The sequence below is a fragment of the Streptomyces sp. NPDC111656 genome (genome assembly GCF_055656965.1).
On sequence record NZ_JBVKCA010000005.1, the window covers coordinates 565,215 to 612,660 of the forward strand.

The window sequence follows — 47,446 nt, forward strand, 5'->3', positions numbered from 1 at the left end:
CCGTGACCGAAGACTGGGAAGAGCGTACGGCGGCGGCCCGGGCCACGTTCGACGGCTCCGAAGAAGCGACCGAAGCGGACGCGGCGGACTTCCGGGCGGTGATCGACGCGCTGGTCGCCGAACTGCCCGCGGACAGCCCCGTCGGCCCCGTCGAGCGGGCCTGCGCCTGGGACTCCACCGGCCACTCGGACCAGGCCGTACCGCTGCACCGGAAGGCCCTCGCCCGCGGCCTCGGCGGCTACCGCGGCCGCCGCACCAAGATCCAACTCTCCAGCTCGCTGCGGAACATCGGGCAGGCCGAGGAGGGCGTCAAGCTCCTCACCCCCGAACTCGACGCGTCCTCCGACGAGTTGGACGATGCCGTACGCGCCACGCTCGCGCTCTGTCTCGCCGACCTGGGCCGCGAACGCGAGGGCCTCTCCCTGGTGATCGCCGCCCTGGCGCCCCATCTGCCGTGCTACCAGCGATCCATGGCGAACTACGCGCGGCTGCTCGTACAACCCGGGGAGTAACTCTCCGGAGCCAGGTGACCATCCACCGATTCGCTCGTTTTGCTGAACGTGCAGTCACAGGATGTAGCCCAGCGCTCCGCAGCCTCCCCAGGACCGGTCGTCGACGTCGAGCAGGCCGAGGCCGCTCTCGTCGAGCACTACCCGCGGCTCGTCCGGCTCGCCTATCTGGTGCTGCCGCCGAGCCTCGGCCGCAACCGACGGGTGCTGACCGCGCACGCCCTCACCCAGCGCGCCCTGCCCCGGGGACGCACGACCGCCACCCTGATCCCGGCCCAGGCCACCGGCCGCGACGGCGACCCCGGCTACGCCCTCGTACGCCTCAAGGTCGTGCGTACGGCGCTGGAGGCCGGGGTGCCGCTGCGGCGCGCGGCCTGGCCCAAGCGGTCCCAGCTGCCTCCGTTGCTGCCCCAGGTGTGGGGCCTGAGGCTCTTCCCGCGCTCGGGCGGCGCCGACGAACTCGCCCTGGACCAGCGGCTGTCGGCCCTGTCCAGTGCCGCCCGCGCGGCGTACGTCCTGCGCGGCCTGGAGAAGCTGCCCGACCCCGACGTGCGCAAGGTGCTGACGGCGGCGGGCGTCGACGACCCGGGCGCGGCGCTCAAGGAGGCGGGCGGTGTCGAGGCCAGGGACGTCCTGCTCCTGTCCCCCGAGTTCGACCCCTGTTCGCTGCACGCCCGGCCCACCGACCTGATGCGGCGCAGACAGCACATGAAGGCCGCGCTCGCCGCCGGCGTCGCGGCGGCCGTCTGCGGCACGCTGCTCGCCCTGCCCAGCGGCGGCTGGGGACCCGACGGCGCCGCCGCCCCGTCGTACGCGCAGAACCCGGCCGCCGAGGCCGCCCTCGACCCCGGGAAGGTGACGCGGGTCGCCCCGACGGCGTGGCGGTCGTCCGCGCGCACGGACTTCTCCGTGTGGCCCGCGCGCGGCAACCTCGCCCGGGACACCGCGCTGCTGCGCCGCGCGCTCGCCGTCTGGGCACGGCCCGGGGAGTCCGTGCAGGTCTCGGCGACGCCCGGCACCCCCTCGGGCGCCCCGGCCGGACCGCCGCAGCTGCTGTACGCCGGTGATGTGGACCAGGCGCGCGTGGTGCTCTTCTACGACGGACTGCGCATCGCCCGGTACGCCGAGCCACGGGCCGGCACGGGCGGCGCGGCCCTCGACTTCGCCCGGGTCGACGGCGCGACCGGGGCCGAGGCGGAGGCGCTGGTCCTGGACCGGGCCGACGGCAACGTCCGCTATCTGACCGCCCCCTGGGTGACCGGGGCCGCCGAGCGCGACCTGCTGAAGCCGACCGCGGGCCCGACGCCCCTCACCCTCTCGGCCGAGGGTGTCAGCACGCCGCTGGCCGGCCCCGCCCCGACCGGCACCTGCACCTCGTGGAACATCATGGAGGTGACCGACACCTCGGGCCCGCACCTGCTGGCCGACCTCGGCGAGCTGATCCCGGCCCATCTCACCTCGGGGCCGCCCGCGGCACCCCACGAGGCCGCGGGCCCTGCGGCGCTGCGGAACTGGGCGCCGTTCGCCTGCTCCCTGGCGGCCGTGCGCTCCCAGGGCGTGCGGTCCGTGAACGCCTGGCAGTACGCGCAGCAGCCGCTGCCCGACGCGAGCGGGCAGGCCGCCTGGGTGTGCACCCGGGCCGACACCTGGCGGGGCGACGGCACCCGGGTCCTGGCCCAGTTCCACACCCCGGGCGGGGCGTACGGCGCCATCGCGGCGAAGGCCGAGAACTCGCCCGCGTGCGGCCCCCGTGACCCCCATGTGCTGGCGGGTGTGCTGTGGAAGTCGGGCGCGGGCGACTGGTACCTCCTCGCGGCGGGCAGCAAGGACACCGCCTCGATCAGCACGTCGGGCGGGGTGAGCGGGTCGGCCCGGGGCGCACTGCTCGCCGTACGGACGAAGCAGGGGGATCAGGCCGGGCTGAAGGGCACCCTGACGGACGGACGAGCGGTCGACGGACTGCGCTAGGTCCTGTCCTGCCGATCCCCGGGGTGTCACAGCCGATCCTCGCGTCAACAAGTGGGCGCATGGGGGTTCTCCCCGCACTTACCCGTCAGTACATTGACGGCATGTCTAACAAGCATGCCGCCCGGCTTCCCCGGCCGGTCGAGTCCGAGCGGATACCGCTCAAGGCCCGGAAGGTGTCGTTCTCCTGGGAGGACACACCGCTGCACTGGGTGCCGGGGGAGCCGTTCGCCACGCACACCATGAACGTGCTGCACCTGCTGCTGCCTGCCGGTGAGCGCTGGTTCGTGCACGTGTACAAGCAGGTGCTGCCCTACATCCGGGACGAGCGGCTGCGCGCGGACGTCATCGGGTTCATCGGGCAGGAGGCGATGCACTCGCAGGCCCACGACGAGGTACTCCCCCACCTCAGGGAACTCGGGCTCGATCCGACGCCGTACACCGCCCAGGTCGACTGGTTCTTCGAGAAGCTGCTCGGCGACCGCACCCTGCCGCCGGGCAGGGCCCGCAGATGGTGGCTGATGGAGCGCGTCGCGATCATCGCGGCGATCGAGCACTACACCGCCTTCCTCGGCGACTGGATCCTGAACGCCGAGGAGTTGGACCGGCGCGGCGCCGATCCCACCATGCTGGACCTGATGCGCTGGCACGGCGCGGAGGAGGTCGAGCACCGGTCCGTGGCCTTCGAACTCTTCCTCCACGTCGACGGGAGCTACCGGCGCCGTGCCCGGACCTGGGCCACGGCCTTCACCGCCCTGGTCTTCCTGTGGCAGCGCGGGGCGCGGTTCTTCATGGAGAACGACCCGACCCTCACGGCGGGCAGGGCGAGCTTCAAGGACTTCTACCTGAGCGGGAAGCGGGGTGTGCTGCCGTCGACCGGCGGCATGCTCAAGTCCATTCCCCGCTATCTCAGCCGCACCTACCACCCCTCCCAGGAGGGTTCGACCGAGCAGGCGGTCGCCTATCTCGCCTCGTCACCGGCGGCGACGGCTGCCGAGAGGAGAGCCGAATGACGCCCCGGCTGCGGACCGTCGTCGCCGTCGCCGGTGCGGCCCTGCTCGTCCGGCGGGCGCTGCGCCGCCGGATCGAGGTCTCGCCGCTGTGGCCGCTGCCCGCCCTGGAGGAGCCGATCTCCGGCCGACCGCGCTCCCGGGCGCTGCGGCTGCCGGTCACCCGGCACGAGCGGGTCGCCGACGGGGTCGTACAACTGCGCCTGGAGGGGCACGACCTGCCGCGCTGGGAGCCCGGCGCCCACCTCGACCTCGTCCTGCCCTCGGGGCTCGTACGGCAGTACTCGCTGTGCGGGGACCCGGAGGACACCTCGTCGTACACCGTCGCGACCCGGCTGGTCGAGGACGGGCGGGGCGGGTCGCGCGAGGTCCACGAACAGCTCCGGGAGGGCATGGAGGTGGAGGTGCGGGGGCCGCGCAACCGGTTCCCCCTCGCCCCTGCGCCCGCGTACGTCTTCGTCGCGGGCGGCATCGGGATCACACCGATCCTGCCGATGCTGCGGGCGGTCCAGGACCGCGCGGAGTGGCGGCTGCTGTACGGCGGCCGGACGCGCGCGTCGATGCCGTTCCTGGAGGAGATCGGGAAGCTGCGCGGCGGCCGGGTCACCATCGTGGCCGAGGACGAGGACGGACGGCCCGATCTCGACGCGCTGTTCGCGGACGTGCCGGCGGGCGCGGCCGTCCACTGCTGTGGCCCCGAGGGGCTGATGGAGGCGGTCGGACGCCGGCTGCCCGAGGGTGCGGCGCTGCACCTGGAGCGGTTCACGCCGAGCACCTCCGCCGAGGGCAACGGCGCCTTCGAGGTCGAACTGCGCCGCAGCGGTCGTACGGTGAGCGTCGCCGCCGACACCACCGTGCTCGCCGCCGTACGCGCCGAACTGCCCGACACCGCCTACTCCTGCGAGCAGGGATTCTGCGGAACCTGCCAACAGCGGGTGCTGGAAGGGGAGGTCGAGCACCGCGACGAACTGCTCACCGACACGGAGCGTGGTGACTCGATGCTGATCTGTGTTTCGCGGGCGCTCGGTGATCGCATCGTGTTGGACATGTGAACGACCATGGCCGGACCGGCCCGTTCGGGGCCGGATCCGATCGGTAAGGTGTTCGTATGACAACCGGGGTACGCCGCAGGATGGGTGTCGAGGAGCGGCGACAGCAGTTGATCGGCGTCGCCCTCGACCTCTTCAGCCGACGCTCACCCGACGAGGTCTCCATCGACGAGATAGCCTCGGCCGCGGGTATCTCACGGCCGTTGGTCTACCACTACTTCCCCGGCAAACTCAGCCTGTACGAGGCGGCGTTGCAGCGTGCCTCGGACGAACTCGCGAGCCGCTTCGTGGAGCCGCAGGAGGGCCCGCTGGGCTCGCGGCTGCTGCGGGTCATGCGCCGCTTCTTCGACTTCGTGGACGACCACGGGCCCGGTTTCTCGGCGTTGATGCGCGGCGGTCCCGCGGTCGGCTCCTCGAAGACCAACGCGCTCGTCGACGCGGTGCGGCAGGCCGCCTACGTCCAGATCCTGTCGCATCTGAAGGTCGAGGACCCGCCCGCCCGCCTGGAGCTGGTGATCCGTTCCTGGATCTCGCTCGTCGAGTCGACGGCGCTGATCTGGCTGGACGGGCGGCGGATTCCGCGCGGCGAGCTGGAGGTGCAGCTCGTGCAGGACTTCGCGGCGCTGGCCGCGGTGAGCGCCACGCACGACGAGGAGCTCGGCGCGCTGCTGCGCCGGGCGCTCAAGGGCGACCCGGGCGACGGGCCGTTCACCGACCTCGCCGTCCGGTTGATCGCGCTGGCCTCACCCCCGGCCTCGTAGGCCCGGCGGCCTCTACTCCTCGTACTTCCGGTACGACGGGTCGAGGTCGCGCACCTCGGCGGACGCGTGCACCGTCGAGACCCCGTCGGTGGGCTCGATGTGCTTGCGCAGCAGCTCCAGTACGGCTTCGGTGAGCTTGGCCTTGGTCTCGTCGGTGCGGCCCGGGAGCAGGGCGAGCGTGATGTGCACGATGGCGTGTCCGTCCTCCCCCGCCCCCACCACCTCTTCATCGGTGCACCGGAACCGCGTCTTGCACGCCTCGATGCGCGCGGCCGCCGTCTCGACGACCACCGGGTGCAGCGCGAGCGCGAAGCCGCGCTGGTCGAAGGCGTCGTCGAGCGAGTAGGAGTAGTCGACGGTGATCTGCGGCATGGGCACTCCTGTTCTAGGGTTTCCCGGTCACCCTAGCCGCAGCGCCAGCAGTGCGATGTCGTCCTCGCGGTCCCGGCCGAAGCAGTCGAGCAGGGTGTCGCAGAGGGCGTCCAGGCCGGGCAGGGCGCCGGTGGCGGCGGCGCGGAGCTGCTCCATCGAGACCGTCAGATCGGTGCCCCGGGTCTCGATCAGGCCGTCGGTGACCATGAGGAGCCGGTCGGTGGGTTCGAGGAACAGCTCCGTGGGCGGCGGGTGGGGCAGACCCACACCGAGCAGCGGGCCGGCGGCCTTGGAGTATTCGGCCTCTCCGTCGTCACGGATGATCAGCGGCGGGATGTGGCCGGCGTTGGCGATGCGGGTGCGTCCGGTGGCGGGGTCGACCAGGACCAGGCAGACGGTCGTGGTGATGCCGGGGTGGTAGCGCTGGAGCATCCGGTCGAGGCGCTCGGCCAGTACGGCCGGGTCGCTCTCCTCGACGCTGTAGGCGCGCAGCGCGTGCCTGATCTCGACCATGACGGTGGCCGCCTCCAGCGAGTGCCCGACGACATCGCCGACCGCGGTGAGCACGCCCTCGCCGGTGCGCAGGGCCGCGTAGAAGTCGCCGCCGATCTCGGTCTCCGCGGACGCGGGCACGTACCGGACCACGACGTCGACGCCCGGCAGTTCGGGCAGCCGGTGCGGCTGGGGCAGGAAGCTGTGCTGGAGGGTGAGGGCGACGTGCCGTTCGACCTGGTACATGAGCAGCGGTTCGGCGGCGAGCGCGGTGGCCTCGGCGAGCCGGGCCAGCAGGGCCTCGTCCTCGGGACTGACCCGGCGCACCCCGCGGGTGGGCGTGGCGAGGCACACCGAGGCCCGGCCCTCCTGGATGGGGATCAGCGCCAGGCGGGCGTCGTGCTGCACGCCCGGCCGGAAGAACCCGGCCGGCCACAGCGGCGCGGGCACCGTGGTGATCTGGACGCCCGACTGCCCCCGGGTGAGCCGTCGAAGCAGTCCGGCGACGGCCCGGTGGGCGCCCTCGTCGGGCATCGCGAGCGAGGTGCGGTCCCGCGAGGTGCCGCGGTACAGCTCGTCGTCCGGGCCGAGGACGAAGACGGCGGCGGGCGATCCGGTGAGCCGCGCGGCGCCGTCGGCGGCGGCGTCGGCGAGTTCCTGCGGGGAGCGCGCCGTCTGGATGGCCACGACCGTCTCCGCCAGCCGGGTCAGCCGCCGTGCCAGCGCCTGGTCGTCGGCCCTGAGACGGGCGGTGCGCACCGCGGCCCGGACCACCGCGTCGATCTCCTCGGGCTCGGCGGGCACCGTCAGATAGGCCTCGCCGCCCACGTCGAGGCCTCGGCAGCGATCCCCCGCGTCCACGGCGGCGGCCGAGAAGTGCACGACGGGCAGGCCGGCCATGTGGGGCCGGGACTTGAGCCGACGGCACAGTTCGAAGCCGCTCATGTCCGGCAGGTCCACGTCGACGAGCGCCACGTCGGGCAGGGTGCCCTTGCGCAGCCGTACGTCGAGTTCGACGAGCGCCTCGGAGCCGCTGGCGACGGGGACGACCTCGTGACCGGCGCGGCGCAGCACGGCGCTCATGGCGTACCGACTGGCCGCCACATCGTCCACGACCAGCACGGTCGTGTCTGTCCGCTTGCCGTTGACGTCCATCTGCCAGCCTCTGGACACGCCGGTGGGGCAGACCGGGATCGAGGCCTGCCCCACCAAGGTAATGCCCTTTCAGGAGGTCCGGGAGAATACCGCCACAGTGCGCCCCGGAACGGCGAACATGCCCGTTTTCGCCTCGTAAGAGGAGGATTTGACGATAGGGTCGGCGCCCGCCGCCTGCACCGGGTGCAGCGCGTACACCGTCCCGGCCAGGGCTCCGACCGTCTGCTCCTGTGTCTTCGGTGTCGCGTTGAAGACCACGACGAGACCGCCTCGACCATCGCGGTCGCCGAGCTCCATCGTGATCACGCCGGGCGTCTCGTCCTTGCCGGACAGCGGGAAGGAGAGCTTCGACTGCACCTGTCCGGCGGTGGACAGCGAGAAGACGTTCTCGGTCGTACGGATCCGCTCCAGGTCCTGGTAGGCGGCCGAGCTGCCCTCGATCTGCGGGCATCCCACCTTGACGGTGCTCAACAGGGGCGTGGCGTAGGGCCACTTGGACGCGTTGTCGGCCGCCATCGGCAGTCCGCGTCCGAAGCCGTTGCCGTCCCGGCAGTCCCAGTGGATGGCGTTGAACCAGTCGCCGCTGTCGAACGAGTTGCGGTCGAGGGACTTGGAGCGCAGCAGGTCGGAGCCCGCCTGGGAGAGCGACGGGCCCTGGGAGAGGGCGGCGGTCGCCATGGCGAGCACCTGCATCCGCGCCCGGTCGTCCGCGCTGGTCGTGGCGGGCAGCTTGTAGGTGAGGGCGTCGTACAGGGACTCGTTGTCGTGCGCGTCGGAGTACGCGAGGGCGTCACCCGGTGCCGCCGCGTATCCGGCGGGCTGGCCGTTGTAGTCGACCTCGGAGCCCTTGACCTCCTTGCCGTCGGTGTCGGTGAAGCGGTAGGTGGCGAGGTTGCCGCTGAGCCCGATCTTGATGAGGTCCTGGTAGTGCAGCAGCCGGGCCTTCTGCTCGGCCGAAGTACCGTTGGCCGTAGAGGAGTTGGGGTCGGTGTACAGCCCCGAGGCGAAGCCCTGGACGCCGGGGTCGGAGTCGAAGGGGCTCCCGCCGCGCACCGCGTCACGCGCCCGGTCGGAGAAGGTCGCGATGCCGGTCCCCGCCATGTTCTTCTGGGTGGCCTGTACGAAACGGGCGTCGTCGGCGACCTCGCCGAAGTTCCAGCCCTCCCCGTACAGGATGATCTTCTTTCCGTCGACCCCGTCCTTCGCCGGGGTCAGCGCGTCGAGAGCCCCCCGGACCGCCAGGATGTTGGCCTTGGGGTGGTGCCCCATGAGGTCGAAGCGGAAGCCGTCGACCTTGTACTCCTTGGCCCAGGTGACGATCGAGTCCACCACCAGCTTGCCCATCATGGCGTTCTCGGTGGCCGTGCCCGCGCAGCAGGTGGAGGTGGCGACGGACCCGTCGGCGAGGAGCCGCTGGTAGTAGCCGGGCACGATCCTGTCGAGCACGGAGGTGTCCGCCTGACCACTGGCGGCCGTGTGGTTGTAGACCACGTCCATGACGACCCGCAGGCCGTCCTCGTTCAGCGACTTGACCATCCGGCGGAACTCGACCGTCCGGCCGGTGCCGTCCGGGTCGCTCGCGTACGAGCCCTCCGGGACCGTGTAGTGGTACGGGTCGTAGCCCCAGTTGTAGGCGTCCTTCGCGGCGATCGCGGCGACGCACTCCTGCTGCTTCTGGGAGTCGGCGGGGTAGGAGGCGAGGTCGCAGCCGGTGGTGGCCTGGTCGGACTTCTTCTCGGGGACGGTGGCGATGTCGAAGGCGGGCAGGAGGTGGACGTACGAGCTGCCCGCCGCGGCGAGGGCCCGCAGGTGCCTGGACCCGTCGCTGTTCTTGTCGGTGAAGGCGAGGTAGGTGCCCCGGTCCTTCGCCGGGACGGTCTTGTCCGCCACCGAGAAGTCCCGGATGTGCAGCTCCTGGATCTGGGCGTCCCGCAGCGGCACGGCCTTGGGCTTCTTCAGGGAGGACCAGCCGCTCGGGGCGAGGGACCTGTCCTTCAGGTCGACGACGAGACTGCGCTCGGAGTCGGCGGTGAGGGCGAGCGAGTAGGGGTCGGTGACCTTGTTGGTGACGACCTTGCGGACGGTGGGCGCCCACACCTTCACGACGTACCGGTAGGGCTTGTTCCGCCAGGTCTTCGCGCCGGTGACGGACCAGACGCCCGTGATGTCGTTCCTCTTCATGGCGACCGTGGAGCCGTCGAGCTCCAGCGCCACGCTCTGTGCGGTCGGCGCCCACACGGCCAGCGTGGGACGCCCGTCGCGGAACGTCGGACCCAGCTGTGCCTTGGTCGCGTCGTACAGATCGTCCAGTACGCCGGCGATCTGGACGCCGGTCGCCGCGAGCACGGCGCCGTTCGCGGCCCGCCCGGAGGCGACGATCTGACCGTTCAGGGCCTCCTTCACCCGGCCCCGGTCGCGCGGGTCGACGGACCAGGCGGTGTAGTCCTTGAGGTGCGGGAACGCGGCCTTCTGGGCGTCGGTGAGGGTGGTCTTCGACAGCCGGAGCCAGCGCTCGTCGTCGCTGGTCAGCGTCCCGTCCTTGACGGCGATCGAGCCGTCGCGGGAGTACAGCAACTGGGTGGAGGCCGCGGCCTCGGAGCCGTTCCAGGCGACCGTGTTCCGGTCGATCCAGACCGCCTTGGAGGTGGTCGGGTCGAGCGCGGCCGCGCTGCCCGCGGGCTGCGGGAGCAGGTACTTCTCCTGCCCGTTCACCAGCCACACCTCGTGGCCGTTCGCGGTGAGGTCGAGCGACTGGTCGGTCGGGAGGTCCTTCTCGTCGCCCTTGTGGAGGATGTAGCTGAGGCTGGTGGCACCCGCGGCGAGCGGCACCTCGAAGACGGCGCCATAGGCGTCGGTCCTGACCGGTTCCAGGGGCTTGGACCAGTCCGTGGGCGTCGCGGCCCCGCTCCAGACGTGCAGTCCCCAGCCGGTGTAGTCGCCGTCGGCGCGGTGGTAGTGCACTACGGCCTTGGTCGCGTCCTGCGCCGGGTAGTCGGGCCGCTGGGTCTGCACGGCTTCCTTGCCCTGCTCGACCCAGACCTCGCCGGTCTTGGTGACGTCGATCGTGCGGTCGGTGGCGACGTCCTTGTTGCCGTCCTTGTCGATGACGAGGAAGCCGACGCTGGAGGCACCCGGCTTCAACTTCACGTAGGCGAAGGCCCCGTAGGCGTCCCGGCCGATGAAGTCGTGGCCCGCGGGCCAGGTCGTCGACTCCCCGTCGGCGAGGTCGCCCCAGGCGTACAGCCGCCAGTCGGTGTAGTCGCCGTCGGTGCGCTTGTAGTGGACGATCGCGTAGTCGCGCGAGGAGGCGGTGGGGGCTTCGGGGGCGGGCGGGGTTCCGGTGGTGCTCGTGGCCGTCGTACTCGCGGTCCGCCCGGCCGAGTCGACGACCACCGCCTTGTAGCGCAGGGCGGTACCGGCGGGTACGTCCTTGCCGATGACCTGGGTGACCTTGTACGGGGCGTGGTCGGCGGAGCCGAGCGTCCGCCACTTCCCGTTGCCGACCTGGGCGGCGAAGACGACACGGTCGAGCGAGCCGCCGGTGACGTCGGCGCCGAGCTCGACGGTGCCGGTCGCGCCCGCGTTCGGCGCCTTCAGGGTGAGCGAGGGCTTCGCGGCGGGGGCGCCGAGCGGGCGGGCCGCCTTGAGGACGACGGCGGAACCGGCCGGGACGGTGACGGTGACGTTCTTGTCGGCGTCGCTCGTCAGCCGGGACGAGGTCCCGTAGATCCCCTGGAAGGTCGTGTCGGCGGAGCCGGTCGCGAAGGTCGCCGTCTTCGCCTCGCCCGCGTTGTTGAGGGCGACGAGGTACTCGGTTTTGTTGCCGCCCGTACGGGAGAAGGCGTAGATGCCCGCCCCGTCGGCCGCGTACCGCTCGGTCTGCACCCCGTCCGCGAGGGCCGGGTTGTCCTTGCGGAGCTTCGAGAGAGCGGCGATCTCCTTGTAGAGCGGTGCACTCGTGTCGTAGGCGTCGCTCGCATGCGTGCGTGCGGTGCCGAGCTCGTCGTCGTCGAGGTAGTCGGCGACCTTGGAGGCGAACATCGTCTGGCGGGCGTCCTTGTCGCCGCCCGCACCGGTGAAGCCCTGCTCGTCGCCGTAGTAGACGACCGGGTTGCCGCGGCTGAGGAACATCAGCTCGTTGGCGAGCTCGTCCTTCTTCACCAGCTCGGCGTCGGTGGCCTTCGGGTTGTCCTGGTTCAGGAAGTACCCGATACGGCCCATGTCGTGGTTGCCGAGGAAGGTGACCTGCTCGTACGCGTTGGCCTTGTCGGTCGTGTACTTGTAGTCGTCACCGAAGACCGAGGCGAGCTTCTTGGCGCTGCCGCCCTGGGAGGCGTACGAGCGTGCCGCGTCCTGGAAGGGGAAGTCGAGGGTGGCGTCCAGCCGGCCCTCGGTGACGTACGGAGAGGTGATCGACGTGTCGGCGGAGTACACCTCGCCGAACATGAAGAAGTTCTTCCGGCCCCGCTCAGCCGCGTACCTGTCGAGCGCGGTGGCCCACTGCGTCCAGAACTCCATGTCCACGTGCTTCACGGTGTCGATCCGGAAGCCGTCGACGCCGAAGTCCCTGACCCACTTCTCGTAGATCTTCTCCATGCCGCTGACGACCTCGGGACGCTCGGTCCACAGGTCGTCGAGGCCGGAGAAGTCGCCGTAGGTGGTCGACTCGCCGGCATAGGTGGAGTCGCCGCGGTTGTGGTACATCGTCGGGTCGTTGAGCCAGGACGGCACCTTGACGTTCTTCTTCGCGGCGGGCACGACGGGCGTACGCGGGAAGGACCCGGCGCCCACGGACGGGAACCCGGCACCTCCCGCCGCGTAGTCGGCGTCGTCGAAGGGCTTCCCGTCCTTGGTCAGATACGGGAAGGCACCCTTGGAGAGGTAGTCGTAGGACTTCTGCTCGTAGTCGACGACGTCGGCGGTGTGGTTGGTGATGACGTCGAAGAAGACCTTCATGCCCTTGGCGTGCGCCTTGGAGATGAGGGTCGCCAGGTCCTTGTTGGTGCCGAAGTGCGGGTCGACCTGGGTGAAGTCCGTGATCCAGTAACCGTGGTACCCGGCCGAAGCGTTGTTGCCCTCGCCCTGCACGGGCTGGTTCTTGAAGATCGGCGCCATCCAGATGGCGGTGGTGCCGAGCTTCTTGATGTAGTCGAGCTTGCCGGTCAGCCCCTTCAGGTCGCCGCCCTGGTAGAAGCCCTTGTCCGTGGGGTCGTACCCGGTGGCGAGGCGCGAACCGGTCAGCCCGCCCCGGTCGTTGGACGTGTCGCCATTGGCGAAACGATCCGGCATCACGAAGTAGAACTGCTCGCGCGTGTCGTCGTGCCGGGCCGGTTCGGCGGCGAGCTTCGCGTCCGAGGGCGGCGCGGGCGGGGTCTGCGCCCGCGCCGCGATCGGCTGAAGGAACGCTGCCGCGAGGGCGGCCACGGCGACGGCCGCGATTCTTCGCTGGGGTGGGGTGCGGCGGCGGCGCGCCCCGGGCGCCGGCCATCTCGGTATCAGGGCCACAGGCGTGAACTCCTAGTGAATACGGCTCAAAACGGCTCGTTTGGGACCGGCTTGACCGAGACACGGCCTCGATGCCGGGCGACCGGCGCGACGGTATCGCCCACGCAAGCTTTACAGCAAGAGTTGTGAAACTCTGAGCAAGAACTTTCAGCGCCAGGTGTCGCTGACGCTGTAGCCCGTTCCCGAACCGGTGCTGTAGGAACGGTTGCTGCCGGACTCCCAGGTCACGTTTCCGGAGGAGTCCTTCTTGATGTATTTGTACGCGAACGACGTCGACTTGGGCACGATGACCAGTCGGCCCCAGTACGGGTACGACGCCGAGGACAGCGGGATCGCGTCGGCGGTGTTCCAGGAGCCCAGGGACGGGATGGAGCCGACGACGTACACGTTGGTGCCGTAGTCGGTGGTGGCGTTCACTCCGAAGGTCACGTCCGTGGCGTTGGCGTCGGCCACGTTCCAGGAGTTGTCGACCTCGACCGCCGAAGTACCGGTGGTGAGTGTCCTGTTGGCGTTGGACTCCCAGGTGACGTTCCCGGACGAATCTCGCTTGATGAACTTGTACTCGATGCTCGTGCTCGCCGGAACGGAGACGTCGGCCTTCCAGATCGGATAGCCCGACGACGACAGTTTCACCGCGTTCGCCGTGTTCCAGCTGCCGAGCGCCGCGACCGAGCCGACCACGTACACATCGGTGCCGGTGGTGGTCGAGGCGTACTCGTCGAAGGTCGCGGTGACGCTGGTGGAACCACCGCCGCCTCCGCCCCCGCTGCCTCCGCCGCAGTTCACCGTGCAGATGTAGTTCGGGTCGTAGAAGGCGACCGCCGACTTCGCGGGCACGGTCAGGGAGGCCTTGCCGCCCGTGACGGTGACGGTGGTCGCGCCACCGTCGATCACGTTCGGGTAGGTCCCGTCGGCCAGGCCCGTCGTGTACGTGTACGTGCTGGCGCCGGAGCTGTTGTTGAGGGCGACGAAGCCCGCGCCGCCCCTGCCGAAGCCGATGACGTTCGAGGACGGGGACTGCCAGTTGGCGACCGCGTAGCCGCTCGCCGCGTTGTGCCAGCCGATCATGCCGGAGACCGCGGTGTTGCGGTCGAGGCAGTACCAGCCGCTCGCGCAGTCGGTGTCGGTGACGAAACCTGCGGAGTTCGGCGGGGCCTCGTCGCTCTGGCTGAAGGTCCAGCCCGAGTAGACGGACGGGCGGCCGTAGCCCCGGGCCAGCTGGAAGACGTTGGCGAGGACCGCGGTGTCGCCGTCCTTGTAGCTGAGCGAGTAGCCGTTGCGCTCGGTGTCGTGGTTGGTGACGAAGGTGTTGGAGTTCGCCTCGGCCGTCAGGCCCCAACCGCTGCCGAAGCTGGACAGGTTGGCGATGTCGCCCTGGAACTGGGACTTCATCTGCGCGGCGAAGGTGAAGTCGAGGACGTCACCGGTGCCGTAGTACTCGTCCTGCGCGGGCGGGGTGCCGGGGTAGATCTCCTGGGTGATGTACGGCGCCGCGCCGGAGGTCGTGGTGTGCAGTCCGGCGACGACGGCGCTCAGATCGGCGGCGTCGATGTGCTTGGCCGCGTCGACACGGAAGCCGTCCACACCCAGGTCGATCTGCTGGTTGAGGAAGCCGATGATCTTCGTGCGGACGCCGCTCTCGGCGGTGTCCAGGTCGGGCAGGCCGAGCAGTTCGCAGTGCTGGACCTCGTACCGGTCGGACCAGTTGGAGATCGTCTTCGTGCAGTCGTCGCTGTCGGCGGGGTCGTAGTCGGGAGTGTCGTACTTGTTGGTGACGACCGTGCCGTTGTAGCCGGTGCCGGTCTGGGCGGCGGTGTGGTTGATCACGGCGTCCGTGTAGACCTTGATGCCGGCCGCGTGACACGTGTCGACCATGGTCCTGAACTGGGCCGCGGTGCCGAAGCGGCTGTTCAGGTTGTAGGCGTAGGGCTGGTAGACGTCCCACCAGTAGTAGTTCGTCTGCTTCAACGACTCCGCGGGCGGGGCGACCTGGACCGCCCCGTAGCCGGCCGGGTCGAGGACGTTCGTGCACTCGGCGGCGACCGACTTCCAGTTCCACTCCCACAGGTTGGCGATCACATCGCCGTTGGGGATGCCGGTGTCGGAGACGGCGGCGTGGGCGGCCGGGGCGGGCAGCGCGGCGGCTCCGCCGAGGGCCAGCAGTCCGGCCGTGGCCAGGGGTAACGCCCGTGATCTGATCCAGCGCATGACGGCAACTCCTTGCGGGGGACGGAGGTGCGGGAACGCGGTCAACTGGGTTGCTGGGGAAGCAAGTTGACCGCGGTGCGAGAGTGGGCGCGGTCAAGGGGCCCCGTCAATACACGCGTTGGAAGTTCTTTCGACATCTTGCTGAAACCCGAACCAACGGATAGCTTCCGTTCCCCCCACCCGCACGACGAAGTGCAGGAGCACCCACATGGCAAGAAACATGGCCAGGAAGACACTTGCCGCCTCGTTCGCCCTCGCGGCGGGCCTGGCGGTCTCGGTGGCCCTCCCCCCGGGTGTCGCGGCGGCTTCCCCGCCCGGCACGAAGGACGTCACCGCCGTTCTGTTCGAGTGGAAATTCGACTCGGTCGCCAAGGAATGCACCAACACGCTGGGCCCGGCCGGTTACGGCTACGTCCAGGTCTCGCCACCCGCCGAGCACATACAGGGCTCGCAGTGGTGGACCTCGTACCAACCAGTGAGCTACCGGATCGCCGGACGGCTCGGTGACGCGACAGCCTTCCAGAACATGATCAATACCTGCCACGCGGCGGGCGTAAAGGTCGTGGCGGACACGGTCGTCAACCACATGGCGGCGGGTTCCGGCACCGGCACCGGCGGATCTTCGTACACGAAGTACAACTACCCCGGCCTGTACTCCTCGTACGACATGGACGACTGCACGGCGACGGTCAGCGACTACACCAACCGCGCCAACGTCCAGAACTGCGAGCTCGTCGGGCTCGCCGACCTGGACACCGGCGAGGAGTACGTCCGCAAGACCATCGCCGGATACATGAACAGCCTGCTCGGGTACGGCGTGGACGGCTTCCGCATCGACGCGGCCAAGCACATCCCGGCGGCCGACCTCGCCAACATCAAGTCGCGGCTGACCAATCCGTCGGTGTACTGGAAGCAGGAGGTCATCTACGGCGCCGGGGAGGCGGTCCAGCCGACCGAGTACACCGGCAACGGCGACGTGCAGGAGTTCCGGTACGCCTACGACCTCAAGCGGGTCTTCAACAACGAGAACCTCGCCTACCTCAAGAACTACGGCGAGGGCTGGGGCTATATGAGCAGCTCCGTCGCGGGGGTCTTCGTCGACAACCACGACACCGAGCGGGGCGGCTCGACGCTCAACTACAAGGACGGGGCGAACTACACCCTCGCCAACGTCTTCATGCTGGCCTACCCGTACGGCGCCCCGGACATCAACTCCGGCTACGAGTGGTCGGACGTGGACGCCGGCCCGCCGAACGGCGGCACGGTCAACGCCTGCTGGCAGGACGGCTGGAAGTGCCAGCACGCCTGGCCGGAGATCAAGTCGATGGTCGCCTTCCGCAACGCCACCCGGGGCCAGTCGGTCACCGACTGGTGGGACGACGGCAACGACGCGATCGCCTTCGGCCGCGGCGCCAAGGGGTACGTGGCCATCAACCACGAGTCGGGCTCGCTGACCCGGACCTATCAGACATCCCTCGCGGCGGGGACGTACTGCAATGTCCAGAACAACACCAGCGTCACGGTGAACGGCTCCGGACAGTTCACGGCGACCCTCGGCGCGAACACGGCGCTGGCGCTCTACGCGGGCAAGACCAGCTGCTGAGCCGGCCTCCGCGAGCCGCGCGGAAGCCTGTACGGAAGCCTGCACGGAAGGTCGTACGGAGCCCCTGCGAACCCCGCGGGAACCCCGCACCGAAAGCGCCGTATCGGACATACCCGATACGGCGCTTTCCTCTCTGCGACCTCTTTGCGACACCTTGCGGTAACGGGAACGTCACGCTTGCGGGATCTTGCGGAAATTTCCTTGCAACGTCTTTCGCAAGGACTTGCAGCGCTGTTAGTTTCCTCCCCAGCCCGGCGGCCGTCGATGGGACAGACGGCACCCGCGGTCCTCCCAAGGGAAGATCCGGGCAAACCCTCTTCTAGGAGTTCATATGCGACGTGGCATATCGATCGCCGCCGCGGTGACCGTCATCGCGCTGACCGCGACCGCCTGTGGTGGTTCCGACGACGACTCGTCGAGCAAGCCGAAAGCCGCCGGCGACATTTCCGGGACGATCACGTACTGGGACACATCGGACGCGGCGACCGAAGCCCCGACGTACAAGGCTCTCATCAAGAAGTTCGAGGCCAAGTACCCGAAGATCAAGGTGAACTACCAGAGCGTCCCGTTCAGCGACGTCGAGCAGAAGTTCAAGTCGGCGGCGAAGAGTGGCAAGGGCGCCCCGGACGTCGTCCGCACCGACGTCGGCCTGATGGCCGAGTACGCCTCGCTCGGTTACATCGCCCCCCTCGACGGCACGATCGCGCTGAAGGACACCTCGGACTTCAACTCGGGCCCGCTGAACACCGCCAAGTACAACGGCAAGACGTACGGCGTCCCCTCGGTCACCGACACCCTGGGTCTCCTCTACAACAAGGACCTCCTGAAGAAGGCCGGCATCGCGCAGCCGCCGACCACCTGGGACGAGTTCATCTCCGACTCGAAGACCATCAAGAAGAAGACCGGGGCGTACGGCACCTACCTCAACCCCGACTCGTACTTCCTGCTCCCGCTGCTCTACAGCAACAACGCGGACATGGCCGACACCTCGGCCAAGAAGATCACCGTCTCCGACGCCAACGCCGTCACCGCGATCACCACGGCGAAGAAGATCCAGGACGAGGCGTCGATGAAGGTCGACTACGCCAACGCCTACCAGAACATGCAGACGGCGTTCAAGACCGGCAAGGTCGCCATGCTGGTCCAGGGTCCCTGGTCGGTCAGCGAGGACCTGGGCGGCAGCGCCTTCAAGGGCAAGGAGACCAACCTCGGCTACGCGCCCGTCCCGGCCGGCCCCGGTGGCAAGGCCCAGGCGCCGACCGGCGGTCACAACCTCGCGGTCTACCAGGGCTCCAAGAACCTGGACGCCGGGTACCTCTTCACCCAGTTCATGACCTCGACCGACAGCCAGGTCGAGATCGCCAAGGGCACCGGCACGCTGCCGACCCGCAAGTCGGCGTACACGGCCGAGGTCACGTCCGACGCCAAGATCGCCGGCTTCAAGCCGATCCTGGAGCAGACCGCCCGTCCGCGCGTCGCGCTGCCGCAGGTCGGCTCGCTCTTCACGCCGCTCGCGCAGAACTACGTGAAGATCCTGCAGGGCAGCGAGGACGTCAAGGCCGGTCTCGACGCCACCGCCAAGGAGTTCCAGAAGCTCCTGCCCGGCTACACCATCGGCTGACCGGGCAACCCCTGATCCACCGGTAACCGAAGAACGCGCAGCCCCGGGGAACGTTTTCCCCGCTGCCGCCCCGAACGGGGCTCCCCCGGGGCTGCGGTCACCGGTTCCCTCAGGATCCCGGCGCCCACCTGATCCCGGGCCCACCAGGCCCCGGGGCCACCGGACCCCCGAACCCCGGGCCACCGGATCCCCAGATCCCGGTCCACCAGGCCCGTGGGGCGCTGGCCCCAGGGGTTGACCAGACCCCGGATCCCGGATCCCGGGTCCCAGACCTCGGGTCACCGGAGTCTGGACGCTGGGTCCACCAGAGCCCCAGGGCTCTGGCCCCGCGGGTTCACCGAGTCCCGGATCCTGGTCCACCAGGCCCCGGACCAACCGGACCCCGGACCCACCGGACCCCGGACCCACCGGACCCCGGACCCACCGGATCTCGGATCCACCAGATCTCGGATCCACCAGATCCCGGACCCCTGGACCCCGGGTTGACCAGCCCCCCAGACTCCCCCGGATCCGGGATCCCGGGTCCACCGGACCCTGGCCCCCGGGCCTCTGGACACCGGACCCACCGGATCCCCGGACCCTGGGCCCACCAGGGCCACCAGCCGCCACGGGCCCACCGGACCCCGGATCCCCCGAGCCCCAGACCTCCGCATTTCCGCCGCGAAAGAGCCGATGAGGATGACGACCGCAGCGAGCACCGAGAAGACCGACCAGCCAGCGCCCGGCAAGAACGCCGCGCGCCCCCCACGCGTTTCGGCGCTCCGGCGGTCCTGGGACAAGTACTGGTACGCCTGGGCCATGGTGACCCCGGTCGCCATCGTCCTCACCGTCCTCGTCCTGTATCCGCTCGGGTACGGCATCTACCAGTCGCTGACCGACGCCAACGAGTCGAACGTGGCGTCCACCATCGGCGCCTTCCACCGCCCGGCCACCTACAAGTTCGTCGGCCTCGACAACTACTGGCACGTGCTGTCGGGCGCGGACAGCGACTTCTACCCCCGCCTGCTGTGGACGGTCATCTGGACGGTGTCCTGCGTGACCCTCCAGGTCGGCATCGGCATGGGCCTCGCGGTGCTGCTCAACCGCAAGGTCCGCTTCCGCGGTTTCTACCGCGCCATGCTGATCCTGCCCTGGGCCGTCCCCTCGTTCATCGGCGTCTTCGCCTGGCGGCTGATGCTCAACTCCCAGTACGGCGTCTTCAACGAGATCATCACCGCGTTCGGCCTGCCGGCCCAGGACTGGCTCGGCACCCCGCTCGCCCAGAAGATCGCCGTCATCATGGTGAACGTCTGGATCGGCGTCCCCTTCAACATGGTCGCGGTGCTCGGCGGACTCCAGTCCATCCCCAAGGAGCTGTACGAGGCCGCCGAGATGGACGGCGCCTCCCCCTGGCAGCGCTTCGTCAACGTGACGCTGCCCGGTCTGCGCCCGGTGTCGAACACGGTGATCCTGCTCGGCTGCATCTGGACGTTCAACATGTTCAACGTCATCTATCTGCTGTTGGGCAACAACACGAGCGGCGACGCCGACATCCTCGTCACCTTCGCCTTCCGCAAGGCGTTCACCGGCATCTCGGACTACGCGGGCGCGGCGACGTACGGGATCATCATCCTCGCCCTCCTGCTGGCCTTCTCGACCTTCTACCGCCGCAGCACCCTGAAGTCCGAGCAGGCGTAAGGAGCCCTCGCCATGACCGCAGCAACCCACGAGTCCTCCGCGACCGCCACCGCCGGCCGGTCCGCCGTGGCCACCCCCCGCAAGGTGCGCGGCCGCGAGGAACGCAGCCTCGGCTCCTCGATCGCCCTGCACGGCACGCTGATCGTCGCCACGGTGATCGCGGCCTTCCCGGTGATGTGGATCCTGTTCATCTCGCTCGGCCCGAAGAACGCCTGGCAGCAGCCGAGCGAGGTGTTCTCGCACCTCAGCCTGCACAACTACAGCGATGTGCTGTCCCAGACGGACCTGCCGAAGTGGTTCCTGAACACCGTCGTCGTGGCGGGCGGCACCACCGTGCTCGGCGTCTTCCTCGCGGCGACCGCCGGATACGCGGTGTCCCGGATGAAGTTCCCCGGCAGCAGGCAGCTGATGTGGACCTTCCTGGTCACGCAGATGTTCCCCAGTATCGTGCTGATCGTGCCGCTTTATCTCCTTATGTCCGAGCTGAACCTGCTGGACAACTACCTCGGTCTGATCCTGGCGTACGCGACGACGGCGGTGCCGTTCTGCGCCTGGATGATGAAGGGGTACTTCGACACCATCCCCAAGGAGATAGACGAGGCGGGCCGGGTCGACGGGCTCACCCCGTTCGGCACGTTCTGGCGGCTGATCGTGCCGCTGGCCAAGCCGGGCCTCGCCGTGACCGCGTTCTACAGCTTCCTCACCGCCTGGGGCGAGGTCGCGTACGCCACGCAGTTCATGCAGTCCGACCACTACACGCTCGCCGTCGGCATCCGCACCTTCGCGCAGGACCAGCGGCCCGACTGGGCGTGGACCTCGGCCACGGCGATCATCATCACCCTTCCGGCGGCCCTCGTCTTCATGCTGGTGCAGCGCAGCCTGGTCTCCGGTCTGACGGCCGGAGGCACGAAATCCTGACGGCCCGCCCGCACTTAGCGGACCCCTCGTACTCAGCCAGCGCCTCCGTCGTTCCCCCCGCACCCCTAAGGGAATCCATGACCCAGCACGTCACCGACGCACTCCCCACCGACGCCTCCTCCGCCGCCTCCGGGCGCCGGGAGTGGTGGCGCGACGCGGTCATCTACCAGGTCTATCCGCGCAGCTTCGCCGACGGCAACGGCGACGGCATGGGTGACCTGCCCGGCGTCCGGGCCCGGCTCCCGTACCTGAAGGAACTCGGCGTCGACGCGGTGTGGCTGTCCCCCTTCTACGCCTCCCCACAGGCGGACGCGGGCTACGACGTGGCCGACTACCGCGCGGTGGACCCGATGTTCGGCAACCTCACGGACGCCGACGACCTGGTGCGGGACGCGCACGGGCTGGGGCTGCGGGTGATCGTCGACCTGGTGCCCAACCACTGCTCGGACCAGCACGAGTGGTTCAAGCAGGCGCTGCGCGAGGGCTCGGGTTCGCCGATCCGGGAGCGCTTCCACTTCCGTCCCGGCAAGGGCGACGACGGCGAACTGCCTCCCAACGACTGGGAGTCCATCTTCGGCGGGCCTGCCTGGACCCGCGTCGAGGACGGCGAGTGGTACCTGCACCTGTTCGCGCCCGAGCAGCCCGACTTCAACTGGGACCACCCGGCCGTCCACGACGAGTTCCGCTCCATCCTGCGCTTCTGGCTGGACCTCGGCATCGACGGCTTCCGCATCGACGTCGCCCACGGCCTCGTCAAGGCGGCGGGTCTGCCCGACATCGGCCACGACGAGCAGGTCAAGCTGCTGGGCACCGAGGCCGTGCCGTACTTCGACCAGGACGGCGTGCACGAGATCTACCGCAGCTGGCGGCGGATCCTCGACGAGTACACGGGCGAGCGCATCGCGGTGGCCGAGGCGTGGACGCCGACCGTCGAGCGCAGCGCGCTGTACCTGCGCCCGGACGAGCTGCACCAGGCCTTCAACTTCTCCTATCTGACCACCGGTTGGAACGCGGCGGACCTGCGCCAGGTCATCGACCGCTCGCTCGGCGCCATGAACGCCGTGCACGCGCCCGCGACCTGGGTCCTCTCCAACCACGACGTGGTACGGCACTCCACGCGTCTCGCGGAAGGGGACGAGGCGCGTGGTCTGCGCCGGGCCCGGGCAGCGACCCTGCTCATGCTGGCGCTGCCCGGCTCGGCGTACCTCTACCAGGGCGAGGAGCTCGGGCTGCCCGAGGTCGTCGACCTGCCCGACGAGGTCCGCCAGGACCCGGCGTTCTTCCGCAGCGCGGGCCAGGACGGCACCCGCGACGGCTGCCGGGTGCCGCTGCCGTGGTCCGGCGAGGCCGCGCCGTTCGGCTTCGGCCCGGTCGAGGGCGGCCCGAGCTGGCTGCCGCAGCCGGCCTCCTGGAAGAACCTCACGGTCGAGGCGCAGGAGGGCGACCCCACCTCGACGCTGGAGTTCTACCGCAGCGCGCTCGCCGTGCGCCGCGAGCACCCGGCGCTCGGCGCGGGCCGCCAGGTGACCTGGCTGCCGACGCCCGACGGGGTCCTCGCCTTCCGCCGGGACACCGCCGAGGGCTCCTTCGTCTGCACGGTGAACCTCACCGCGGCCCCCGTCCCCTTCCCTACTCCCGGCACGTTGCTGCTCGCCGGCGCGGACGTCGAGCCGGGTACCGAAACGACCGAACTGCCCGCAGATTCAACGGTCTGGTGGGCAGTCTGAGATGCGACCGGTACAGTCCAATCCTGTGACCACACGGCTTGCCGACATCGCAGCCCAGGCGGGGGTCAGCGAGGCGACTGTCAGCCGCGTCCTGAACGGGAAGCCGGGCGTCGCCGCGACCACCCGCCAGTCCGTCCTGGCCGCGCTCGACGTCCTGGGCTATGAGCGTCCGGTCCGGCTGCGGCAGCGCAGCGAAGGCCTGGTGGGCCTGATCACCCCGGAGCTGGAGAACCCCATATTTCCGGCCCTGGCGCAAGTCATCGGCCAGGCCCTGACCCGTCAGGGCTACACCCCGGTCCTCGCCACCCAGACACCGGGCGGCTCCACCGAGGACGAGCTGACGGAGATGCTGGTGGACCGGGGCGTCGCCGGCATCATCTTCGTCTCCGGTCTGCACGCCGACACCTCGGCGGACATGCAGCGCTACGAGCAGCTGCGCGCCCAGGGCGTCCCGTTCGTCCTGGTCGACGGTTTCTCGCCGAAGGTCCAGGCGCCCTTCATCTCCCCGGACGACCGCGCGGCGATGGCCCTCGCGGTCACGCACCTCGTCTCGCTCGGGCACACCAACATCGGACTCGCCCTGGGTCCGAAGCGGTTCGTGCCCGTGCAGCGGAAGATCGAGGGCTTCGTGCGCACGATGCAGGAGCAGTTGGGGCTGAGCCCGGCCGACATCGAGGAGCGACTGGTCCAGCACTCGTTGTACACCCTGGAGGGCGGTCAGGCCGCGGCCACCGCCCTCATGGACCGGGCGTGCACGGCGGTGGTCTGCGCGAGCGACATGATGGCCCTCGGCGCGATAAGGGCGGCTCGGCAGCGGGGCCTGGAGGTGCCGAAGGACATATCGGTCGTCGGCTTCGACGACTCCCCCCTGATCGCCTTCACCGACCCACCCCTGACGACGATCCGCAAGCCGGTCCCGGCCATGGGACAGGCTGCCGTGCGGACGTTGCTGGAGGAGATCGGTGGAACTCCGGCGCCGCACAGTGAATTCGTGTTCATGCCGGAACTGGTGGTGCGCGGTTCGACCGCTTCGGCCCCTGGGGACCGGAATCGTCCCTAAGGAGGAGCGCATACGTTGCGCGTAGGACTCCTCCCGTCGTAGAACGTGCGGCCAGGACCCAACCAAGGGATGATCGGTCGCGGAACGCTTTTCTGGCAGACTTTGTGCCTATGGGTGAGACGACCGTGACGACACTGGAAGGCCAGGACCGGGCCGCTCCACGCCCCGTCGCGGAGGAGAACGCGGGGAAGGCGTTCCTGCGCCGGCTGCGCACCCCGCGTCGCCCCCGCTTCTGGTTCGAGATCCTGCTCATCGCCGTGAGTTACTGGACGTACTCACTGATCCGCAACGCCGTGCCCGAGCAGAAGCAGGAGGCGCTGCGCAACGCCGACTGGCTGTGGCGCATGGAGCACCATCTCGGGATCGCCGTCGAGCAGTCGGTCAACCACGCCGTGAACTCGGCGACATGGCTGATCATCGGGATGAACTACTACTACGCGACGCTGCACTTCGTCGTGACGCTCGGTGTCCTGGTGTGGCTCTATCGCAGCCACCCCGGCCGGTACGCGGCGGCGCGCCTCGCGCTCTTCGCCACCACGGCGGTGGCCCTGCTCGGCTACTACTTCTTCCCGCTGGCCCCGCCCCGCCTGATGAACGGCGGCGACTTCGTCGACACGGTGGTCGTCCACCACACGTGGGGTTCCATGGCCTCCGGGGACCTCAAGCACATGTCGAACCAGTACGCCGCGATGCCGTCGATGCACATCGGCTGGTCCCTGTGGTGCGGTCTGACCATCTTCGCCCTGGCCTCGGTGCCGTGGGTGCGCGTCCTGGGCCTGCTCTACCCGGCGGCCACGCTGCTGGTCATCGTCTCCACCGCCAACCACTTCTGGCTGGACGCGGTGGGCGGCATGCTGTGCCTGACCTTCGGCTTCACGGTCGCCCGCCTCTGGTACGGCACTCTGCCGTACGCCCTGCCCCGCTGGGTTCCCGGAACGCGTGGCGCGCCCCTGGTGCCGCTGGAGACCTGACACCCTGAGCTGTCGTCGCACGGGCCCGTCGGTGACCGACGGGCCCGTTCGCCGTCCGCCGGGGCGATACGTCCCGTCTCGCGGCCCTCGCCACTCGGCGTGAGCCGTCACCGGTCGGGGTGGGCCGCGCCCCGGAGCGCGTCCAGCAGTCCGCGCAGCGCCGGCCGCTCGGCCGCGCCGGGACCCGCTTCCCGTACCGCCGCGTAAAGGACCCGCACCGGCTCGGGGGCGCGCACCTTCCGCACCACCACACCAGGGTGCCGGCTCCCCAGCCCGAGCCGGGGAATCAGACTCACTCCGAGCCCGGCCGCCACGAATCCCTGAGCGGTGGCGTAGTCCTCGCTCTGCACCGCGAACGAGGGCCGGAACCCGGCAGTCGCACAGGCGTCCAACTGGGCGTCGAGACAGGGCCCCGGCCACTCGCTCCCGACCCACGGCTCATCGGCCAGCTCCGCCAGTTCGAGCAGCCGCCGCCCCGCGAGCCGATGGCCCCTGGGCAGCACGACCCGGTACGGATCATCGAGCAGACGTTCGAGCCGTATGCCTTCGGGACCGGTACCGTCGGCCCGCACCACCAGGGCCAGATCGGCCCGCCCCTCCTTCACGTCGGGCAGCGGATCCTCCACATCGATCAGCTTCAACTCCACCCGTACGCCGGGATGCTCACGCCGAAACCGCGCGACGGCGGGAGCGACCAGTGCGGCCCCGGCCGTGGCGAAGTACCGCACCGCGAGCCGCCCCGTCCGCCCCGCCCGCAGATCCGCGAGGGCGATCTCCGCCTCGGCGACCTGCCGCCCGATGGCGTCCGCGTACTCGGTCAGCAGCAGCCCCGCCGCGGTGGGCCGCACCCCGCGCCCGACCCGCTCCAGCAGCTCGGTCCCCGCCTGCTTCTCCAGCGCCCCGATCTGCTGGCTGACGGCGGACGGCGTGTACCCCAGATCCGCCGCGGCCGCCGTCACCGACCCGCTGCTGACCACAGCCCGCAGCACCTGCATACGCCGCACATCAAGCATGAAGCACACCTTAACAGTGCATGCAAAACACTTCACTTGTCCTCAAACCAAAAACCACGGACGGTAGGACGCATGCCAAGCCCCCCAGCCACCTCCCCCCTCCGTTCCTCTCCCCGTTCCTCTCTCCGTATGGCCACCCTGGCGCTCCTCTGGGGCTCCGGCTTCCTCTGGATCAAGGTGGCCCTGGACCACGGCCTGTCCCCCGCCCACCTCACCGTCACGCGCTGCGCCCTGGGCACGGCGGTCCTCCTGCTCCTGGCCCGCGGGGCGCGCCAGCGCCTCCCCCGCTCCCGCGCCCTCTGGCTCCATGTGACCGTCGCGGCGCTGTTCTGCAACGCGATCCCCTTCGCCCTCTTCGCACTCGGCGAGCAGACGGTCGACTCGGGGATCGCGGGCGTCATGAACGCGACCACTCCCCTCTGGTCGCTCCTCCTGGGCGCGGTTCTCGGCACGGACCGCGCCCTCCACCCCCTGCGCCTGGCCGGTCTGTTCCTCGGCTTCGCGGGCGTCCTGCTGATCTTCGCCCCCTGGCAGCACGGCGGCCTGGCCGGCTGGGGCGCCGGAGCCCTCCTGGCCGCCGCGGCCAGCTATGCGATCGCCTTCACCTACATGGCCCGCCACCTCACCCCGCGCGGCGCCCCCCTGGCCGTATCGGCGGCCCAACTCCTCATGGCCACGGCCTGGACGACCCTGGCCCTCCCCACGGCGGCCCCCACCCACCCCGACAGCACGGCTCTGCTGGCCGTCACCGTCCTCGGTGTCTTCTCCACCGGCCTGACCTTCTACCTCAACTACCGCATGATCGCCGAGGAGGGCCCCACCAGCGCGGCCACGGTCGGCTACCTGCTCCCCGTCGTGTCCGTGACACTCGGCGCCCTGGTCCTGAACGAGACGCTCGGCCCCCGCACCCTGGCGGGCATGGCGGTGGTCCTGGCCGGAGTGGCAGCCACCCGCACCCGCCCCCGGACGGAAGGGGCCGTGCCGGTAAGTCAAAGCCCGTCGCTTACGTCCGGGCCTGGAAGCGGCTCCCCACAGGGAAACGCCTGATCCGGCGGCGACGGGCTGACGTACCGGCACGGCCCCGACCCGCCCACCATGCCGCAGACCCCCATGGCTCACGCCCCGTAGAACAGCACCTCCACCACGGCCCGAGCCCGCCGAGTGATCCGCCGGTAGTCCTCGAGCATGTCGCCGACATGACCGGGCCCGTACCCCAAGTACCGCCCGACCGCGGCGAGTTCACGCCCGTCGGAAGGAAACGTGTCCCCGGCCCGCCCCCGTACCAGCATCACCGCGTTGCGCACCCGCGTGGCCAGCACCCACGCCTCGTCCAGGATGACGGCGTCCTCTCCGGACACCAGCTCCGCCGCGCACGCCGCGCCCAGCGCCTCCCGTGTCCGAGTGGTCCGCAGCCCCGGCTCCACCCACCCGTGCTGCAACTGGAACAGCTGCACGGTCCACTCCACGTCGGACAGCCCGCCCCGCCCCAGCTTGGTGTGCAGCGTCGGATCGGCCCCGCGGGGCATCCGCTCCGACTCCATCCGGGCCTTCAGCCGCCGGATCTCCCGTACGGCGTCGTCGCCGAGCCCCTCCGCGGGATACCGCAACGGATCGACCAGCTCGATGAACCGCCGCCCCAGTTCCTCGTCCCCCGCGACGAACTCGGCCCGCAAGAGGGCCTGCGACTCCCACACCAACGACCACCGCCGGTAGTACGCCCCGTAGGAGTTCAGCGTCCGCACCAACGGCCCGGACTTCCCCTCGGGCCGCAGATCGGCGTCGATCAGCAAGGGCGGATCCGCACTGGAGACCTGAAGCAACCGCCGCATCTCCGAGACGACCGCGTTGGCCGCCCGGGATGCCTCCTGCTCGTCGACACCCTCCCGGGGCTCATGCACGAACAGCACATCCGCATCGGACCCGTAACCGAGCTCGTGCCCCCCGAACCGCCCCATCCCGATGACGGCGAACCGCGTGGGCAGCGTGTCCCCCCACCTGTCCCGCACCACGGCCCGCAGAGTCCCGGCCAGCGTCGCCGCCGTCAGGTCGGACACCGCCCCGCCCACCTGATCCACCAGCGCGCCCTGATCGGCGACGGCCGGCGTCTCCTCGGTGCCGTACGAGGCGACGATGTCCGCGGCGGCCGTACGGAACAGCTCCCGCCGCCGCACACCACGCGCGGCGGTCACCGCCTGCTCGCCCCCGTCGGCCCGCCTCACCGCGGCAAGGATCTCCTGCTCCAGATGGGCACGGCCGCGCGGTTCGAGCCCGCCCCCGTCCCCGTCGCCGAGCAGCGCGACGGCCTCCGGCGCCCGCATCAGCAGGTCCGGAGCGAGCCGCCCGGCCGACAGCACCCGCGCCAGGTTCTCCGCCGCGGCCCCTTCGTCCCTCAACAGCCTCAGATACCAAGGGGTCTTGCCCAGGGCGTCCGACACCTTGCGGAAGTTCAGCAACCCGGCGTCGGGGTCGGCGGAATCCGCGAACCACCCCAACAGCACGGGCAGCAGGGTCCGCTGGATCGCGGCCTTCCGCGAGACACCGGAAGCCAGCGCCTCCAAATGCCGCAGCGCAGCGGCCGGATCGGCGTACCCGAGGGCGACGAGCCGCTCCCGCGCCGCGTTCGGACTCAGTCGGCTCTCGCCCGGGGCGAGTTGGGCCACGGCGTCCAGCAGCGGCCGGTAGAACAGCTTCTCGTGCAGCCGCCGTACGACAGCCGCATGCCGCTTCCACTCACGGTTCAGCTCGACGACGGGATCGGCCCGAAGCCCGAGCGACCGCCCGATGCGCCGCAGATCGGCATCGTCCTCGGGCACCAGATGGGTCCGCCGCAGCCGGTAGAGCTGTATCCGGTGCTCCATGGACCGCAGGAACCGATAGGCGTCGTCGAGCTGCACGGCGTCGGCCCGCCCGACATACCCACCGGCCGCGAGTGCCTTCAACGCGTCCAGCGTGGTCCCGCTGCGCAGCGAGGTGTCGGCCCGCCCGTGCACCAACTGGAGGAGCTGCACGGCGAATTCGACATCGCGCAGTCCCCCCGGTCCGAGTTTCAGCTCGCGCTCGATCTCGGCGACGGGGATGTTCTCCACGACCCGCCGCCGCATCTTCTGTACGTCGGCGACGAAGTTCTCCCGCTCGGCGGCGTGCCACACCAGGGGCGCCAGCGTGGCCACGTACTCCTCGCCGAGTCCGAGGTCCCCGGCCACGGGCCGCGCCTTCAACAGGGCCTGGAACTCCCAGGTCTTGGCCCACCGCTGGTAGTAGGCGAGGTGACTGCTCAGGGTCCGTACCAGCGGCCCGTTCCGCCCCTCGGGCCGCAGATTCGCGTCGACGGGCCAGATGCTGCCCTCGACGGTGGTCTCGGAACAGATCCGCATCATGTGGGAGGCGAGCCGGGTGGCGGCCTGCAGCGCCTTGCGCTCGTCAGCCCCTTCCACCGCCTCCCCCACGAAGATGACATCGACGTCGGACACGTAGTTCAGCTCGTGCCCCCCGCACTTCCCCATCGCGACCACCGCGAGCCTGCACAGCGCGGCGTCGTCGGGCGCGGCGCGGCCGGCGATGGCGAGCGCGGCGCGCAGGGTGGCCGTGGCGAGGTCGGCGAGTTCGGCGGCGGTCTGGGCGAGGTCGGTGGTGCCGCACACGTCACGTGCGGCGATGGACAGCAGGCAGCGCCGGTAGGCGACGCGCAGGGCGACGGGATCGGTCGCCTGCGCCAGCCCCCGCTCGAACTCCCGTACCCCGGGATGGAGGTCCTGCGGCTCGTACGTCACGAGCTCCTGCCAGTCGCGCGGGTGCCGGGCGAGGTGGTCGGCGAGGGCGGCGGAGGCACCGAGGACGCCGAGCAGCCGGTCGCGCAGCGGCTTGGCCGCGATCAGGGTGTCGAGGAGTTCCCGCTCGGCGATGTGACCGTCCTGCGCCTCGACGAGCCGGACGAGCCCGAGCAGGGCGAGATCGGGGTCGGCGGTGGCGCCGAGCGCGTCGAGGAGCACCGGATCGGACCGTACGGGCTCGAGCTCCGCGCCGTCCAGGAGCCGCTCGGCGGCCGACGGATCGGTGAAACCGTGTCGCAGCAGCCGCGTGAAGGTACTGCTCCTGCGCCCCGGCGCCATCATCCTGGGCCCTCCCGTCGGATCAGGTCGCACGACCGGTCCGATCAAGGTCGTACGAGCCCGAGCCTAACCCCGGTCCCCACGGTGGCGCCCCGCACCGGAACCGGCTTCCGTGGGAGGTGTCCTCGGATGCGGCCCGTGCGAGCGGCGAGGAGGGCAGGAAAAGAAGGAAGGCGAGCGGGGTGGCGACGACCGCGCAGGCCGGGAGGTGAGCAGTTCATCAGGTCTTCACCCCGCCGGTTGGGTGCCTTGGCACAGGGGAATGTTGGCGTGTGCATGCTCTGTCCGCACCGCCACCGTCGCCTTCCCCCCCACCGGAGGTCTGAAGTGTCCGGCAGAAACGTGTACCGCCGCAGTCGTGCCGTCGTGGCGTCCGCCCTCGCCTTCACCGCAGCCGCGGTGGGCCTGTGGACCGGCCTCGGCGGCTCCACCACCGCGCACGCCGCGGCCGGGGTGCCGACCCCGGACCACGTGGTCGTCGTGGTCTTCGAGAACCACGCGTACAGCCAGGTGATCGGCTCCTCCAGCGCCCCGTACATCAACTCGCTCAAGACCGGCGGCGCCAACCTCACCTCGTCGTACGCCTTGACGCACCCGAGCCAGCCCAACTACTACGCCCTCTTCTCCGGCTCCACCCAGGGCGTCACGGACGACAGCTGTGTCACCCCCGGCTTCTCCTCCGCCGCGAACCTCGCCTCCGAGGTGATCGCGGCGGGCAGGACCTGGGCCAGCTACAACGAGACGCTGCCCAGCCAGGGCTCCACGACGTGCAGCAGCGGCAACTACGCGCGGAAGCACAACCCGTGGTTCGGCTTCAGCAACGTACCGACGTCGACCGCGAAGACCTTCACCCAGTTCCCGACGGACTACACGACGCTTCCGCAGGTCTCCTTCGTGGTCCCCAACCTGTGCAGCGACATGCACGACTGCTCGGTGTCGACCGGTGACACCTGGCTGAAGAACAAGCTGGGCGCGTACGCGACCTGGGCCAAGACCCACAACAGCCTGCTCGTCGTCACCTTCGACGAGGACAACCGGCTCAGCGGCAACAAGATCCCGACCGTGTTCTACGGCCAGCAGGTGACCGCGGGATCCACCAGCTCGACCACCTACAACCACTACGACCTGCTGCGCACCCTGGAGGACTCGCAGGGCCTGTCGACACACGCGGGCAACGCCGCCTCCGGCAAGGACATCACCGGCATCTGGACGTCCTGAGATGTACGTGGCGGACAGCCGCGCCTCCACGAGTGCGGCGTCCGCGGAAGGCGCCGTCCGGCCTCGTGCCGGACGGCGCCGTGCCGCGGTCGCGCCCACGGTGCTGGCGCTCGGCACGGTCAGTCTCATCACCGACGTCTCCTCGGAGATGGTCACGGCGGTACTGCCCCTGTACCTGGTGACGGGCCTCGGCCTGTCACCGCTGGGCTTCGGCCTCCTGGACGGCATCTACAACGGCTTCTCGGCACTCGTCCGGCTGATCGGGGGCCACCTGGCCGACCGCGGCGGCGGCCGCCACAAGTGGGTGGCGGGCTTCGGCTACGCCCTCTCGGCGGCCTGCAAGCCCCTGCTGCTCCTGGCCCACACGCTCACCCCGATCGGCCTGATCCTGGCCGCCGACCGCACCGGCAAGGGCCTGCGCACGGCCCCACGCGACGCGCTGATCTCACTGTCGAGCACGCCGGAGACACGGGGGCGCGCGTTCGGCGTGCACCGGGCGATGGACACGGCGGGCGCGCTGTTCGGTCCCCTCGTGGCCTTCCTGATCCTGCGGGCCACGGTCGACGGGTACGACGCGGTGTTCACGGTGAGCTTCTGCGTGGCGGTGGTGGGCGTACTGGTCCTGGTGCTGTTCGTGCCGAACGGTGCGCGTACGACAGCGACAAGGGCAGGAACCCAGACGGCACCGCAGAAGACCTCCGGGGACACCGCACCCCGCCCCACCCTGCGCGCGGCCCTCGCCCTCCTCGCCCGCCCCGACCTGCGCCGCGTCACCCTCTGCGCGCTCCTCCTGGGCCTCGCGACGGTCAGCGACTCCTTCGTCTACCTGCTCCTCCAGCGGCGCCTGGGCGTACCGGACCGCTGGTTCGCGCTGCTGCCCCTCGGCACGGCGGCGGCGTTCCTGCTCCTGGCCGTCCCGCTCGGCCGCCTCGCGGACCGGGTCGGCCGCTGGCGGGTGTTCCTGGCCGGCCACGGCGCCCTGCTCCTCGCGTACGCCCTCCTGCTCACCTCCTGGCACGGAACGGCACTGCCCTACGCCGTCCTGCTCCTGCACGGCTGCTTCTACGCCGCCACCGACGGCGTGCTGATGGCGGTGGCCTCGGAGAGCGTGCCCGAGGAACTGCGCTCGTCCGGTCTCGCCCTCGTCCAGACGGGCCAGGCCCTGGCCCGATTCGTCTGCTCGCTCGGCTTCGGCGCGGCGTGGACGGCTTGGGGCGACCGTACGGCGCTCACGGCGTCGACGGTGGCGCTGGCACTCTGCGCCCTGTTCGCGCTCACACTCCGCCGTCCCACCCCCTCCGCACCTTCAGAAGGCCTCGCATGACCCTTCGTGCCCGCATCCTGGTCCTGATCTCGGCGCTGGTCGTGCTGGCGGGCGTGGCCACGGCCTCCGTCCTGCACGCCTCGGCCCGCGCGGACCGCAAGAACCAGACCCAGCCCGGCGGCCCGAGGATCACCGGGGGCACGGTCGCGCTCGCCACCGGGTCCGGGAGCCGCATGATCTTCCGGAACATGGCCTGGGGCCCGCACCGCGACGAACTGACGACGGTCCCGGCGTCGAACCCCTCGGGGCCCCGCACGGCGTCGAAGGTCAAGTGCCTCCGCTTCTACGCGGCCGCGGGCACCGGCGTCTGTCTCCAGTCGGTGCACGGCCCGGTCCAGGACACCTACCGGGCCGTCATCCTCGACACGCGCCTGCGCGAGTCGGCCCGCTACGACGTCCCCGGCATCCCGTCCCGCGCCCGCGTCTCCCCCAGCGGCCGGTACGCCGCGTGGACGGCCTTCGTCGGCGGCGACTCGTACGCGGGGACGAACTTCTCCACGCGCGCGGCGATCGTGGACACGAGAACGGGGAAACTGACCCCCTCCGTGGAGGCGTTCCGCGTCGTGAAGGACGGCAGGACGTACCACGCGGCGGACATCAACTTCTGGGGCGTCACGTTCGCGGCCGACGACCGCACGTTCTACGCGACGCTGGCGACGAAGGGCAGGACGTACCTGGTCCGAGGAGACCTCCGGGCCCGCACCGTCACGACCCTGCACACCAACGTCGAATGCCCGTCCCTCTCCCCCGACGGCACGCGCGTCGCCTACAAGAAGCGCGTGCCGGGCCTGTCGAAGGACGCCCCCTGGCACCTGTACGTCCTCGACCTGCGCACGATGCGCGAAACCCCGCTGGCCGAGTCCCGCAGCGTCGACGACCAGGCGGTCTGGCGCGACGACCGCACGATCGTCTACGCCCTCCCCGGCGACTACGGAGCCGACCTCTACACCGTCCCGTCCGACGGCACGGGCAAGCCGCGCCGCATCAGCACCGCGGCGGTGTCTCCCGCGTACGTGAACTAGCCGACGGCGTACGGGAACCAGGCGAAGGCGTACGTGAACTAGGCGAAGGCGCCCTGGGCGGTGAAGGCCAGCTCGGCGAAGCGTTCGCCGATACGGCGGTGGGTGGCGGCGTCCGGGTGGAGCCGGTCGGGCAGCGGCAACTCGGCGAAGTCGGCCTCGCCGTAGAGGTCCCGGCCGTCCAGGTGGTGCAGCTTCGGATCCTCGGCCGCCCGCTGTTCCACGATCCGGGCCAGCTCGTCGCGGATGACACGCAACGTCAGTTTCCCGCTGGCGCGCTCCGCCGGATCTCCCATGGCCAGGAACCGCACCCGCCCCGCACCGAGATCGGAGAGGTCCGGGGCGGTGGGCCCGGGCGTGTCCTCGTGGAGGGGACAGAGAAGAGGCGAGACGACCAACAGCGGCGTGGTGGGATGCCCGTCACGGACGGTGTCGAGAAAGCCGTGCACCGCCGGGCCGAAGGCACGCAACCGCATCGCATCGGTGTTGACCAGGTTGATCCCTATCTTGACGCTGATCAGATCGGCGGCGGTGTCCCTCATGGCCCGCGCGGTGAACGGATCGAGCAGAGCGCTCCCGCTCAGCCCCAGGTTGATCAGTTCCACACCGGCGAGGGAGGCGGCGAGCGCGGGCCAGGTGGAGGTGGGCCCGGCGGCGTCGGAACCGTGACTGATGGAGCTGCCGTGATGCAGCCACACCTTGCGTCCCCGGTCCGGCGCGGGCTCGACGGGGGCGTCGGTGCGCAGGGCGACGAGTTCGGTGGTCTCGTTGTGCGGCAGCCAGATCTCGACGTCCTTGACGCCGTCGGACAGACCGTCGAAACGGAGGGTCCCGACCGCTCCCGGCCGGGTCGAGGCCGCTCCGGTGACCATGTCGATGGTCATCGCATTGCCGCCGATCACGCTCGCCCGCCCCGCCGGCCGGCCGTCGACGACCCACTCGTACACCCCGTCCGGACGAGGCGGCGCGCCCACGTAGACGAGCTTGGTGGGCAACGTGTCCAGCTCGACGGCGGTGGCCCGGGTACGGAAGACCAGCCGTACGCCGGAGGGCTGGGCCTCGGCCATGGCGAGCTGTCCGTCGGGGATCTGCCTGCGGGCCCGGGCGGGCAGGCGGTGCGGGAGGACACCGCGTTCGGTGGGCTCCAGGTCGAGGGCACCGCGCAGGAGGTCGGCGGTGATGGGTGTGGTGATCCAGTCGTGGTCGGTGGTCATGGTCTCGGTGTCTCCGTCAAAGCTCTCGGGTGCCGGAATCGACCGGCGAGACGATTCCGGCAGGACGATTCCGACGGGACGATCAGGGGGCGGATGGGGACCCGGTGGCTGTCACTGCTGTCGCGTTGTCGCCGCTGCGTTCGCGGGCCAGTTGCACAGCAGCGCGTCGAGGGCGTCCAGCATCCGCACCCAGGTCTCCTGCGTGTCGGGGGCGCTGTGGCTGAACCCTCCCCCCATCTCCAGGCTGACGTAGCCGTGGAAGAAGCTGCCCAGCAGCCGAACGGCGTGTGTCTGGTCCGGCTCCGTCAGCGCGTAGCCACGCAGGATCGCCCGCGTCATCTGCGCGTGCCGCCCACCGGCGCTGGCGGCGGCCGTCGCCGGATCGAGCCTGAACTGGGCGGCGGCATAGCGGCCGGGATGCTCCCGGGCGTAGTCGCGGTAGACGTTCGCGAGAGCGGCCAGGGCGTCCTTACCGGCCCGTCCGGCCAGCGCGGCGGCGCCCCGGTCGGCGAGTTCCTCCAGGGCGAGCAGGGCGATCCGGGTCTTGAGGTCCTGGGAGTTCTTCACGTGCGAGTACAGGCTCGCGACCTTCACGTCGAAGCGCCTGGCGAGCTCCGAGACGGTCACCTGGTCGAACCCGACCTCGTCGGCCAGCTCCGCCCCCGCGAGGACCAGACGTTCCGTGGTCAGCCCGACACGCGCCATAACCATCCTCCCATTCACCACAACAACTAATGCATTTGCCTAACACCTTTAGGCAATTTACCATGCATCCCATGAAGCCGCTGACCGAACAAGAGATCCGCGCCGCGTTCGTGAACTGCACCAAGGGCGAGGCGAAGCGCCTGTCCGTCCCACGCGACCTGGCCGACCACCCCTGGGACGACCTGGACTACCTCGGCTGGCGAGACCCCCAGTCCCCCGAACGCACCTACCTCGTCCTCGAACTGAACGGCCACCCGAAGGCCCTGGTCCTGCGCAGCCCCAGCCCCACCTCCTGGCAGACCCGGCGCAGCATGTGCTCGATGTGCCTGACCACCCACACCGGCGGCGTCTCCCTGATGGTCGCCCCGAAGGCGGGCAAGGCCGGCCAGCAGGGCAACTCGGTCGGCGCCTACATATGCAGCGACCTCTCCTGCTCCCTGTACGTACGAGGCAAGAAGGAGGCGGGCGCCGGCGCCCGCCTCCACGAGTCACTCACGCTGGAGGAGAAGATCCAACGAACGGTGACGAACCTGGCGGCGTTCCTCACGAAGGTGACGGCGTGACGCCGTACGGCCCCTGTCGCACTCCAACGAGGAGGCCCATGGGGAAGGCCCATGGGGAAGGCCCATGGGGAAGGCCCATGGGGAAGGCCCGGCGGCCCGCGAGAAGGAGATCGCCACCGGCCACCGGATTATTCTGCTCCGGTGACCAACCAGCCGCTTGAGGGCACCGTCGTCCGCCTCGTCCGCCTGTCTCCCGACCACGCCGAGGCCCTCTTCCCGTCGGCGTCCGACCCCGAGGTCTGGCGGTGGATGCCCCGGGCACGACCCGAGACCGTGGCCCAACTGCGCGAGTGGCTCGGCGAGATGACGGCCGATCCGACGCGGCGCTGCTTCACGGTGCAGCGCCGTGCCGACGGCACCGTGATCGGTTCGACCAGCATGTACGACCTCGACCTGGCCGAGAGCCGCACCGAGATCGGCGCGACCTGGTTCGACCGTTCCTGCTGGGGCGGCCCCTACAACGTCGAGTCCAAACTGCTGCTGTTCGCCCACGCCTTCGAAGACCTGCGCCTGGCCCGGCTGGCCCTGCGCACCGACAACCTCAACGTGCGGTCCCAGCAGGCCCTGGCCCGCCTCGGCCTGGTCCACGAAGGAACCCTGCGCAGCCATATGCGCCGCCCGGACGGCACCCGCCGCGACTCCCTCTACTACAGCCTGCTCGCCGACGAATGGCCCACCGTCCGCGATGCCTTGCGCGCCCGGGTCACCGCCAAAGCCGCGGCCAGACCATGGAACGTCCGGGCGTTGGCGAGCGCCCGGGGCAACCCCGGTCGAGGAGCGTCCGAGATGACGGGCGGATGAGCCAAGGGGAATGGCCGCAGAGGACGATGCCCCCTCCGAGCAGCTGCCGGAGAGGGACTTGACGGAAGCCCGACGGTCCGGCCTGTTCGAGGGTGTTGTACTGCCGGGGGATGACGTGACGCAGCGGCGAGCTGGGCTCATCGGTGGTCGAAGCCTTGGCGAGCCTCCGCAGGGCAGCACGGTCGGACGGCAACGGCGCCCGACCAAGCACCCGTTACCGAGTTCCTCGATCCGGATGGACCGACTCGCGGCCTCAAAGGGGTCGGGCCATAAGTGGACACATCGGACGAGGCTCGTTACGGTCGAACTACTGACACCACGTAGCGAGCAAGCGGAAAAGTGGGCGTCAGAAGCCGGAATTCACCGGACCCACCGTGCCCAGCGCATCGCGCTGCAGATTCCGCTCCCTGGTCCGAAACCGCGTGAGTGATGCTCCGACCGGGGCGGGGCACCGTCTCCGCTTACCAGTTTCGCAGGGAGAAGATCGCTATGCGCGCGAAACGAACCATCGCACTACTGGCAAGCCCCCTCATCGCGGCCGCAGCCCTGACGATCTCGCCCGCGGCCCTGTCGCAGGCTTCGGACGTCTCGGTGGTGTCCGCACCGCCGGCCCCAACCCCTAAGCCCACCCCTAAGCCCACGAAGACACGTACAGCCTTCGAACAGGGCAAGAAGGACGGAGCGGCGGCCGGGGCGCAGGACGGCAACGACTGCAACTACAAGAAGAGCTTCGCCCCGAAGCAGTCGAACTCGAAGTACAAGGCGGGTTACACATCGGCTTACGAGGCCGCCTACGACAAAACCTGCGACGAGGACGAGGGGTAGGGCATCTCGCGGAGCCCTGCGCCGGGCGTCCCGAGGGTCCGCGGAGCGGGCTCCGCCGTGCGGCCGCCGGGCGCACTCCTCCTGCTCCACCTGGACAGGTACACGGGCACCGATTCAGCGCCGTGAGGGCCCGGACACGGCCCCGGGCCGCCGAGACGCCGCAGGGCCGACGGTTCCTGACCGTCGGCCCTACGTGCGCGCGTCGAAAACTGTTGCTGACCTGCGCCTACAGCACCGGCAGGTTCTTGCGGAGCTCGAAGGCGGTGACCTCGGAGCGGTACTCCTCCCACTCCGACTTCTTGTTGCGGAGGAAGAAGTCGAAGACGTGTTCGCCGAGGGTCTCGGCGACCAGTTCGCTGCGCTGCATGAGGGTGAGGGCCTCGCCGAGGTTCTGGGGCAGGGGCTCGATGCCCATCGCGCGGCGCTCGGCGTCGGAGAGGGCCCAGACGTCGTCGTCGGCGCCGGGCGGGAGCTCGTAGCCCTCCTCGATGCCCTTCAGGCCGGCGGCCAGGAGCAGGGCGTAGGCCAGGTACGGGTTCGCGCCCGAGTCGATGGAGCGGACCTCGACGCGCGCGGACCCGGTCTTACCGGGCTTGTACATCGGGACGCGGACGAGCGCGGAGCGGTTGTTGTGGCCCCAGCAGATGTACGAGGGGGCCTCGCCGCCGGCGCCCGCGGTGCGCTCCGAGCCGCCCCAGATGCGCTTGTAGGAGTTGACCCACTGGTTGGTGACGGCGGAGATCTCCGCCGCGTGCTTCAGCAGGCCCGCGATGAAGGAGCGGCCGACCTTCGACAGCTGGTACTCCGAGCCCGACTCGTAGAACGCGTTGCGGTCGCCCTCGAAGAGGGAGAGGTGCGTGTGCATGCCGGAGCCGGGGTGCTCGGAGAAGGGCTTGGGCATGAACGTCGCCTGGACGCCCTGCTCCAGCGCGACCTGCTTCATGACCAGGCGGAACGTCATGATGTTGTCGGCCGTGGAGAGCGCGTCTGCGTAGCGCAGGTCGATCTCCTGCTGGCCGGGGGCGCCCTCGTGGTGGGAGAACTCGACCGAGATGCCCATCGACTCCAGCATGGTGATCGCCTGGCGGCGGAAGTCCATGCCGACGTTCTGCGGGGTGTGGTCGAAGTAGCCGGAGTTGTCGGCCGGGGTCGGGCGCGAGCCGTCCAGCGGGCGGTCCTTCAGCAGGAAGAACTCGATCTCCGGGTGGGTGTAGAAGGTGAAGCCCAGGTCGGAGGTCTTCGCGAGGGCGCGCTTGAGGACGTAGCGCGGGTCCGCGAAGGACGGGGAGCCGTCCGGCATCAGGATGTCGCAGAACATGCGGGCCGTGCCGGGGGCCTCCGCGCGCCACGGGAGCACCTGGAACGTCGACGGGTCCGGCTTGGCGATCATGTCGGACTCGTACACACGGGCGAAACCTTCGATGGCCGAGCCGTCGAAGCCGATGCCCTCATCGAAGGCCTGCTCCAGCTCGGCCGGAGCCACGGCCACCGACTTGAGGAAGCCCAGCACGTCCGTGAACCACAGCCGAACGAACCGGATGTCCCGCTCCTCCAGTGTCCGGAGCACGAACTCCTGCTGCTTGTCCATCTTCCGCTTCCACCCATCCTTGCTGGTCAGGTCGCCTGCTCCCACGCCTCGGGGACGGTCGGGGCACCTGAGCATCCCACCACAACACCATTTCATGCGCGTTGCGGACCATGATCGCCCGGGCGACCGCGGTCTGAACGCCTCGCGTACGGCAGGTGTCCTGCTCTGGTGCCCATACTGCCTGCTCATCCGCCTGTCTGTAATGGCCGACCCCCAGACTCTCTCCCTGTGAACTTTAATTTGTATCTCAGATGCAAGTTTTATTACTGTGCAGGGCAGAAACGGGGACCGCAAGCCCCCTTCCGCCCCAGCCATTTGAGGAGCCCCCATGCTGTCCGAGCAGTCCGCCGCCACGGTCCACGCCACCCTCCCCGCCGTCGGCGCCGCCATCGGCGAGATCGCCGACCGCTTCTACGAAGGGCTTTTCGCCGCCCACCCGGAACTGCTCCGCGACCTCTTCAACCGCGGCAACCAGGCCTCCGGCACCCAGCGCCGGGCCCTCGCGGGATCCATCGCCGCCTTCGCCACCCACCTCGTCGAGCGGCCGGACGAGCGCCCCGACGTGCTGCTGAACCGCATCGCGCACAAACACGCCTCCCTGGGGATCGCCCCCGAGCAGTACGCGACCGTGCGCGAGCACCTCTTCGCGGCGATCGCCGAGGTCCTCGGCGACGCGGTCACGCCCGAGGTCGAGGCCGCCTGGGACGAGGTCTACTGGCTGATGGCGAACGCCCTCATCGCCATCGAGCGGCGGCTGTACGCACAGCACGGCGACGGGAGGGGTGGGTGGCGGGTCTGGGAGGTCGTGGAACGCGTCGAGGAGACCGCCGACGTCGCCACCTTCCGGCTGCGCCCGGCCGACGGGGGGCCGCTGCCGGACTTCCGGGCGGGCCAGTACGTGTCCGTACGCGTCGAGCTGCCGGACGGCGCCCACCAGATACGCCAGTACAGCCTCTCCAGCGCCCCCGGCTCCCCCGTACGGCAGATCGGCGTCAAGCGGGTGCAGGGCGAGGCCTCGGGCCCCGACGGCGAGGTGTCCAACCACCTCCACACGCGTGTGTACGTCGGCAGCACGATCGAGCTCTCCGCGCCGTACGGCGATCTGGTGCTCGACGACACGGACGCGCCGGTGCTGCTCGCCTCCGCCGGCATCGGCGTCACCCCCATGATCGCCATGCTGGAACAGCTCGCGCTCACCGGACACCGCGCCCCCGTCACGGTCGTCCACGCCGACCGCTCCCCCGCCGACCACGCGCTGCGCGCCGACCACGAGGCGTACGCGGCGAAGCTCGCGGACGCCGCCGTCCACTTCTGGTACGAGCAGGACGCCGAGGGCGCCGGCCGCCCCGGGCGCGCGGACCTCTCCTCCGTGGCCGTCGCGTCGGGGACGCGCGCGTACCTGTGCGGGCCGCTGCCCTTCATGCGGGCGGTGCGGGGGCAGCTCATCGACAAGGGGGTGGCTCCGGCCGACATTCACTACGAGGTGTTCGGGCCGGATCTCTGGCTTGCGCAGGGCTGAGGCGGATGACTGACGGCAGGCGGCAGACAGCAGACGGCGGACTTCAGCTATCAGACGTCAGATGACGGATGGGATGACGGATGGCAGATGGTAGATGGCAGATTTCGCTAGGTGTCAGTCGTCATCGGATGTCGAAGCCGAGGTCGGCCTGCCGGAGATTCCCAGCAGCAGCGGCCCCGTGGGCGCGGCGACCATGTCCGCCACCGTCAGTGGGTCCAGCGAGGCGAAGAACGCCTCCTGAGCCCGCCGCAGCGCACGCCGCAGCCGGCAGCCGGTGTGGAGCGGGCAGGGCGCGGCCCCCTCGCAGTCGACCACGTCACCGTCGCCCTCGAAGGAGCGGACGATCGCGCCGACCGAAGCCGTACGCCCCGCTTCGGTGAGGCCGAGGCCGCCGCCCCGGCCGCGGCGGGCCGCGAGCAGTCCCAGGTGCTGGAGCTCGGCGACGACCTTCGCGGCATGGGTATAGGGGACATCCATGTCCGCGGCGACCTCGCGGGTGGTGGGAGTCGACCCGTCGGCGACGGCGAGCCGCATCAGGACACGCAGGGCCAGGTCGGTGGAGCGCAGCAGCCTCATGGCACCAGCGTAGTTAATACGCATCTGCCGCTCAAATTATCCACGGCTCATCCGAACAGCGCCGCCTCCCGCCTTTGCGGGGCTGCGCCACAGGGTGTCTCCTTTCGACATTCTGTGCCCTCCCTTCGTACTGGGCACCCTCGCCCCATTACGATCAGCGGACCCGACCGTCCCATCCCCATAAGGACTCGCCATGGGTTCCGCCAAGAACACCACCTCCGCGCAGCGCAAGGCGCGCATAGAAGAGATGCGCAAGGCCGAGCGTGCCCGGGAGCGTCGTAACCGGATCCTCACGATCACGGCCAGCACGGTCATAGTCGCCGGTCTCGTCGTCGGCGGTGTCGTCCTGGTCAAGTCGCAGTCCGACGACAGCAGCACCTCGGCGAGGGACTCGAAGGGCGGCTCGGGGCACTTCGTCACGGGTAAGGACGGCGTGGAGACCTGGTCGGGGACGCTGTCCCGCAACCACGTCACCAAGACCGTGAAATACCCGATGGAGCCCCCGGTCGGCGGCAACCACAACCCGGTGTGGATGAACTGCAACGGCGACGTCTACGGCAAGGCGATCAACAACATGAACGCCGTGCACTCGCTGGAGCACGGCGCGGTGTGGGTGACGTACAACAGCAAGGCCTCCGACGCCGACGTGAAGGCACTCGAAGCGAAGGTCAAGAAGACGCCGTACACCCTGATGAGCCCTGTCGAGGACCAGAAGGACCCGATCATGCTGAACGCGTGGGGCAAGCAGCGCACGGTGACGAGCGCGAGCGACCCGAACGTCGACAAGTTCTTCTCGGAGTTCGTGCAGGGCAAGCAGACGCCCGAGCCGGGCGCCGCCTGCACCAACGGCCTGTCGCAGTGAGCCAGATGCGCCAGGTGGGCTGGATCGCGGGGACCACGGCGGCGGTGCTGGTGGCCGCCGGGGCGATCACGTACGCGGTCGCCGAGAGCGACGGCTCGGGGTCCTCGGGGACGAAGGTGCCGTCGGCCGACTCGGCGGACGCGGGTTTCGCGCGGGACATGGCGGTCCATCACCAGCAGGCCGTCGAGATGTCGTACATCGTGCGCGACCGTACGGACAACGTGGAGGTGCGGCGGCTCGCGTACGACATCGCGCAGACGCAGGCCAATCAGCGCGGCATGCTGCTGGGCTGGCTCGACCTGTGGGAGCTGCCGAAGGTGTCGGCGGACGGGCCCATGACGTGGATGGGCATGGGCGACATGGCGTCCGGCAAGGACGGCGCGCTGATGCCCGGCATGGCGACCAACACCGAGATGAAGAAGCTGAACACGCTGAACGGCAAGCAGGCCGAGGTCTTCTACCTGCAGTTGATGACCGACCACCACAAGGGCGGCATCCACATGGCCGAGGGCTGCGTCGCGAAGTGCACCGTCGGCGTGGAGAAGAAGCTCGCGCAGGGCATGGTCGACGCGCAGCAGTCGGAGATCCAGCTGATGGCGGACATGCTCAAGGAGCGGGGCGCGAAGGCCCGCGACTAGGCCGAGGACGGCTGGATGTGAACGGCCGCGTGTGAACGGCTGTGCGTGAACGGGTCCGGGGTGTCGAATCCCGGACCCGTCGCCGTCACCCCCTCCCCCCTGCCACCCCGGCCCCCCTCGTCAGGCGTCGACCCGTCCTTCATGACGCGATCGACCCCAGGCACCTCCCCCTGACTGCACCGGTGAGACTCTTCGGACTCCAACCGCCCCAAAGCCCCCGCACGCCCCGGGCCGCGAAGCGCTTACCGTCGCCGGGTCGAACCACGAACCCGCCGATGTCGCAATACGCTCACAGAAGTTGGGAACCCCTTTACAAGAAAACGAGGGATATCCCTACATCCGGGGCGAGGGTGACGTCATACCGTCCCAAATAACCTTTATTCGCGGCCACTTGGTGTTTCCTTGGCCTTCTCATTCCCCTGGCATGAACGGTTCATCGCCAGAGTGACCCCAGCGTGATCCATTCCGTGCGTCCTCAATTCCGGCACACGGTCTCGCACATCACGAACGACCACACATGCGACGAACCGCATCGCAGGGGGTTTTATGAGATCCAATCGCGCCACCATGCGCGCCGGGGTGAGCATGGCAGCAACACTGCCGCTGCTCGCCGGCGCGCTGGCGCTCGGTATACCCACGGCCAACGCCGCGGACGGTCCCAGCCGGGACACCCTCACGGGCACCAAGCCCGCGTGGGCCACGGCGAAGGCGGACAAGGGGGCCTCGTCCGACAACTCCCAGGTCTCCGCCCGGGTCTACCTGGCCGGCCGGAACGCTGCCGGTCTGGCCGCGTACGCCAAGGCCGTGTCCGACCCGAACTCGGCCTCGTACGGCAAGTACCTCAGCGCCAAGCAGACGCAGGCCCGCTTCGGTGCCACCAAGGCGCAGGTCGCCGCGGTGACCTCGTGGCTGAAGTCGGCGGGCCTGAAGGTCACCGGCACCACGCAGCACTACGTCTCCGTCACCGGTGACGTGGCCGCTGCCGAGAAGGCGTTCGGCACCCAGCTGCACAACTACGCCAAGGGCAACAAGACCTACCGCGCGCCGTCGAAGACGGCCTCCGCGCCGGCCGCCCTCAACGGCGCCGTCCTGACCGTCACCGGCCTGGACAACGCCCCGCACAAGGCGACGCACGACGACACGCTGCCGCCCCCGGACGCGGTCTTCAAGAACGCCGGACCGTTCTCCTCGTACTACGGCTCGAACACCGCGAGCACCCTGCCGAACGCGTACGGCAAGAAGATCCCGTACGCGGTCGAGGGCTACACGGGCAAGCAGCTGCGTGCCGCCTACGGCGCGGGCAAGCGCACCGGCAAGGGTGTGCGGGTCGCCATCACCGACGCGTACGCCTCGCCGACCATCGCGTTCGACGCGGCCACGTACGCCAAGAAGCACGGTGACTCGGCGTACAGCAGCAGCCAGCTGCGTCAGGTGCTGCCCGGCACCTACACGCAGACCGAGGCGTGCGGGGCGGCCGGCTGGTACGGCGAGGAGACCCTCGACGTCGAGGCCGTGCACGCCGTCGCGCCGGACGCGAGCATCACCTACGTGGGTGCCGCGTCCTGCTTCGACAACGATCTGCTCGACTCGCTGAACAAGATCGTCGACAACCACCTGGCCGACATCGTCTCCAACTCGTGGGGCGACATCGAGGCCAACCAGACGCCGGACCTCGCGGCCGCCTACGACCAGACCTTCCAGTTCGGCGCGGTCGAGGGCATCGGCTTCTACTTCTCCTCCGGTGACAACGGTGACGAGGTCGCCAACACCGGCACGAAGCAGGTCGACACCCCGGCCAACTCGGCGTGGGTGACGGCGGTCGGCGGTACGTCGCTGGCGGTCGGCAAGGGCGACAAGTACCAGTTCGAGACCGGCTGGGGCACCGAGAAGGCCTCGCTCGCGGCCGACGGCAAGAGCTGGACCGGCTTCCCGGGCGCCTTCACCTCGGGCGCGGGCGGCGGCACCAGCAAGACCGTGGCGCAGCCCTTCTACCAGAAGGCTGTCGTGCCCGGCGCGCTCGCCAAGGCCAACGGCACGACGGCCATGCGCACCGTGCCGGACATCGCGGCGGTCGCCGACCCCAACACCGGTTTCAAGGTCGGCCAGACGCAGACCTTCCCGGACGGGTCCCAGCAGTACAGCGAGTACCGGATCGGCGGCACCTCGCTCGCCGCGCCGGTGATCGCGGCCGTCCAGGCCCTGGCCCAGGAGGCGCGCGGCGGCAAGGCGATCGGTTTCGCCAACCCGTCGATCTACGCGAAGTACGGCTCCAAGGCGTACCACGACGTGACGGACACCCCCACGGGCTCCGAACTCGCCGTGGCGCGCGTGGACTTCGCCAACTCCATCGACGCCTCGGGCGGTCTGCTCACCTCCGTCCGCAGCCTCGGCAAGGACAGCTCCCTGAAGGCCGTGCGCGGCTACGACGACGTCACCGGTGTGGGCACGCCCACCTCGGGCTACGTCGAGTCGTACCGCTCCCAGCACGGTCACTGACGGTCCTCCGTCACCTCTCCGCCGCGCCCGCCCCTCGTCGAGGGGCGGGCGTCCGCGTTTCCGGGCGGACGGTCGGCCCAGCTGTGCCGTATACCCCGTGGGGGTAATCCGCCCCGGGCGGGCCGAAGAGGAGTCCGGCGCGGTGGGGACGGCCGACGCTGTCCACGGGACCGCACCGCACTGCCGCGCCGGCGGCCCGGGCGTCTCCACGTGGGGCGCCCCACACCCCATTGCGTCGCTCTGACGATTACACTGGGCCCGTGCCTCAACTACGCCTCGCCCTGAATCAGATCGACTCGACCGTCGGTGATCTCGCCGCCAACGCCGAGGCGATCGTCCGTTGGACCCGGCACTCCGCCGAGCAGGGAGCGCATCTGGTGGCGTTCCCCGAGATGGTGCTGACCGGGTATCCCGTCGAGGACCTGGCCCTGCGGTCGTCCTTCGTCGAGGCCTCCCGCGCGGCGCTGCGCGCGCTGGCCGCGCGGCTGGCCGACGAGGGCTTCGGAGAGCTGCCGGTGATCGTCGGCTACCTCGACCGGTCCGAGACCGCCCAGCCCAAGTACGGGCAGCCGGCCGGCGCCCCGCAGAACGCCGCCGCCGTGCTGCACGGGGGCCGGGTGGCGCTGACCTTCGCCAAGCACCACCTCCCGAACTACGGCGTGTTCGACGAGTTCCGCTACTTCGTGCCCGGCGACACCATGCCGGTCGTGCGGGTGCACGGGATCGACGTGGCCCTCGCCATCTGCGAGGACCTCTGGCAGGACGGCGGGCGCGTGCCGGCCGCCCGGTCCGCCGGGGCCGGGCTGCTGCTCTCCATCAACGCCTCGCCGTACGAGCGCGACAAGGACGACACCCGCCTCGAACTGGTGCGCAAGCGGGCCCAGGAGGCCGGCTGCACCACCGCCTACCTCGCCATGATCGGCGGGCAGGACGAGCTGGTCTTCGACGGCGACTCCATCGTGGTCGACCGGGACGGGGAGGTCGTCGCACGCGCGCCGCAGTTCGCGGAGGGGTGCGTCGTACTGGACCTGGAGCTGCCGGCGGGCGCCGCCGAGCCGGTGACGGGTGTCGTCGACGACGGGCTGCGGATCGAGCGGCTGGTGCTGTCGGAGGAACCGCTGCCCGCGTACGAGGCGGAGCTCGCCGGCGGGTACGCGGAGCGGCTCGACGCCGACGAGGAGGTCTACTCGGCGCTGGTCGTCGGCCTGCGGGCGTACGTCGCGAAGAACGGATTCCGGTCCGTGCTGATCGGACTGTCCGGCGGCATCGACTCGGCGCTGGTCGCGGCGATCGCGTGCGACGCGCTGGGTGCGCAGAACGTGTACGGGGTCTCGATGCCGTCGAAGTACTCCTCCGACCACTCCAAGGGGGACGCGGCGGAGCTCGCGCGGCGGACGGGGCTGAACTTCCGGACGGTGGCGATCGAGCCGATGTTCGACGCGTATATGTCGTCGCTGGGGCTGACCGGGCTGGCCGAGGAGAACCTCCAGTCGCGTCTGCGGGGCACCATGCTGATGGCCATCTCCAACCAGGAGGGGCACATCGTGCTGGCGCCGGGGAACAAGTCCGAGCTGGCGGTGGGGTATTCGACGCTGTACGGCGACTCCGTGGGCGCGTACGGGCCCATCAAGGACGTGTACAAGACGTCCATCTTCCGGCTGGCGGAGTGGCGGAACCGGGCGGCGGCCGAGCGGGGGCAGACCCCGCCGATCCCCGAGAACTCGATCACCAAGCCGCCGAGCGCGGAGCTGCGTCCCGACCAGGTCGACACGGACTCCCTCCCCGACTATCCCGTGCTGGACGCGATCCTCGAGCGGTATGTGGACCGGGACGAGGGGGCGGACGGGATCGTCGCGGCGGGCTTCGACCGGGAGCTGGTGGTGAAGACGCTGCGGATGGTGGACACGGCGGAGTACAAGCGCCGGCAGTATCCGCCGGGCACGAAGATCTCAGCCAAGGGATTCGGGAAGGACCGGCGGCTGCCGATCACCAATCGGTGGCGCGAGCACGCGTGACGCCGTCGGGGGCGGGGGGGTGCCTCTATGTCTTTCGTCAAGCGAGGCGTGGGGTTCTGGGTTCATAGAAGGTGCCGTCGCGGAGCATCGCGAACAGCACGCTGATGCGGTGGCGGGCGAGGCGGAGAAGAGCCTGTGTGTGGGTCTTTCCGCGGGCCCGGCATCGGTCGTAATAGGTGCGGGAGGCGGGATCGTGCAGGGCGGCGAACGCGGACAGGAACATCGCCCGCTTGAGTTGCCGGTTGCCGCCTCTTGGCGCGTGTTCGCCGTGGATCGAGGTCCCCGACGACCTGGTTGTCGGGGCGAGGCCGGCGTAGGAGGCCAGGTGGGCGGCGGTGGGAAAGCTGGTGCCGTCGCC

35 protein-coding genes (1 of these 35 running past the window's edge) are annotated in these 47,446 nt (G+C 70.0%); 24 read left to right on the forward strand and 11 right to left on the reverse strand.

The window, feature by feature from the left end:
• The 5 genes from ACZ7M3_RS18790 to ACZ7M3_RS18810 form a co-directional block, all read left to right on the forward strand.
• Positions 1-512: the 3' portion of a tetratricopeptide repeat protein gene (locus tag ACZ7M3_RS18790; RefSeq protein ID WP_472064528.1), read on the forward strand. It extends 34 nt beyond the left edge of the window; only the last 512 of its 546 coding nucleotides appear in the window; its start codon lies beyond the left edge, outside the window; it ends in the stop codon at positions 510-512.
• Between the two features lie 48 nt (positions 513-560).
• Complete coding sequence (locus ACZ7M3_RS18795) at positions 561-2,477, forward strand: hypothetical protein (protein ID WP_472064530.1); 1,917 nt, start codon at positions 561-563, stop codon at positions 2,475-2,477.
• A gap of 101 nt (positions 2,478-2,578) precedes the next feature.
• Entirely contained in the window at positions 2,579-3,487 is a 909-nt protein-coding gene (locus ACZ7M3_RS18800) for a metal-dependent hydrolase (RefSeq protein ID WP_472064532.1), read from the forward strand.
• Positions 3,484-4,536 (forward strand): PDR/VanB family oxidoreductase, encoded by a 1,053-nt coding sequence (locus ACZ7M3_RS18805; RefSeq protein WP_472064533.1) that lies wholly within the window; start codon positions 3,484-3,486, stop codon positions 4,534-4,536. The genes ACZ7M3_RS18800 and ACZ7M3_RS18805 overlap by 4 nt, the downstream gene beginning before the upstream one ends.
• 56 nt (positions 4,537-4,592) lie before the next feature.
• Positions 4,593-5,294: a TetR/AcrR family transcriptional regulator gene (locus tag ACZ7M3_RS18810; protein WP_355308499.1), complete on the forward strand. Its 702-nt coding sequence runs from the start codon at positions 4,593-4,595 to the stop codon at positions 5,292-5,294.
• 12 nt (positions 5,295-5,306) lie between these two features.
• Here the strand turns inward: ACZ7M3_RS18810 and ACZ7M3_RS18815 are convergent, their stop codons facing one another.
• The 4 genes from ACZ7M3_RS18815 to ACZ7M3_RS18830 form a co-directional block, all read right to left on the reverse strand.
• Positions 5,307-5,666 (reverse strand): 5-carboxymethyl-2-hydroxymuconate Delta-isomerase, encoded by a 360-nt coding sequence (locus ACZ7M3_RS18815; protein WP_067363410.1) that lies wholly within the window; start codon positions 5,664-5,666, stop codon positions 5,307-5,309.
• Between the two features lie 27 nt (positions 5,667-5,693).
• Positions 5,694-7,313, reverse strand: coding sequence for a SpoIIE family protein phosphatase (locus ACZ7M3_RS18820; RefSeq protein WP_472064586.1), 1,620 nt, complete (start codon positions 7,311-7,313; stop codon positions 5,694-5,696).
• Between the two features lie 69 nt (positions 7,314-7,382).
• On the reverse strand, positions 7,383-12,812 hold the full coding sequence (gene pulA, locus ACZ7M3_RS18825; protein WP_472064588.1) for a pullulanase-type alpha-1,6-glucosidase: 5,430 nt from the start codon (positions 12,810-12,812) through the stop codon (positions 7,383-7,385).
• Between the two features lie 153 nt (positions 12,813-12,965).
• Positions 12,966-15,026, reverse strand: coding sequence for a carbohydrate-binding module family 20 domain-containing protein (locus ACZ7M3_RS18830; RefSeq protein ID WP_472064536.1), 2,061 nt, complete (start codon positions 15,024-15,026; stop codon positions 12,966-12,968).
• Between the two features lie 220 nt (positions 15,027-15,246).
• Between ACZ7M3_RS18830 and ACZ7M3_RS18835 the strand changes: the two genes are divergently transcribed.
• The 7 genes from ACZ7M3_RS18835 to ACZ7M3_RS18865 all read left to right on the forward strand — a co-directional run bounded on the left by ACZ7M3_RS18835 (position 15,247) and on the right by ACZ7M3_RS18865 (position 24,603).
• Positions 15,247-16,629 (forward strand): alpha-amylase, encoded by a 1,383-nt coding sequence (locus ACZ7M3_RS18835; RefSeq protein WP_472064590.1) that lies wholly within the window; start codon positions 15,247-15,249, stop codon positions 16,627-16,629.
• A 331-nt stretch (positions 16,630-16,960) separates the two neighbouring features.
• Complete coding sequence (locus ACZ7M3_RS18840; protein WP_472064538.1) at positions 16,961-18,250, forward strand: extracellular solute-binding protein; 1,290 nt, start codon at positions 16,961-16,963, stop codon at positions 18,248-18,250.
• Between the two features lie 672 nt (positions 18,251-18,922).
• The gene (locus ACZ7M3_RS18845) at positions 18,923-19,927 is read left to right on the forward strand and encodes a carbohydrate ABC transporter permease (protein WP_388392955.1); all 1,005 of its coding nucleotides are present in this window, start codon (positions 18,923-18,925) and stop codon (positions 19,925-19,927) included.
• Between the two features lie 12 nt (positions 19,928-19,939).
• Positions 19,940-20,845, forward strand: a complete 906-nt coding sequence (locus ACZ7M3_RS18850) for a sugar ABC transporter permease (protein ID WP_054230821.1) — start codon at positions 19,940-19,942, stop codon at positions 20,843-20,845.
• Between the two features lie 77 nt (positions 20,846-20,922).
• Complete coding sequence (locus tag ACZ7M3_RS18855) at positions 20,923-22,572, forward strand: glycoside hydrolase family 13 protein (protein WP_472064540.1); 1,650 nt, start codon at positions 20,923-20,925, stop codon at positions 22,570-22,572.
• 25 nt (positions 22,573-22,597) lie between these two features.
• Positions 22,598-23,632 carry a LacI family DNA-binding transcriptional regulator gene (locus ACZ7M3_RS18860; RefSeq protein WP_095858125.1) on the forward strand — a complete coding sequence of 345 codons (1,035 nt, stop codon included), beginning with the start codon at positions 22,598-22,600 and terminating at the stop codon, positions 23,630-23,632.
• Between the two features lie 110 nt (positions 23,633-23,742).
• Positions 23,743-24,603, forward strand: coding sequence for a phosphatase PAP2 family protein (locus ACZ7M3_RS18865; RefSeq protein WP_355622216.1), 861 nt, complete (start codon positions 23,743-23,745; stop codon positions 24,601-24,603).
• Between the two features lie 107 nt (positions 24,604-24,710).
• Here the strand turns inward: ACZ7M3_RS18865 and ACZ7M3_RS18870 are convergent, their stop codons facing one another.
• Positions 24,711-25,598 carry a LysR family transcriptional regulator gene (locus ACZ7M3_RS18870; protein ID WP_472064592.1) on the reverse strand — a complete coding sequence of 296 codons (888 nt, stop codon included), beginning with the start codon at positions 25,596-25,598 and terminating at the stop codon, positions 24,711-24,713.
• A gap of 147 nt (positions 25,599-25,745) precedes the next feature.
• Between ACZ7M3_RS18870 and ACZ7M3_RS18875 the strand changes: the two genes are divergently transcribed.
• Positions 25,746-26,663 carry a DMT family transporter gene (locus tag ACZ7M3_RS18875; RefSeq protein ID WP_472064542.1) on the forward strand — a complete coding sequence of 306 codons (918 nt, stop codon included), beginning with the start codon at positions 25,746-25,748 and terminating at the stop codon, positions 26,661-26,663.
• A gap of 68 nt (positions 26,664-26,731) precedes the next feature.
• Here ACZ7M3_RS18875 and ACZ7M3_RS18880 read toward each other — a convergent pair whose 3' ends face one another.
• Positions 26,732-29,728 (reverse strand): bifunctional [glutamine synthetase] adenylyltransferase/[glutamine synthetase]-adenylyl-L-tyrosine phosphorylase, encoded by a 2,997-nt coding sequence (locus ACZ7M3_RS18880; protein ID WP_472064544.1) that lies wholly within the window; start codon positions 29,726-29,728, stop codon positions 26,732-26,734.
• A gap of 324 nt (positions 29,729-30,052) precedes the next feature.
• Between ACZ7M3_RS18880 and ACZ7M3_RS18885 the strand changes: the two genes are divergently transcribed.
• Genes ACZ7M3_RS18885 through ACZ7M3_RS18895 form a run of 3 tightly spaced genes read left to right on the forward strand, consistent with a single transcriptional unit; the run spans position 30,053 to position 33,289 of the window.
• Complete coding sequence (locus ACZ7M3_RS18885) at positions 30,053-30,943, forward strand: alkaline phosphatase family protein (RefSeq protein ID WP_472064546.1); 891 nt, start codon at positions 30,053-30,055, stop codon at positions 30,941-30,943.
• 1 nt (position 30,944) lies between these two features.
• Positions 30,945-32,267 (forward strand): MFS transporter, encoded by a 1,323-nt coding sequence (locus tag ACZ7M3_RS18890; protein ID WP_393015762.1) that lies wholly within the window; start codon positions 30,945-30,947, stop codon positions 32,265-32,267.
• Positions 32,264-33,289 (forward strand): TolB family protein, encoded by a 1,026-nt coding sequence (locus ACZ7M3_RS18895; RefSeq protein WP_472064548.1) that lies wholly within the window; start codon positions 32,264-32,266, stop codon positions 33,287-33,289. Before ACZ7M3_RS18890 ends, ACZ7M3_RS18895 begins: the two co-directional genes overlap by 4 nt.
• A 38-nt stretch (positions 33,290-33,327) precedes the next feature.
• Here the strand turns inward: ACZ7M3_RS18895 and ACZ7M3_RS18900 are convergent, their stop codons facing one another.
• Positions 33,328-34,500 carry a GDSL-type esterase/lipase family protein gene (locus ACZ7M3_RS18900; protein ID WP_472064549.1) on the reverse strand — a complete coding sequence of 391 codons (1,173 nt, stop codon included), beginning with the start codon at positions 34,498-34,500 and terminating at the stop codon, positions 33,328-33,330.
• A 111-nt stretch (positions 34,501-34,611) separates the two neighbouring features.
• Positions 34,612-35,205: a TetR/AcrR family transcriptional regulator gene (locus ACZ7M3_RS18905; protein ID WP_472064551.1), complete on the reverse strand. Its 594-nt coding sequence runs from the start codon at positions 35,203-35,205 to the stop codon at positions 34,612-34,614.
• Between the two features lie 71 nt (positions 35,206-35,276).
• Here ACZ7M3_RS18905 and ACZ7M3_RS18910 point away from each other — a divergent pair, with 71 nt between their 5' ends.
• The 3 genes from ACZ7M3_RS18910 to ACZ7M3_RS18920 all read left to right on the forward strand — a co-directional run bounded on the left by ACZ7M3_RS18910 (position 35,277) and on the right by ACZ7M3_RS18920 (position 37,394).
• Positions 35,277-35,768, forward strand: coding sequence for an FBP domain-containing protein (locus ACZ7M3_RS18910; RefSeq protein ID WP_472064553.1), 492 nt, complete (start codon positions 35,277-35,279; stop codon positions 35,766-35,768).
• A gap of 141 nt (positions 35,769-35,909) precedes the next feature.
• Positions 35,910-36,569, forward strand: a complete 660-nt coding sequence (locus ACZ7M3_RS18915) for a GNAT family N-acetyltransferase (RefSeq protein WP_472064555.1) — start codon at positions 35,910-35,912, stop codon at positions 36,567-36,569.
• 489 nt (positions 36,570-37,058) lie between these two features.
• Positions 37,059-37,394 carry a hypothetical protein gene (locus tag ACZ7M3_RS18920; protein ID WP_472064557.1) on the forward strand — a complete coding sequence of 112 codons (336 nt, stop codon included), beginning with the start codon at positions 37,059-37,061 and terminating at the stop codon, positions 37,392-37,394.
• Positions 37,395-37,620: 226 nt separating this feature from the next.
• On the opposite strand, the gene glnA is transcribed toward ACZ7M3_RS18920, so the two are convergent.
• On the reverse strand, positions 37,621-38,982 hold the full coding sequence (gene glnA, locus ACZ7M3_RS18925) for a type I glutamate--ammonia ligase (RefSeq protein WP_054230834.1): 1,362 nt from the start codon (positions 38,980-38,982) through the stop codon (positions 37,621-37,623).
• A gap of 328 nt (positions 38,983-39,310) precedes the next feature.
• Between glnA and ACZ7M3_RS18930 the strand changes: the two genes are divergently transcribed.
• Positions 39,311-40,501 (forward strand): globin domain-containing protein, encoded by a 1,191-nt coding sequence (locus tag ACZ7M3_RS18930; protein ID WP_472064559.1) that lies wholly within the window; start codon positions 39,311-39,313, stop codon positions 40,499-40,501.
• 114 nt (positions 40,502-40,615) lie between these two features.
• Here the strand turns inward: ACZ7M3_RS18930 and ACZ7M3_RS18935 are convergent, their stop codons facing one another.
• Complete coding sequence (locus ACZ7M3_RS18935; RefSeq protein WP_472064561.1) at positions 40,616-41,077, reverse strand: Rrf2 family transcriptional regulator; 462 nt, start codon at positions 41,075-41,077, stop codon at positions 40,616-40,618.
• 193 nt (positions 41,078-41,270) lie between these two features.
• Between ACZ7M3_RS18935 and ACZ7M3_RS18940 the strand changes: the two genes are divergently transcribed.
• From ACZ7M3_RS18940 to ACZ7M3_RS18955, 4 genes are all read left to right on the forward strand, one after another.
• Positions 41,271-41,939, forward strand: coding sequence for a DUF3105 domain-containing protein (locus tag ACZ7M3_RS18940; protein WP_472064562.1), 669 nt, complete (start codon positions 41,271-41,273; stop codon positions 41,937-41,939).
• Between the two features lie 5 nt (positions 41,940-41,944).
• The gene (locus tag ACZ7M3_RS18945) at positions 41,945-42,577 is read left to right on the forward strand and encodes a DUF305 domain-containing protein (RefSeq protein ID WP_095855030.1); all 633 of its coding nucleotides are present in this window, start codon (positions 41,945-41,947) and stop codon (positions 42,575-42,577) included.
• 546 nt (positions 42,578-43,123) lie between these two features.
• Complete coding sequence (locus tag ACZ7M3_RS18950; protein WP_472064564.1) at positions 43,124-45,073, forward strand: S53 family peptidase; 1,950 nt, start codon at positions 43,124-43,126, stop codon at positions 45,071-45,073.
• Between the two features lie 260 nt (positions 45,074-45,333).
• Positions 45,334-47,088, forward strand: coding sequence for an NAD+ synthase (locus ACZ7M3_RS18955; RefSeq protein ID WP_452964371.1), 1,755 nt, complete (start codon positions 45,334-45,336; stop codon positions 47,086-47,088).
• A 37-nt stretch (positions 47,089-47,125) separates the two neighbouring features.
• Here the strand turns inward: ACZ7M3_RS18955 and ACZ7M3_RS18960 are convergent.
• The coding region (locus tag ACZ7M3_RS18960) for a transposase (RefSeq protein WP_472064566.1) at positions 47,126-47,446 on the reverse strand (321 nt) is incomplete at its 5' end.

Excerpts from the sequence above, each read along its gene's own strand:
- ACZ7M3_RS18800 (WP_472064532.1), top strand. The coding sequence starts at position 2,579 with ATGTCTAACAAGCATGCCGCCCGGCTTCCCCGGCCGGTCGAGTCCGAG.
- ACZ7M3_RS18805 (WP_472064533.1), top strand. The coding sequence starts at position 3,484 with ATGACGCCCCGGCTGCGGACCGTCGTCGCCGTCGCCGGTGCGGCCCTG.
- ACZ7M3_RS18810 (WP_355308499.1), top strand. The coding sequence starts at position 4,593 with ATGACAACCGGGGTACGCCGCAGGATGGGTGTCGAGGAGCGGCGACAG.
- ACZ7M3_RS18815 (WP_067363410.1), bottom strand. The coding sequence starts at position 5,666 with ATGCCGCAGATCACCGTCGACTACTCCTACTCGCTCGACGACGCCTTC.
- ACZ7M3_RS18820 (WP_472064586.1), bottom strand. The coding sequence starts at position 7,313 with ATGGACGTCAACGGCAAGCGGACAGACACGACCGTGCTGGTCGTGGAC.
- ACZ7M3_RS18830 (WP_472064536.1), bottom strand. The coding sequence starts at position 15,026 with ATGCGCTGGATCAGATCACGGGCGTTACCCCTGGCCACGGCCGGACTG.
- ACZ7M3_RS18835 (WP_472064590.1), top strand. The coding sequence starts at position 15,247 with ATGGCCAGGAAGACACTTGCCGCCTCGTTCGCCCTCGCGGCGGGCCTG.
- ACZ7M3_RS18840 (WP_472064538.1), top strand. The coding sequence starts at position 16,961 with ATGCGACGTGGCATATCGATCGCCGCCGCGGTGACCGTCATCGCGCTG.
- ACZ7M3_RS18845 (WP_388392955.1), top strand. The coding sequence starts at position 18,923 with ATGAGGATGACGACCGCAGCGAGCACCGAGAAGACCGACCAGCCAGCG.
- ACZ7M3_RS18850 (WP_054230821.1), top strand. The coding sequence starts at position 19,940 with ATGACCGCAGCAACCCACGAGTCCTCCGCGACCGCCACCGCCGGCCGG.
- ACZ7M3_RS18855 (WP_472064540.1), top strand. The coding sequence starts at position 20,923 with ATGACCCAGCACGTCACCGACGCACTCCCCACCGACGCCTCCTCCGCC.
- ACZ7M3_RS18865 (WP_355622216.1), top strand. The coding sequence starts at position 23,743 with ATGGGTGAGACGACCGTGACGACACTGGAAGGCCAGGACCGGGCCGCT.
- ACZ7M3_RS18870 (WP_472064592.1), bottom strand. The coding sequence starts at position 25,598 with ATGCAGGTGCTGCGGGCTGTGGTCAGCAGCGGGTCGGTGACGGCGGCC.
- ACZ7M3_RS18875 (WP_472064542.1), top strand. The coding sequence starts at position 25,746 with ATGGCCACCCTGGCGCTCCTCTGGGGCTCCGGCTTCCTCTGGATCAAG.
- ACZ7M3_RS18880 (WP_472064544.1), bottom strand. The coding sequence starts at position 29,728 with ATGATGGCGCCGGGGCGCAGGAGCAGTACCTTCACGCGGCTGCTGCGA.
- ACZ7M3_RS18890 (WP_393015762.1), top strand. The coding sequence starts at position 30,945 with ATGTACGTGGCGGACAGCCGCGCCTCCACGAGTGCGGCGTCCGCGGAA.
- ACZ7M3_RS18895 (WP_472064548.1), top strand. The coding sequence starts at position 32,264 with ATGACCCTTCGTGCCCGCATCCTGGTCCTGATCTCGGCGCTGGTCGTG.
- ACZ7M3_RS18900 (WP_472064549.1), bottom strand. The coding sequence starts at position 34,500 with ATGACCACCGACCACGACTGGATCACCACACCCATCACCGCCGACCTC.
- ACZ7M3_RS18905 (WP_472064551.1), bottom strand. The coding sequence starts at position 35,205 with ATGGCGCGTGTCGGGCTGACCACGGAACGTCTGGTCCTCGCGGGGGCG.
- ACZ7M3_RS18910 (WP_472064553.1), top strand. The coding sequence starts at position 35,277 with ATGAAGCCGCTGACCGAACAAGAGATCCGCGCCGCGTTCGTGAACTGC.
- ACZ7M3_RS18920 (WP_472064557.1), top strand. The coding sequence starts at position 37,059 with ATGCGCGCGAAACGAACCATCGCACTACTGGCAAGCCCCCTCATCGCG.
- glnA (WP_054230834.1), bottom strand. The coding sequence starts at position 38,982 with ATGGACAAGCAGCAGGAGTTCGTGCTCCGGACACTGGAGGAGCGGGAC.
- ACZ7M3_RS18930 (WP_472064559.1), top strand. The coding sequence starts at position 39,311 with ATGCTGTCCGAGCAGTCCGCCGCCACGGTCCACGCCACCCTCCCCGCC.
- ACZ7M3_RS18935 (WP_472064561.1), bottom strand. The coding sequence starts at position 41,077 with ATGAGGCTGCTGCGCTCCACCGACCTGGCCCTGCGTGTCCTGATGCGG.
- ACZ7M3_RS18940 (WP_472064562.1), top strand. The coding sequence starts at position 41,271 with ATGGGTTCCGCCAAGAACACCACCTCCGCGCAGCGCAAGGCGCGCATA.
- ACZ7M3_RS18945 (WP_095855030.1), top strand. The coding sequence starts at position 41,945 with ATGCGCCAGGTGGGCTGGATCGCGGGGACCACGGCGGCGGTGCTGGTG.
- ACZ7M3_RS18950 (WP_472064564.1), top strand. The coding sequence starts at position 43,124 with ATGAGATCCAATCGCGCCACCATGCGCGCCGGGGTGAGCATGGCAGCA.